This is a genomic window from Coleofasciculus sp. E2-BRE-01, assembly GCF_040221695.1.
In the GTDB taxonomy this organism is placed as follows: Bacteria; Cyanobacteriota; Cyanobacteriia; order Cyanobacteriales; family Coleofasciculaceae; genus Coleofasciculus.
The window spans coordinates 1-57,671 of record NZ_JAVKEA010000111.1; the positions used below are offsets into that span (position 1 = coordinate 1).

General features: G+C 46.4%; 47 protein-coding genes and 1 pseudogene. 21 read left to right on the top strand and 27 right to left on the bottom strand.

What is annotated here, in order from left to right; all coding sequences use genetic code 11:
* Positions 1-232: 232 nt before the first annotated feature.
* The 6 genes from RIG66_RS13080 to RIG66_RS13105 all read right to left on the bottom strand — a co-directional run bounded on the left by RIG66_RS13080 (position 233) and on the right by RIG66_RS13105 (position 6,673).
* Entirely contained in the window at positions 233-1,042 is an 810-nt protein-coding gene (locus tag RIG66_RS13080) for a phosphate ABC transporter ATP-binding protein (RefSeq protein ID WP_446378644.1), read from the bottom strand.
* Positions 1,043-1,131: 89 nt separating this feature from the next.
* On the bottom strand, positions 1,132-1,974 hold the full coding sequence (gene pstA, locus RIG66_RS13085; protein WP_446378646.1) for a phosphate ABC transporter permease PstA: 843 nt from the start codon (positions 1,972-1,974) through the stop codon (positions 1,132-1,134).
* The gene (gene pstC / locus RIG66_RS13090; protein WP_446378648.1) at positions 1,967-2,839 is read right to left on the bottom strand and encodes a phosphate ABC transporter permease subunit PstC; all 873 of its coding nucleotides are present in this window, start codon (positions 2,837-2,839) and stop codon (positions 1,967-1,969) included. The genes pstA and pstC overlap by 8 nt, the downstream gene beginning before the upstream one ends.
* Positions 2,802-3,653, bottom strand: a complete 852-nt coding sequence (locus tag RIG66_RS13095) for a phosphate ABC transporter substrate-binding protein (protein ID WP_446378650.1) — start codon at positions 3,651-3,653, stop codon at positions 2,802-2,804. The genes pstC and RIG66_RS13095 overlap by 38 nt, the downstream gene beginning before the upstream one ends.
* Positions 3,654-4,131: 478 nt before the next feature.
* Complete coding sequence (locus RIG66_RS13100) at positions 4,132-6,348, bottom strand: pentapeptide repeat-containing protein (protein WP_446378652.1); 2,217 nt, start codon at positions 6,346-6,348, stop codon at positions 4,132-4,134.
* Between the two features lie 37 nt (positions 6,349-6,385).
* On the bottom strand, positions 6,386-6,673 hold the full coding sequence (locus tag RIG66_RS13105; protein ID WP_446347111.1) for a hypothetical protein: 288 nt from the start codon (positions 6,671-6,673) through the stop codon (positions 6,386-6,388).
* Positions 6,674-7,160: 487 nt separating this feature from the next.
* Here RIG66_RS13105 and RIG66_RS13110 point away from each other — a divergent pair, with 487 nt between their 5' ends.
* Complete coding sequence (locus RIG66_RS13110) at positions 7,161-7,586, top strand: hypothetical protein (RefSeq protein ID WP_446378654.1); 426 nt, start codon at positions 7,161-7,163, stop codon at positions 7,584-7,586.
* A 192-nt stretch (positions 7,587-7,778) separates the two neighbouring features.
* Here RIG66_RS13110 and RIG66_RS13115 read toward each other — a convergent pair whose 3' ends face one another.
* The 9 genes from RIG66_RS13115 to RIG66_RS13155 form a co-directional block, all read right to left on the bottom strand.
* Positions 7,779-8,159: a hypothetical protein gene (locus tag RIG66_RS13115; RefSeq protein ID WP_044205897.1), complete on the bottom strand. Its 381-nt coding sequence runs from the start codon at positions 8,157-8,159 to the stop codon at positions 7,779-7,781.
* Positions 8,160-8,251: 92 nt separating this feature from the next.
* On the bottom strand, positions 8,252-8,911 hold the full coding sequence (gene plsY / locus RIG66_RS13120) for a glycerol-3-phosphate 1-O-acyltransferase PlsY (RefSeq protein WP_446378656.1): 660 nt from the start codon (positions 8,909-8,911) through the stop codon (positions 8,252-8,254).
* Between the two features lie 278 nt (positions 8,912-9,189).
* A complete protein-coding gene (locus tag RIG66_RS13125; protein ID WP_446378658.1) occupies positions 9,190-10,392 on the bottom strand; it encodes a DUF3086 domain-containing protein in 1,203 nt (400 codons plus the stop codon).
* 149 nt (positions 10,393-10,541) lie between these two features.
* Positions 10,542-10,931 (bottom strand): DUF3119 family protein, encoded by a 390-nt coding sequence (locus RIG66_RS13130; RefSeq protein ID WP_446378660.1) that lies wholly within the window; start codon positions 10,929-10,931, stop codon positions 10,542-10,544.
* Positions 10,932-10,987: 56 nt separating this feature from the next.
* The gene (locus RIG66_RS13135) at positions 10,988-11,773 is read right to left on the bottom strand and encodes an MlaE family lipid ABC transporter permease subunit (RefSeq protein ID WP_446378662.1); all 786 of its coding nucleotides are present in this window, start codon (positions 11,771-11,773) and stop codon (positions 10,988-10,990) included.
* A gap of 94 nt (positions 11,774-11,867) precedes the next feature.
* Positions 11,868-15,143 carry a methyl-accepting chemotaxis protein gene (locus tag RIG66_RS13140; protein ID WP_446378664.1) on the bottom strand — a complete coding sequence of 1,092 codons (3,276 nt, stop codon included), beginning with the start codon at positions 15,141-15,143 and terminating at the stop codon, positions 11,868-11,870.
* 77 nt (positions 15,144-15,220) lie between these two features.
* Positions 15,221-15,751, bottom strand: a complete 531-nt coding sequence (locus RIG66_RS13145; protein WP_446378666.1) for a chemotaxis protein CheW — start codon at positions 15,749-15,751, stop codon at positions 15,221-15,223.
* A 25-nt stretch (positions 15,752-15,776) separates the two neighbouring features.
* Positions 15,777-16,142 (bottom strand): response regulator transcription factor, encoded by a 366-nt coding sequence (locus tag RIG66_RS13150; RefSeq protein ID WP_006099778.1) that lies wholly within the window; start codon positions 16,140-16,142, stop codon positions 15,777-15,779.
* A 266-nt stretch (positions 16,143-16,408) separates the two neighbouring features.
* Complete coding sequence (locus RIG66_RS13155; protein ID WP_446378668.1) at positions 16,409-17,707, bottom strand: response regulator; 1,299 nt, start codon at positions 17,705-17,707, stop codon at positions 16,409-16,411.
* Positions 17,708-18,741: 1,034 nt separating this feature from the next.
* Between RIG66_RS13155 and hmpF the strand changes: the two genes are divergently transcribed.
* Complete coding sequence (hmpF, locus tag RIG66_RS13160; RefSeq protein ID WP_446378670.1) at positions 18,742-20,502, top strand: pilus motility taxis protein HmpF; 1,761 nt, start codon at positions 18,742-18,744, stop codon at positions 20,500-20,502.
* A 127-nt stretch (positions 20,503-20,629) separates the two neighbouring features.
* Here the strand turns inward: hmpF and tilS are convergent, their stop codons facing one another.
* The 6 genes from tilS to RIG66_RS13190 all read right to left on the bottom strand — a co-directional run bounded on the left by tilS (position 20,630) and on the right by RIG66_RS13190 (position 28,455).
* On the bottom strand, positions 20,630-21,640 hold the full coding sequence (gene tilS / locus RIG66_RS13165) for a tRNA lysidine(34) synthetase TilS (protein ID WP_446378672.1): 1,011 nt from the start codon (positions 21,638-21,640) through the stop codon (positions 20,630-20,632).
* Between the two features lie 149 nt (positions 21,641-21,789).
* The gene (locus RIG66_RS13170) at positions 21,790-22,878 is read right to left on the bottom strand and encodes a KGK domain-containing protein (RefSeq protein WP_446378674.1); all 1,089 of its coding nucleotides are present in this window, start codon (positions 22,876-22,878) and stop codon (positions 21,790-21,792) included.
* Positions 22,879-22,989: 111 nt separating this feature from the next.
* Positions 22,990-24,063: a c-type cytochrome biogenesis protein CcsB gene (gene ccsB, locus RIG66_RS13175; RefSeq protein WP_446378676.1), complete on the bottom strand. Its 1,074-nt coding sequence runs from the start codon at positions 24,061-24,063 to the stop codon at positions 22,990-22,992.
* Positions 24,064-24,313: 250 nt separating this feature from the next.
* Positions 24,314-26,050, bottom strand: a complete 1,737-nt coding sequence (locus RIG66_RS13180; RefSeq protein WP_446378678.1) for a DUF3352 domain-containing protein — start codon at positions 26,048-26,050, stop codon at positions 24,314-24,316.
* A gap of 542 nt (positions 26,051-26,592) precedes the next feature.
* On the bottom strand, positions 26,593-27,765 hold the full coding sequence (moeB, locus tag RIG66_RS13185; protein WP_446378680.1) for a molybdopterin-synthase adenylyltransferase MoeB: 1,173 nt from the start codon (positions 27,763-27,765) through the stop codon (positions 26,593-26,595).
* Positions 27,766-27,930: 165 nt separating this feature from the next.
* Positions 27,931-28,455, bottom strand: coding sequence for a Mov34/MPN/PAD-1 family protein (locus tag RIG66_RS13190; protein ID WP_446378682.1), 525 nt, complete (start codon positions 28,453-28,455; stop codon positions 27,931-27,933).
* Positions 28,456-28,651: 196 nt separating this feature from the next.
* Here RIG66_RS13190 and RIG66_RS13195 point away from each other — a divergent pair, with 196 nt between their 5' ends.
* From RIG66_RS13195 to ygfZ, 4 genes are all read left to right on the top strand, one after another.
* Positions 28,652-29,797, top strand: a complete 1,146-nt coding sequence (locus tag RIG66_RS13195; RefSeq protein WP_446378684.1) for a hypothetical protein — start codon at positions 28,652-28,654, stop codon at positions 29,795-29,797.
* A gap of 141 nt (positions 29,798-29,938) precedes the next feature.
* On the top strand, positions 29,939-30,340 hold the full coding sequence (locus tag RIG66_RS13200) for a hypothetical protein (RefSeq protein WP_446378686.1): 402 nt from the start codon (positions 29,939-29,941) through the stop codon (positions 30,338-30,340).
* Between the two features lie 358 nt (positions 30,341-30,698).
* Positions 30,699-32,282: a hypothetical protein gene (locus tag RIG66_RS13205; RefSeq protein WP_446378688.1), complete on the top strand. Its 1,584-nt coding sequence runs from the start codon at positions 30,699-30,701 to the stop codon at positions 32,280-32,282.
* Positions 32,283-32,417: 135 nt separating this feature from the next.
* The gene (gene ygfZ / locus RIG66_RS13210) at positions 32,418-33,476 is read left to right on the top strand and encodes a CAF17-like 4Fe-4S cluster assembly/insertion protein YgfZ (protein ID WP_446378690.1); all 1,059 of its coding nucleotides are present in this window, start codon (positions 32,418-32,420) and stop codon (positions 33,474-33,476) included.
* A 203-nt stretch (positions 33,477-33,679) separates the two neighbouring features.
* Here ygfZ and RIG66_RS13215 read toward each other — a convergent pair whose 3' ends face one another.
* Positions 33,680-33,976, bottom strand: coding sequence for a (2Fe-2S) ferredoxin domain-containing protein (locus RIG66_RS13215; protein ID WP_446378692.1), 297 nt, complete (start codon positions 33,974-33,976; stop codon positions 33,680-33,682).
* A gap of 213 nt (positions 33,977-34,189) precedes the next feature.
* Here RIG66_RS13215 and chlP point away from each other — a divergent pair, with 213 nt between their 5' ends.
* Both chlP and RIG66_RS13225 read left to right on the top strand, forming a co-directional pair.
* Complete coding sequence (gene chlP, locus RIG66_RS13220; protein WP_446378725.1) at positions 34,190-35,413, top strand: geranylgeranyl reductase; 1,224 nt, start codon at positions 34,190-34,192, stop codon at positions 35,411-35,413.
* 445 nt (positions 35,414-35,858) lie between these two features.
* Positions 35,859-36,404 (top strand): hypothetical protein, encoded by a 546-nt coding sequence (locus tag RIG66_RS13225; protein ID WP_446378694.1) that lies wholly within the window; start codon positions 35,859-35,861, stop codon positions 36,402-36,404.
* Positions 36,405-36,549: 145 nt separating this feature from the next.
* On the opposite strand, the gene RIG66_RS13230 is transcribed toward RIG66_RS13225, so the two are convergent.
* The gene (locus RIG66_RS13230; protein WP_446378696.1) at positions 36,550-37,479 is read right to left on the bottom strand and encodes an Rpn family recombination-promoting nuclease/putative transposase; all 930 of its coding nucleotides are present in this window, start codon (positions 37,477-37,479) and stop codon (positions 36,550-36,552) included.
* Between the two features lie 348 nt (positions 37,480-37,827).
* On the opposite strand from RIG66_RS13230, the gene RIG66_RS13235 reads away from it, so the two are divergent.
* The 4 genes from RIG66_RS13235 (at position 37,828) to RIG66_RS13250 (ending at position 41,691) form a co-directional block, all read left to right on the top strand.
* Positions 37,828-37,968: a hypothetical protein gene (locus tag RIG66_RS13235; protein WP_446378698.1), complete on the top strand. Its 141-nt coding sequence runs from the start codon at positions 37,828-37,830 to the stop codon at positions 37,966-37,968.
* A gap of 359 nt (positions 37,969-38,327) precedes the next feature.
* A complete protein-coding gene (gene bchL / locus RIG66_RS13240) occupies positions 38,328-39,194 on the top strand; it encodes a ferredoxin:protochlorophyllide reductase (ATP-dependent) iron-sulfur ATP-binding protein (protein ID WP_446378700.1) in 867 nt (288 codons plus the stop codon).
* A gap of 270 nt (positions 39,195-39,464) precedes the next feature.
* Entirely contained in the window at positions 39,465-40,868 is a 1,404-nt protein-coding gene (locus RIG66_RS13245) for a ferredoxin:protochlorophyllide reductase (ATP-dependent) subunit N (protein ID WP_446378702.1), read from the top strand.
* A gap of 307 nt (positions 40,869-41,175) precedes the next feature.
* Entirely contained in the window at positions 41,176-41,691 is a 516-nt protein-coding gene (locus tag RIG66_RS13250) for a hypothetical protein (RefSeq protein WP_446378704.1), read from the top strand.
* 127 nt (positions 41,692-41,818) lie between these two features.
* On the opposite strand, the gene RIG66_RS13255 is transcribed toward RIG66_RS13250, so the two are convergent.
* Together RIG66_RS13255 and RIG66_RS13260 are read right to left on the bottom strand one after the other, a co-directional pair.
* The gene (locus RIG66_RS13255) at positions 41,819-42,148 is read right to left on the bottom strand and encodes a type II toxin-antitoxin system PemK/MazF family toxin (protein WP_446378705.1); all 330 of its coding nucleotides are present in this window, start codon (positions 42,146-42,148) and stop codon (positions 41,819-41,821) included.
* Positions 42,126-42,356, bottom strand: a complete 231-nt coding sequence (locus tag RIG66_RS13260) for a hypothetical protein (RefSeq protein ID WP_446378707.1) — start codon at positions 42,354-42,356, stop codon at positions 42,126-42,128. The genes RIG66_RS13255 and RIG66_RS13260 overlap by 23 nt, the downstream gene beginning before the upstream one ends.
* A gap of 448 nt (positions 42,357-42,804) precedes the next feature.
* Between RIG66_RS13260 and RIG66_RS13265 the strand changes: the two genes are divergently transcribed.
* A complete protein-coding gene (locus tag RIG66_RS13265; protein ID WP_446378709.1) occupies positions 42,805-45,033 on the top strand; it encodes a tetratricopeptide repeat protein in 2,229 nt (742 codons plus the stop codon).
* A 220-nt stretch (positions 45,034-45,253) separates the two neighbouring features.
* Here the strand turns inward: RIG66_RS13265 and RIG66_RS13270 are convergent, their stop codons facing one another.
* Entirely contained in the window at positions 45,254-45,763 is a 510-nt protein-coding gene (locus tag RIG66_RS13270) for a DUF4149 domain-containing protein (RefSeq protein ID WP_446378711.1), read from the bottom strand.
* Positions 45,764-46,034: 271 nt separating this feature from the next.
* Here RIG66_RS13270 and RIG66_RS13275 point away from each other — a divergent pair, with 271 nt between their 5' ends.
* From RIG66_RS13275 to RIG66_RS13295, 5 genes are all read left to right on the top strand, one after another.
* Entirely contained in the window at positions 46,035-49,457 is a 3,423-nt protein-coding gene (locus RIG66_RS13275) for a DUF4347 domain-containing protein (protein ID WP_446378713.1), read from the top strand.
* A gap of 34 nt (positions 49,458-49,491) precedes the next feature.
* Positions 49,492-50,382 (top strand): cyanoexosortase A, encoded by an 891-nt coding sequence (gene crtA, locus RIG66_RS13280; protein ID WP_446378715.1) that lies wholly within the window; start codon positions 49,492-49,494, stop codon positions 50,380-50,382.
* Positions 50,382-50,591: a hypothetical protein gene (locus tag RIG66_RS13285; RefSeq protein ID WP_446378717.1), complete on the top strand. Its 210-nt coding sequence runs from the start codon at positions 50,382-50,384 to the stop codon at positions 50,589-50,591. The genes crtA and RIG66_RS13285 overlap by 1 nt, the downstream gene beginning before the upstream one ends.
* A 312-nt stretch (positions 50,592-50,903) precedes the next feature.
* Positions 50,904-51,650: an HpsJ-like protein, cyanoexosortase A-associated gene (gene hpsJ-A, locus RIG66_RS13290; protein WP_446358141.1), complete on the top strand. Its 747-nt coding sequence runs from the start codon at positions 50,904-50,906 to the stop codon at positions 51,648-51,650.
* 1,254 nt (positions 51,651-52,904) lie between these two features.
* On the top strand, positions 52,905-53,495 hold the full coding sequence (locus tag RIG66_RS13295; RefSeq protein WP_446378719.1) for a PEP-CTERM sorting domain-containing protein: 591 nt from the start codon (positions 52,905-52,907) through the stop codon (positions 53,493-53,495).
* 356 nt (positions 53,496-53,851) lie between these two features.
* Here RIG66_RS13295 and RIG66_RS13300 read toward each other — a convergent pair.
* Positions 53,852-54,028, bottom strand: a pseudogene (locus RIG66_RS13300) (Uma2 family endonuclease); the annotation flags it as partial.
* Between the two features lie 162 nt (positions 54,029-54,190).
* On the opposite strand from RIG66_RS13300, the gene RIG66_RS13305 reads away from it, so the two are divergent.
* From RIG66_RS13305 to RIG66_RS13315, 3 genes are all read left to right on the top strand, one after another.
* The gene (locus RIG66_RS13305; RefSeq protein ID WP_446378727.1) at positions 54,191-55,855 is read left to right on the top strand and encodes an ABC transporter substrate-binding protein; all 1,665 of its coding nucleotides are present in this window, start codon (positions 54,191-54,193) and stop codon (positions 55,853-55,855) included.
* Between the two features lie 62 nt (positions 55,856-55,917).
* Positions 55,918-56,694: a HipA family kinase gene (locus RIG66_RS13310; RefSeq protein WP_446378721.1), complete on the top strand. Its 777-nt coding sequence runs from the start codon at positions 55,918-55,920 to the stop codon at positions 56,692-56,694.
* Between the two features lie 25 nt (positions 56,695-56,719).
* A complete protein-coding gene (locus RIG66_RS13315) occupies positions 56,720-57,541 on the top strand; it encodes a DUF3037 domain-containing protein (protein WP_446378723.1) in 822 nt (273 codons plus the stop codon).
* Positions 57,542-57,671: the final 130 nt, after the last annotated feature.

Below are 57,671 nucleotides of genomic sequence, written 5' to 3' on the forward strand. Positions count from 1 at the left end.
CACCCCACACCCCACACCCCACACCCCACACCCCACACCCCACACCCCACACCCCACACCCCACACCCAGTATTTTATCGTGGGTAATGTGGCTTAAGTTGACACCCATGGGAGGGGTCTGACCCCTCAGTTAATGACCAACAGTATCCTGTCCCAAGCTAGGAGGGATAGTATTCTAACGTTTCATAAGCAGTCTTGAAACCGATTGAGTAGGGAAGATAGGGAAGATAGCTCATCCTCTTATCCCATTAACATAAGCCCCCGTTAATTCATGTTGCGGGGCTTCAAAGATTTTGTTAATTGTGCCATACTCGATTAATTTCCCGACTCCTTCCTGAACCCAAAATAGAGCCGCAGAGTCAGCAATCCGGCGTGCCTGGGCTAAATTATGAGTGACAATGACAACCGTATAATCTCCGCGTAAATTATCAATTAAATCCTCCACCACACCACTGGAAATCGGATCAAGGGCGCTACAGGGTTCATCAAACAGTAAAACATCGGGTTGCAAGACTAAAGCACGGGCAATACATAAACGCTGTTGTTGTCCACCGGAAAGGGAAAGAGCAGAGGTATGTAAACGATCTTTTATTTCATCCCATAATCCCACATTTTGCAGCGTGGTTTCAATAATCTGATCCTGTTGTTGGCGATTTTTTATCCCATGTTCGCGCAAGGGAAAGGCTAAATTCTTCCAAATTGAAAACGGAAACGGATTGGGCTTTTGGAAAATCATTCCCACCCGACGACGGAGTGCGATCGCGTCTATCTGATGATCCAATATTTCCAGTGTATCTAAGCGAATACTACCTGATACAGAAGCACGAGGAATTAAGTCGGTTAAGCGATTGAGACAATTTAAAAAACTGGTTTTACCGCAGCCGGAAGGTCCCACTAGGGCAGTAATACATCCGGCTTGAATGGGTAAGCTAATATCGGTAAATGCGGCTTTTTTGCCATAGTACAAGCTGAGGTTTTTGGTTTGAATGGATGGGAGTGAGCAGGTGGATTGTGGTGATACTTTAGTTGGCTTGGTTATCATGTTTTGGTTGTTAGGGTTGGGGCTGATTATCGATAGTTTTTTAAACGCAGAGGTTCGCAGAGGTTTGGCGGAAGATGATGGGGGACTGGTTATGTCGGAGGAGGCTGTAACCAATAATTGGCTATCCAGGCGGCGGTACTATTGATGAGTAATAATAATAAGATGAGGATTAAGGCAGAGGCGTAGGCATTGGCGTCTCCCCCAGCAACATTCATGGATAAATCAAAAATGTGAATCGAAAGCGCCCGCCCGGAATCGAATAAGGATTCAGGCATCCGATCTACATAACCACTGGTGAAAATTAAGGCGGCAGTTTCGGCAATTGCCCGCCCAATTCCCAGGACAAATCCAACAACTAATCCGGGAGTCGCCGCAGGTAAGAGGATGTTCCAAATTGTGCTAGTTTGAGATAAACCGAGTGCTGCCGCACCGAGGCGGTAGTCATCGGGAACGGCACGAAATCCGGCTTCAATAGAACGAATTAAAATCGGTAATACCATACAGGCTAAGGTTAAGCCACCGGAGAGAATCGAAAACCCTAGTCCTAACGTTTTGGCAAAAAACGCATTACCAAACAGTCCAAACACAATCGAGGGAACGCCAGCTAATATATCTAAACTGCGACGAACTAAACGCCCAAACGTACTTTCACTATCGCTAAATTCGGCTAATAATATAGCTGTGCCGACACCAATGGGAATCGCCACTATCATGCACACGCCTAAAATTAGCAACGTCGAGACTAAAATCGGGGCAATTCCCCCCTCTCGCCCTGCATTTTTAGGGGAAGTAGTGAGAAATTCCCAGGAAAGTTGTCCGATACCATGCCACAGAATATCGGTTAAAATCCAACAGAAAATAGCGGTAATTAAAAGCGCGATCGCCCAAACCATAATCCCCGGTAAAAGGCTGACAGCATTAGGCTTATTCATAAATTCTGCCCTGACTAATCACTTCAGCAATCGCCACCAACACCCCAATCATCCCCATCAGCAATAACCCACTGACAAATAAGGCGGAACGGTGATTGCCCATGGCATACGCCATCTCTAGGGCAATATTAGCGGTGAGGGTACGCATCGGATCAAATAGACTACTGGGAATTTGTACCACATTGCCACAAACCATAAGTACCGCCATGGTTTCACCAATCGCCCGCCCAGTGCCCAAAATTAAACCTGTAAATAATCCCGATTGGGCAGCCGGAATCGCCACTCCCCAAATCATTGCCCACTTAGAAAGCCCTAAGGCGGCGGCACCGCGTAGATAGTCGGGGGGAACTTTGGCAAAGCTAGCATCAGCAGTCAGGGCAATGGTGGGTAATATCATCAGGGTGAGAATCAAAATCCCCGTCAGAAGACTGGTTCCTGGGGGTTGCAGGCGTCTAACTAAGGGAACCAATACCACTAAACCCCAGAAGCCATAGACAACCGAGGGAATTCCTGCCAATAGTTCAATTAACCGCCGATAGAGTTTAGCAATGATAGGCGGCGCGTAATACTGGCAAAAAATCGCTGATCCAATCCCCAAGGGGGCAGCGATGAGTACCGCACCGATCGCGGATAACAGAGTCCCCCAAACCATGGGGATAAGGTTATAGGAATCTTGTGCCGGATGCCAAGCGCGATCGCGAAAAAAGGGTAAGATTCCCTCCTGTTGCAGTACAGGTAAGGCTTCTAGGAATAGAAATCCGGTAATCAAAATCACCAAGACTCCAGCGATAAACGCCAATCCCCGTAACACCCACAGGAGAATCGTATCACTCAGAGACGGGGACAAAGTTTTGATTTTTAACAATGTCTTGCACCTGTTGCGACTGGGCAAAATTAATAAAGGTTTGATCTAATCCTTGGGGTTGGGTTTTGGTGACTAAATTTAGAGTACGAGACAGGGGAAATGTTCCATTCTGCACATTTTCCGTTGTTGCCGCTATCCCACCCACAGGTAAAAGTTTAATCGGCGTGCCATTTTCAATGCTATATTCAGCCGTACCAATGGATACATAGCCAATAGCATCGGGGTTTCCGGACACGGTTTTAATCCCCTGCTGGTTATCCCCAATAATTACATCCGCTTGGATATTGCTATTGTTTAAATTAAAATATTTGAGAAACAGTTCTAAGGTTGAACGTCCTTCTGCTTTATTCACCACAGTAATCGGTGAATTGATACCACCAACGGCTTGCCAGTTATCAATTTTTTCGGTATAAATGTCAACAATCTGTTGATCACTCAGGGATTCAACCGGATTATCTTGATGTACGATAACACCAATCCCATCCCGCGCGATCGCAAACGCCTGCAACTCCTGTTCCTCTTCCTTCAAATTCCGAGACACCATGCCAATATCAGCCACACCTTGACGAGTATCTGCAATTCCACGAGAGGAACCCCCCGTCTGCACATCCACCCGCACCTCTGGATTCTCAGACTCAAAGCGCTTACCAATTTCTGCGGCTAGGGGGGCGACAGTACTCGAACCTGTTAACACCAGCTTGCCTTGTAATTGATCGGTTGATTCCGATATCTCTGGTGAATTAGTACAGGATTGTAGCCAAAAACAGGCGGCTAAACCCATAGAACTCATGATTAGGCGTCGTCGATTTTTCATTGGTTAATTGATCACCCAGGCTAGCTATATAATAAGGGTCTGCTGAATAAGTTTTGTGGTGAGGGCAGGGAACAGGGAACAGGGAACAGGGAACAGGGAACAGTTTCAACCCCCTGATGGGCGAAGATTCTGCTTAAGCATCCTCGAAAAATGCCAGGATTTCCAGCTTATGGGTTTCAAAACCTTGCACCTGATGCACCTTTAATTATCCCCTAACCCTTTATTTTTAAGCGTTTCAGGCTTGTGCAGCAAGCCCTAATAAGTCATTCGATCTGACCTAGAGCAATTAAACATTAGTTCAATGAGTTTTTGCTGAGAACAAAGTTGATCTAAACTGAACAACCCCATCAAAAAAGCTGATTGTTGCACTTAAATACTTCGGGCGCTAAAGCACTGACGACAAACGCTTCTTCAGCACAATTAGTGCTAACTTAGTTGCCTGAATCCTATCAACTCAGAGGAAAATTAGCCCTGCTTTTTAGGGACATTCTGGATGACGCCCCCCATGATTACAGATATACTGCAACTGATTGGTATCTAAATTTTTAGCCCGGGCAAAATTCACCCCCTGTACTCGCGCTCCCGACGCAGTGGCTGGAGCTTGGGTGATAAACTGATCTGATTTAACAGGCAAGGCTGTGGCAAACATAGCGCCCAAGAAATCTGTTCCTGTCACATTCGCCCCGCGTAAATCGACTGCACTCAAATTCGTATTCTGTAGCTTAGCATTTTGCAATTGAGCCTGACTCAAATTCGCCTTAACCAATTTCGTCGAACTCAAATCCGCATCCTGTAACTTGGCATGACTGAGATTGGCTCCCGATAAATCCGCCCCTTGCCAATTGGATTGGGTCAAATCCGCAAAGCTAAAATCTCCGCCAACGGCACTCACTTGACTGAGACTTCCCCCATGTAAATTCACCAGAGATGCCTTTACCTCACCTAAATTTGCCCCGGTCAAGCTAGCATTTTCTAATACGGCTCGGCTTAAATCAGCACCAATCAGTTGAGCGCTGCTGAAGTTTGCGCCAATGAGATAGCTATCAGCTAAATTTGCCCGATCAAGAATTGCCCGAATCAAATTTGTGCGAGCCATTAAAACATTGTTTAAATTTGCCCCAGTTAAATCCGCTTCCTTGAGTTCAGCCCCACTTAAATCCGCAATCCAATCATCAAATGTACCCCAGCGCTGATCCGCACCCGCCCCATAAAAACGGCTGTTTTGGAAACTGCCCCCCGTTAAGATGGCGGAACGGAAATTAAGTCCGGCTAGGTCGAGGTTATCCAAAACTAAGGTAAATTGAACTGAACGGGTGTCCATTTGACTCAAGTCTATGCGACTCAAATCCGCGTCGTGCAGTTCACTGCTGTAGATGGTGAGAATTTTCGCGATCGCGCGATTGGTTGCCCGTTGTCGCAAGGCGACTAACTGCTGCTCTCCTGGCGTTCCCCGACGGGCTAATGTGTCTCGGTCATTTTGTAGCGCCTGATTCAACCGTTGTAGGGGAGGTAGGGCTTCACCACCTTTACTGACTAAGGCTTGCTGTAGGGTATCAATCAGACTCGGCGTGTTTTCCTGTCCCAATAAATCCACCAGAAACGGCACAGCACGGGGATCATCCAGCCTTGCCAGCGCCAGAATTGCCGCCTGTCGTTCTTCTAGGGCTGTGGCTGAGGTAGAACTCAACTGCTTAACCAGCGCTAGAAAGACTTCGTTATTTTGTTGGTTAAATTCCCGCCAATTTGCCTGACGTTGAATATACACCTGAGTCCCGACAAAAGTTCCCAAAACCGATGCCATTCCTGTAAATGAGAGAATTAGCAAGGTTGCCCCAGGATGACGCCGCATCCACCCCCACAGATGGGGGGCTTGTCGAGATGAGGATTGGGAGGTGAGGACGATGGTGGTGACGGAGGGATGATTCGGCTGATCATGGGTTGATGTTTCGCTACGTTGATGCCAGCCGTTGTCAAATTCTAGGGTAACGGAGTGATCCCGATCAGTCTGCCAGCCGTTGAATGAAGCGGATGCCAATCCCTGAGCCGCATTCACTACATAAGTACCTGCCATGCGATCGTGGAAGGTGCGGCGTCGTGAGTGAATCCAGCCACTGCCATGTTCTATGAGTAGCATGACTCCCGCCAATCCTAATAAGATGCCAAAGTCGGGAAATGCACCCGTATACCGCCACAGCAGATAAGCTGTACCCAGGGGGAGTCCCCAGCGCCCAACTGCCTCACGCCAAACTGCCCGGATTAATCCCGGTGGTGTTCCCATTGGTGTCACCACCCGCAGTTTTAACCACTTTTTGGGCATGGTTTGCCCCGTTTTCCCCAATTGATACAGTTGCCAACTGACCACCACGACAGGCATAACAATTGCCCCACACCAGAACAAATTAGTCAGGGGGGCAACTTGACGATTTAATCGCGCTCGTGGATATGCCAGGGTTTTCGCGATCGCCTCTTCCGTTGCTGCGACGACAGGGTTGATAGGAACGGGTTCAGCCGGGGAATGGTCTTTGGCATACTCGCCGATACTGTACGGAATGACCGCACTTACCGTCACTAATGACACTTCCAGAACCACAGCTGCTAACCGCCGGGTCATCATCGGTAACGCCCGGTTTAGTCGCAGTGAAAATGATCGACTAACCGTTTGATTATGGACTTGTTTTATGGTAGGGCTAGTCATTTTCAATTCTCACGCGACGCGGATAAAGGGTGGGCAACTATTGGGGAGACTTAGGGGTAATGAAAAATTTATACACTACATAGAGGATTATTCCCAATAGGGCAAGGCTAATTAACGAGGTAATCAGTTGGAAAACAGTCTTCAAGAGGGATAAACTCAAGCTGCCGCCGACAATCACCACAATAACTTTACCAACGGTAGGCAAGCTGTTAAACCAAGCACTGATTTGATTGAACCGTTGCTTCATCGGATAGGTGTTATAGAAGGGCGGTTGAAAGGGATTGCCCACGGGCGTGGATTGGTCGTCGTCTCGATTCGGTTCCATCTGCCAAGAGAATTAAGTTGTAGAAATCAGGTTATATGTTTTGATTTTATCGGTTTGAGCAAGGTTTCGGGCAATTCTTAGAGGTTAAGTGCTGAGGGGGTGACAAGGGACTTGAGGGTACTACTGGGTGTGGGGTGTGGGGTTTCGGGTTTCGGGTGTGGGAAGCTGGGGGAGCTAGGGGAGATGAGGGAGTTCACTCAAAACTCGACCTTATCCTGTTCCCTGTTCCCTGTTCCCTGTTCCCTGTTCCCTGTTCCCTGTTCCCTGTTCCCTGTTCCCTGTTCCCTGTTCCCTGTGACACACCGAGCGTGTTATCGAGCGAAGTAGAGGTAAGTCGAGGTGTTCCCTATTCCCTATTCCCTGACAAATGACGAATGACGAATGACGAGTGACAAATAACAAACAGGAACAGAGTCAGTTTCGGCGGGTCTATTAATGTACGACGATGAGTTTAAGAAAAACTCAAACAATAGTGGAGCCTCAGAGAATGAAACGACTGAAAAAGTGGATGATTGTGCCAACCACCTTAGCGATGCTGCTAGCGAACGCAGGTTTGCTCCATAGTCAGACTGTGCAAAGGTTAGCGCCAGGATTTAATGCCCTGGAACTCCAAGGCACTTCTGCTCAAGGGAACAATTGCCAAGTGGGTAATATCCAACCGCAATACACGATCACATTGGAACAAGACTTCGGCTCGTTGAACTTCAGCCTCCAAAGCGCTGGTCAATCGGCTTTGATCATTGAACCATTGAATTCAACAGGTGAACCCGTGGCAAGTGGTAGACAATGTGTGTTAGCCACTGCGCCAGGGCAAACCGTTGAAGCACCGGGATATTGGGAAGGAGGCACTTACAAGATCTATATTGTCGATAGCACTGGAGGGCAAAGTTATACTCTCTCCATTAGTCAGTAGGTAGGACAAATGAAAGTTAACGGCTCTGAGCGTCATAGTTCGTAAAATACTCGCTTCCCGAAAAGTAAGCAAGCTACGTCTTATGTCAAGGTTTGAGGGACTTTACAGAAACTAATATCGTTGAGTGTATTTCCACTAACCTACTGAGTCACCATGGCTTGAACCCGCTAAGCCTTATATCTGACAATGGGCTTAATCTTCAAGTTGCTTTACTGAAACCTCTACGGCGTCTACATCAATCGTACCCGGCGGCGTCAAGCGGTTAAACTGACCCTGTTCGACTTTCAACAATTCGCCACAGTTGGGACAGCGACATTCGGTACGATTAAACCCAGTAAACTCGTAGGCACAGACGGGACATTTATCCTCAACCAGGTTGCGCTGTAACCACCAGCGAAAGCCAATCCAGCCAATGACTGGTGCGAGGATGACTAACCCAATCAGAATTAAGAATCCGTTGACCAGCCAGCCCAAGCCAACTGTTCCCAGTAAGAGAAAGGTGGCTAATAGGGTGAGCCAACAGCCCACGCCTGATAAGTTAAACTGAGCAAGTTTAGGATCGTACTGGTTCACGGTACTTGTTGGAAACTGACTATCTCCATCCTAGTTCACATCCGGTCTAACCTGAGAGGTGAAAAGCTACACCATACCATACCAGCAACGGTTTAACTGCTGATCATTTCCGCTGATGCAGATTGCCCTAAACGGGGTTCAGTACCGACAAGTAGGCGCTGAATATTGGCTCGATGCCGTAATATAACGTATAGCCCCGCCACAATCCCAAATATCTGGTAGGGTAACGGTTGGGCTAAGACAATCATCAGCACAGCTACTGCGATCGCCGCCGCAATCGAACCCAGAGAAACAATCCGCGAGATACTGACGACCCCAATAAAGATTATCAATACACTCAGCGCGACGAACCAAGACATAGCGAATAAGACGCCTAACCCGGTGGCAGCAGATTTTCCTCCCGTAAAGTTAATCCAGATTGATTTACTGTGACCCAACATAGCCGCCAACGCGACAACAGCCACCAACCAAGGTTTCCAGGTATCCGGCATCACGGATGATCCCGTTAGGGCAAAGAAGCCATGTACCAACGAAACAGCACCCACTCCTTTCGTCGCATCAATCAGTAAAACGACTAAAGCTGGACCTTTTCCCAGGTTTCTCAAAACATTGGTCGCCCCCGTTGATCCCGAACCGATTTCCCGAATATCAATTCCTTTAACCAGACGTCCTGCCAAATATCCAGTTGGAATTGAGCCAAGTAAGTAAGCACTGATCAGCAGTAGCCCAATCCAACTCAACTCACGCATCATTGTTTTAAACCCTCCACAATTAAAAAGCTAGGGGAGATAATCAGACCTTTATTGGGACATCTCCCCTAGCCGATTTTATATGGGAGCGTGTGACACAGGTAAGGGTATGGCATGAAAATCGTAACATTCGTTACCTATATCTCCCCAGCTTCCCTGTTCCCTGTTCCCTGTTGCCTGTTCCCTGTTCCCTGTTGCCTGTTGCCTGTTCCCTGTTCCCTGTTCCCTGTTCCCTGTTCCCCCATCCCAACCATCAACTTTAATGTTGTCCAACTACGTTATTAGTAATTACTCAGTTGCTGAGGATCGGGAGCAAAGGCTAACCAGAGAGGAAATTGCAGAATTGAAAGACTAATCTGGTCTTCTGTTTCATCCACAATGATTAAAGGAAGTTGCTTCTGGGTCATTAAGCGATCGGCTTTTTGCACGAGGGCGGATGGTTCCTCAAATAAAACGACCCCCCGTTCTGGACCAAAATCACTGCGGGCAATACCCAGACAATCCTGCAATCCTCTGCGCCACTCTCCTAGCCGTTCAGGGGTATTGGCAAGAACCAAGGTTCGTAGTCTATCACCGTAAAGCGTCCGCATAACAGACATCACGGCGGAGGCGACCAAAATATTTTGCAAGCGGCTACCGATAGTGCGAATCGCCCCACGCCCCCCTTGACTAAAAAACCAATTGGACACTCGCTCCGCATGAATTGGCTCAAACGTGCGACGCAATTGCCAAGGCGGACCATAATAATCTGGCATTTTGCGGTATTGGTCAATAATGTCCCGAATTTGCTGGATCTGATCTTGAAACGCCTGTTCAGCAAATTTGGGTGTAGGAGAAGAAACTGGCGGCTGAGGTTCATCCATCCTAGGTTTGGAAAATTCTGCCGTTGGTTCGGCTAATTCTAACTCTTCCGCCGCTACAACCAAGTCTTGTAAACTGCCAACCAAATAGTCTTTAAAACCCTGCACCCGAATTGCCAATTCTTGAGATACCCCAGCAAATGTGGTTCGCATTTCCGTGCGAATGCGTTCTCGGCGGCGTTCTAGTTGCTCCACAGAAATTAAAAGGGCTTGCTTGCGCTGCTCTAATTCGCTTAACCCCTCTTGGAGCATTTGTTGGATGGTGGCTTGGGTTTTGGTTAACTGGTCAGATAAAATCTGATTTTGGCTGGCTTGTAGCTGGGCAATTTTTTGCCTCAACTGTTGTTCTTGGCGTTCAAGGTCAGCGATCGTTTGGGTTAAATTCGCGACGGTTTCCTGTTGGTTTCTTGATGGTGTCATCTGACTATCATCTGGCGCAGGTAAGTCTAAAGCATTTGAAGAGTCCGCTTGGGGTTGTGTCACGTCAGATTGGTTAGATGAATTGGTTAACGGCTCAGAGCGCTCTGTTTCGGGTTTTTGCTCTGGAGAGTCTTCCTCAAATTCCTCAGAGATTGGTTGTTGTTCTAAATTGGATTCTTGGGTTTGTGGTTCGTCTGAATTCATTGAATAATTAATATCTGATAATGATTTACATTCCCAACCCCTAAACGGTGGGATTATTCTCAAGGGCGAGTTACCGGGCAAGAGAGCCTTTGGTATAAGGTGTTCTCAAGCCTAAACGTTAATTTCAGCAAGGCATATCTGAAATCGACTCAAATCTGGGGGCAGCGCTCCTCTAAGCAACGTTTAAGCTGTTTGGAATCAAATAAAATTGGCAAGAAGTGGATGCTATTAACTTCCTTAAAATAGAAAAGGATTGGAAACGATGACCAGAAGATCCGCCAATTTGACCAGTCTTTATACGGAAAACGGCGAATTAAAGTCTGGGAACGATAGACATCCAATGCAGTTTCGGTAAATTGCAGACGGATGGTTACCGCTTGAATCATTAAAAATAACCCGAAAAGAGCAATGAGTAAACCGACCCAAATTTGGAGCAGCACAATCGGTATACTGCCCAGAACCAATACCAAAGGAATCGCGTAGCTAGGGGCAAGTTCGATGGTTTGGGTTGATGAAGATGAAGAAGTAGCAGAGGTCACTAGACTAAATTCCCGTTGTTTATCGACACAAATGATCTATTTTAATATACCTCTAACTACAGAACTGCACTGCCTGTGCCTTGGAACATCAGCCACGACAAAAAAAAGTTAGTGATGAAAATTGCCAGTAAAGCCGTGACGACTGCCGTTGTCGTGGATTGACCAACTCCTTTGGCTCCACCACTAGTGGTTAATCCCCAGCTACAGCCAATGACGGCTATCAGCATCCCAAATACAGCGGCTTTAATCATCGCCGTAAACAAATCCCAGATTCCCAGGAAATTCCGGGCGGAATCCAGAAAGACAGATTGAGGAATATTGTAAAGATTAATAGCAATCAATACGCCGCCCGTCATGCCGAGAATAATTGAGAGAATTGTCAATAACGGCAGCATTAGAATGCAGGCAATGACACGAGGGATGACCAAATAATCAATGGGATCGGTTTTGAGCATATAAAGTGCGTCAATTTGTTCAGTCACGCGCATTGTGCCAATCTCAGCCGCAAATGCTGAACCCACTCGTCCGGCAATCACCACAGCCGTTAACACAGGCGCAAGTTCCCGGCTCAATGCCAGTGCCAAAACCCCTCCAATGGCTGTAGTTGCCCCAAAGTTAATAAATTCTCGCGTTACCTGAATTGTAAACACGGCACCGATAAAAGTAGACGTGATCAGGGCAATGGTGAGTGAATCCGGACCGACGACTGCCATTTGCTCCAGGGTATTGCGTCGGTAGATTTTGCCACCGAGAAGATGAACGATGACTTGACCGCCTAATAAAATGGCAGCTAGCAAGCGCTGGAGCCATAATCCCAAGCTAGAGGAAGAGGTTTCATTCATTCGTCATTCGTCATTTGTCATTTGTCATTTGTCATTTGTCATTCGTCCTTTGTCATTCGTCATTCGTCATTCGTCATTTGTCACTGTCCAAGGACTATCTGCTCTCATTTGATTCCACACGGAAACGTTCTACAGAATTGAGTAGATCTCGTGCCACACCAACTAAGTTTTGCAAGGCACTGGATACCCGTTGGGCTTCCTGAGAGGTTTCTTGGGCAGTTAGTTCAACCGATTGCATGACTTGGGCAACAGCACGGGAGGTTTCGGTTTGCTCCACCGTATCCGCTTTAATTGCCCGCACCAGCGCATCAATGCGATTGGACACTTGGATAATATCTTCCAATGCTTGTTTGGCTTGCTCTGCCCGTTTGGTTCCATCAATAACCTGCTGGGTGCCTTCTTCCATCGCCGTCATTACCGAACCGGTTTCGCTTTGAATCTGCATGACGATTTGCTCAATTTCTTTGAGTGCCTTGGCTGAACGGTCTGCCAGTTGTCGCACTTCATCGGCAACGACGGCAAACCCTCGACCCGCCTCTCCAGCTCGAGCTGCCTCGATACTGGCATTGAGCGCTAACAGGTTGGTTCGGGATGCAATTGTAGAAATTACGGCGACAATCTTGGAAATTTCCTGGGAAGACTCAGCCAATCGCTTGACTTTCCGCGTAGTTTCTGCTACAGTTTCCCGAATTTGCAAGATACCTGCCACCGTATGTTCTACCGCGTGACCGCCTCTGTGGGCGACATCCGCAGCGGTGTGGGCAACTTCCTCGGCTTCCCGGGCGGCTTCAGCGACTCGCTGAATGGAGTCGGTCATCACCTGAACGGAGTTTAGGGTAACTGCCAGTTCCTCGGCTTGGCGCAAGGCATCATTGGATAAACTGCCAGCAAATGCCGCGCTTTCAGTCGAACCCTTGGTCACTTTACGGGCGGCATCTTTTACTTGTTGAACGATTTCCCGCAGATTTTGAATGGTTAGGTTAAAGGAGTCAGCCACTGCTCCCAAAACGTCGGCTGTTACTTCAGCTTGTACCGTTAAGTCCCCGCGTGCAGCTCCTTCTACATCATCGAGCAATCGAATCACCTGACGTTGCAGGTCTTCTTTGGCTTGCTCTTGTTCTTCTGCTTTTCGGGTGGCTTCGCTGGTGGTGGTTAGAATTACTCGCGCCATCTGGTTGAAACCTGAAGCCAGTTGACCCAGTTCTCCCTCGGAGTAGATCGGGACACTGACATTAAGATTTCCCTGAGCAACGGCATCAAACTGGGTTTGTAAATCCACTGTGACTTGTTGAATCTGGCGAGTGGTAATCCGACCCAGAAACAGGGTAATGCCAAAACTAGCCGCAAATGCTGCACCACTGGCTAAAGCATGGGCAAATTTGAGATTCGCGATCGCGGGTTGAGCTTGCCCTTCTGGTACTGAACTTCGCGCAGCAATACTTTGTGCCGAAAAACTGACTAAGGCAACGACAAAAGCGGAGGCAATCCCAGCCGCAAACGCCATAATCCACTGTTTATGATGGAGGGAAGCATTTTCAAAGGGAGCCAGCCACCCTTGATCAACATTAACAATCGCCTCGTGTCCCCCCTCTTTGGCTTGACTAAAAACTGGGAGTTGTTCAGTTGAGCTACCAATACTGAAAATTTCTTCATCACTATCAACTGAGCGATACTCCTGAGCCGATTGCTGGTGAGCCGCTACGCTATCTCGGACGGCATCGCCATTTTCGCTAACTCCCTCACTTTCGCCACCTGCTGGTATGACTCCGCTGTTACTTAAAACATCAAAATCTGATTCACTCGCGCCCGACTCAGCTAATTCATCCTGATCATCTATGGCGAAATCGGGAAGAGAGCCTAAATCATCTTCAAATACATCAAAAGCGTCTAAAAAGTCTTTGTCCGTTTCCAGTTCTGAGAAGTTCTCAGCATCAGCCTCAGCAACTTCATCCATCGCGAATGAGTCATTGCCGAAAGCATCGTCAAAGTTCTCAAAGTCGAAGTGATCATCGGGAGCGTTAAATCCATTTTGATCGAAGTCTGATTCATCCTGAGTGTAGTCCTGGCTTTCAAATGCTTCAACCGCCTCATCCGTCTCCTCAGCCGAATAGTCAAACTCATCGGTATCCGTTGGTAAACTTTCCCCCAACTCCCCTGAATTCATCAGTAGGGTTTCGTCTTCATAAACGGGGTGGTCTGGATATGACTCGTCAATCGATTCACCATGCCAATCCTCCATTTCCTGATCAACGTCCGATAAGTCTTCATTGAAATGGGATTCTGACTCATAAGAATAAGAGGGTGGACTCTGCTCCTCAGCATCTTCAAATTCAGGGGCGCTACCGGGAGGCATGACAAATGTTGCCGCCGTATCATCCTCAGACTCCGCTGAAAAGTCCTCAAACTGATCCTGATAATCTGCCTCGCTAAAGGAGGTGTCATTTAAATCAAAATCACTTGCTGTTTCCTCAAACTGATCTTGATAATCTGCCTCGCTAAAGGGGGTATCATTTAGATCAAAATCACTCGCTGCTTCCTCAACGTTTTCCTGGTAATCTGCCTCACTAAAAGGGGTGTCATTTAGATCAAAATCACTCGCTGTTTCCTCAACGTTTTCCTGATAATCTGCCTCGCTAAAGGGGGTGTCATTTAGATCAAAATCACTCGATGACTCATAATCTTCATAGTCTACCTCAGCAAAGGGGTTGTCATTTAGATCAAAATCACTCGATGACTCATAAAGATTGTCAACATCACCACTTTCTTCGTCTAAACCGGACAAGGCAAATGGATTGGATTCATCTACAGAACTTGGCTCGTCCGTCGTCTCTGATTCAATAGCTGAACTATCCAGGGGTTCGGCAAAGGGCGAAGATGAGGTTGAGTCAAAATCATCCTCTATTCCCACTTCATCCAAATCTAAAGCCCCTAAATCGAAATCCTCAGACTCATCAATAGACTCATCAATCGCTTCCGAATCTTGCCAGGTTTCTAATGTAGGTATCTCATTCAAATCGTCGGTTTCATCAATATCGTGGAAATTGTTATCGAAATCCTCTGTGGATGGGGGTGAATCGGCAGGATCGAATTCACTGGACAATTGATTAGCATCTTCTAGACCTTTATGGGCATATTCGATAAAATCAGGTTCAGACGTTAAATTAAGAACTTGCTCATAGTGTTCCCGTGCTTGATCGTACTGCTGTAGACCATAGCAACAGATATGACCCTTAAGTAACAAAGCACTTGGATCATCGGGATACTCTTCAATCAACCGACTAATAAGATCGGCAGCTTCTTGGTATTTACCTTGTGCGTAAGCCGTTTGTGCTTGTGTATATTCCTGAACGTAATCTGTACTTGATGCCATTGACCTCCTCCCTTTGCTCACCAGGAAAAAGTAACAAACAAAAGGTTGCTCTCTTTTTCCTTTCTTTTACTGTTTATTCATGCTGCCCACCGCGCTGCTCGTAGAATTGCCACCTGATCGAGAAGCCGTAAAAATTGATTAGATTCTGGATCTAATAACCACTCTCCTTTTAAAAAAGGTGCCATCGTATCAGGAACATTCATTGCCATTTGTAATTGCTCCACATCTAACCAATCCATATCCACAATTCGCTCCACTGCTAAACCGAGCATTGTATCTTGATCTTCGATGGCAATGACGGGAATTTCTGATCGGTCTGTATTCACAGGGATCGCATCTCCCAGAAATTGACCCAGATCACCAACCCATATAACCCGACCTCGCATATTGATTGTCCCCAATAATAAGGGGGAAGCATTAGGGATCGGGGTGATCTGGTTGGGAGATGGCTCAAGCACTTCTTTGATCCCAGTCGCTGGTAAAGCAAATTCCATACCAGAAGGGACGTAAAATCGCAAGTGTAATTCACCCTCAGGACTTTCTAGTTCTTGCAATTCTGGGGCTTGATCTTGACCAGTATCTGTTAAAAAATCCGGATTTCCAACCATTCGCAGCTAGAGTCTTAACTATAATTTATGACCTGAGTAGCTGTTTGACTGTGCCAATCAACTCGGTGGGCTGAAAGGGCTTAGCGATGTAAGCATCTGCCCCTTGCTTCATGCCCCAATATCTATCAAATTCTTCGCCTTTTGAAGAACACATGACCACGGGTACATTTTGGGTTTTGGGATCAGCCTTTAAACGACGACAGACCTCGTACCCATTCATACGAGGCATAACAATATCCAATACCACTACATCAGGACGAGACTGCAGAATATGTTCTAAGGCTTCTACTCCATCGCTTGCCACAGAGACCGTCAACCCACTGCCTTTGAGGAGGTCTGAGATCATCTGTCGCTGTGCCAAACTGTCTTCTACAACCAAAACTGTACTCATAACCCCCTACCTGACTTGCCAATAAGCGCACGAATTTTGAACGTGAACTGAGCTGTATCGTTGAGCTATACCCTTAAACATAGATAGAGTAATGATTAATGTATCCTTTATGTATCCTTTATGGTAGCTTCATCCTGAACTGATCCCTTTCTCTATTGTGACAGGCTTAACTGCTAAATGGAGCTAGGGCGTATCGCTGTATGAGTCTATGAGGTGATTGTAGCGGAAGAATTACCTTCCTGGGTGTTACATGATGATCACTGTTGTTAAGCCGATGCTGATTTAGTAATATCGGTTGCCTTGACCTCCTCCTCTAGGACTTGGCGGGAACTATCGAAACTCATTTTTTCCGGATCTCCCGGACCCACGTATTTCTCCAATAACATCAACAGCTCACTGGCTCCAAACGGTTTAGTCAAATAGTCCGTTGAGCCTACCATGCGAGCTCTCACACGGTCAATAAAGCCATCTTTGCCCGTCAGCATAATGATTGGAGTTTGTCGAAATGTCGTCGATTGTCGTAACATGCCACACAGTTCATATCCATCGAGTTGGGGCATGACTAAATCACAGAGAATTAGAGCCGGTTTGATTTGGAAGAGTAAGCTGAGAGCTTTGAGGGGATTTTGAATTGCCGTTACTTCATATCCTTGGGCTTGCAGCATATACTCGACGGTTTTGCCAACTGCCTTGTCATCATCAATACAGACTACAGAGGGTGCATGATCTGCCCGGGTGGATTCCCAAGGTTGTCGAACGGCGAGGGTTTGTTGAGGTGCTGACGTCAGCACTTGAATCCAACCCCGTTGGATATAGGGGTAAATTGCTCGGGTGACAGTCAGGATGTCACGATTGAGATAGCGAGCCATCTGTCGCAGAGAATTCTTGCCATTCGCCCACCGTTTGAGGGTTCTAAATGCATTCTCCGGTAATGCTGCCTTTAATTTCGTTTCATCCGTAATCAGTGGGCATTGATTAGGGGATTGAATATGGGGATGAAACTGCTTCCACTCCTGGACTTGCTTCATAATCTTGGTCACTAGGGGGGCAATTTCCAAGGTGGTGAGTTGGGGCGCTAAGGCTGGACCCACCTCGAAGACAAAATATCCATTGTGGAGGCTCAACAGGTCAAATAGGGTTTCATGTACCATACTGTGGAGAATGCTGCGCCCTTGAGCTGGCGTGATAATATGCTTTTCTAGCAACGCCCAAAGATAGCCATATTCGGGGGCATTGGTCGAAGCAATCGACGGTTCTTCGATGTCATCCAAAGCGGCTTCAGCTCGATAGCGACGCAGGTAATCGCGCAGTCGTGACAAACTGGGGTCACTGTTTGCCGCATAAGCAATTTGTCCGTTGAGAAAAAAAACAAACCAAAACGGTCCAGGGCAACGGGGTGGGGTCGCGAGGTGAGAGCGTCCCTGGATAAATTGATGAGTCACATCACTACCAGGGTTATTGGTGTGGAAGCTTTGCGCCTCAACTAAAAGTTCTCCTGTGCGCTGACCTAGTTCGATCAGTTGCAGGATACTGCGGATATCAATTTCATTTAACGTTCCCTGCATTTTAAGGAAAATGTACTCCTAAAACCTTGCGTTCAATGCTGAGGCGCGAATGGTCTGTTGGGTTACCAAGTTGCCTGCCATCTTAACCTCAACCCCAACTTGATGCTTTACCACCACCGCTGACTGACCATGTTAAGATATCATCCAATTAGGTTGGAATGGATCATTTAACGGATGTGTTTCAACAGAGCAATTTGAACTTTAAATTTAACGTTGCTCAATAGAGCCATTGAAATTTATAGAAGAAGAGTCAATCAAAACCTCCATGTATTCAGTATAATTGAGGACTCGACTTGCTGTAACACCTCCTGATCAGGCGGCTTGGACGGCGGTGAGCGATCGCTGGCGTTAATCAGCAATTAGCAGGGTTGGCTAGGATACAGGGACAAGGCAATGGCTTCAGGAGACGAATTAGCTAAATTCAACAAAACAATGCAGCTTGTCCAACGAGGGGTCTCTTAAGCCAAGGCTAAGCATACTCCTAAAACAGTAACCAGAAAACAGCAATCGAGTTATTGAAGCTAAAATTTTATAGCCAATGGAGTAGGATCGAGCAAAAAGCTGGTGTCTGTACCAGCCAAGGACTTATAATCTCTTATAGAAATTCATCACTAATTGTAATACAGCCAAAGTCATGCATCGAGAATGGCTTCGTTAAATAAACTTCAACTACCCCGCGCTACTGACATAGAGCGCGAAGATGGTGAGGAATAGGGGTTCAATCAGCTAAGGCTACTCTGTTCCTAGCTTACCTAAACTTGCCCTTTAAGGAGGGTTGAGTTGGAGATATGTAGCATTTCTCGATCCGTCAGGACTATCCGGTGGTAGCTTAGATTCAGGACAATAATCCAAGACACGGCTACCTCTGTCACTTTCTAAAAGCTAGCATTGTAGACAAAGCTGCTCGGTCTATCAATCAGGGTTAGCTCTGAGAACATCAGGAGCAGTGCGACCAGCAACCCAATCAACTAAGATTTAGTTCAGGTTGGCTTAGTCAAGAATTGGGCACAAGACAAGTAAAGAGGACGATCAGTGTGCTGTATCTAGCAGAAGTCAAAAAGCAGAAAACTGGCCCTTTTGGCGGCAGTAAGACCGAACTCAAACTGCTGGCTTGTCAGCGGAATGATCAGAGTTGGAGCGCTGTCCCAGGTGATGAAATCATCCCAGGAGACGAAGCCGGTGGTATGAGCGATGGGGCTTTGGCAATTGTCAATGTCAGTAACAATCGGATTCAAGGCGAAGTTGAGCCAGCCGGGACGAGACTGGCGAGCATCTTACAAAATTTTTCGCGTCTGTTGGACAAGGCGAAAAGTCAAGAAGAAGAAATTGAACAGTGGAAACAGTCCTTGACGTATCAAAGTCAAGAACTCAACCGCCGCGAGATGGAAATGGAAGCGCGGTTGGAACAGATGCAAGCCATGGAGGAAGAGGCTGAACAAATCGATCAGCAGCGTCAAGACTTAGAAAGTACGAAAGAGGAAACTGAACGCCTCAGAGAGGAGTTTGATCGCAAACAACAGGAACTAGAAGGCGCTTGGGAACATCTGCGCGGTGAACAGCGGCGTTGGGATGAGCAAAAAGAACAGCTGCAACAAACTTCGGGTTTAAGTGAGGACGATGTTGCGGCGATGCAGGAGTTGCTCGATCGCCTCTCGACAGCTGTCGCTCCTACAGATACTGTGCGGGAACAGTTGAATCAAGCGTTTGACATCATTGATCAACAGCAGTCAGAACTAGATAGTGATTGGCAAAAACTAGACAATCAGCGCCAACAAGCAGAGCAACGCCAAACCGAAATTGACGAGCAAACTGAGGACATTCACCAGCGTAAGCAAGAGTTAGAGCAAGTTCAAACCTCTTATGAAGAGGCACAAGCGGAATTGAAGGTGCAGCGGAATGCCTTGGAGATGAAGCAGGAATCTGTACATCTACTCAGCCTGCAACTTCAAACTCATCAGGAGTTACATCAAGAGCTTGCTCGTTTAGCGACCAGTTCAGCCGATGTCAAAATTAGTCAAGAGGTTAACATTCAAGCGCTGGAAAATATGCCCCTGGGTGAACTCCAGGAAATCGTGCAAAATTTACAGCAAGATTTAGAGAGAGTGGTGCGCTTTGTCAACGACCAGGAGGAGGAACTCACCTTCCAGCGCCAAGCGGTTGAAGAACTGCAAGATAAAATTAATGATGCGAGTGAGTACGATCGCATTAGTTTGGAAAGTGAGCTAGCTGACGAGCAAGACCGCTACCAAATGTTGGATGAAACCCTCGTCGGTCAACGCCGCAACCTGCGGGAGAGGGAAGAGATTTTCAATCAGCATAATCGAGTTTTACGCCGTCGCCAGGGGATTAGTGAAGGGGGTAGCACCGATACCCATAAAATCGACCTCGGTCCCGTCTTAAACCAGCTCGAGGAACAGCGACAACAGCAGGAAAGCGAACTGGAAAAACTGGAAAACCAAGTTGAGCAAATGCGCCAAAGCATTAGCCAAACCGAGGAAATGCTGACTCAGCAAGAAAGTGAGCAAGAAGCCAAACGCTCTGAGTTACAAGGTTTGGAAGAAAACTGGCACTCGATGAAACAGGAAGTCGCTGAACTGTGGAGTCAAGTAAATCTGTATCAAGAACTCTTACCGCCCAAGCAAGAGGCTCTGAATCAAATTCGCCAAATCCTCGACGCGATAGCAGAAGCCCTGAATCAAATTCAGGAAGTTGGCGATTATCAACTCCAAGCAATTTCCGAAATGCGGCAAACGGTTGATAGCATGGTGGAATCACCAGAACTGGCGGCTTCTTAGAGCTGAGGGTGTTGGGTATAGGGTGTCGGGTATAGGGTGTTGGGTGTTGGGTGTTGGGTGTCGGGTGTTGGGTGTTGGGTGTTGGGTGTGGGGTGTGGGGTGTGGGGTGTGGGGAAAGCGTGACAGCTTAGTCCGCTAGACTGGTTTGCCAAACAATCCAATCCCCTTCGACTTGAGCGCTTGCTCCTCCGGGAAAGGATGAAGTGCGAGAGCGATTGGGCGCATCAATTAAAGCCGTAATCGCTTCAATTTGCTCAAAATTGGCAGCCGTCGGTTGGGCGATCGTCAGAAACTGGCGAATCGCACGACGCTGTAGGGCGAGATCAGCTTGTCGTAAGATTAAACGATTGAGTTTGAGCGTCGTAGTGGGTTCATTCTCACTCGTAGAACCCATGGCTTGCTCTCGTAGCGATCGCGCCGCCGTCTCTAGATACTCCACATCAGCGCGTAACAGTTCCGCTGTATGACCCAGAGCAGTTTCCACCCTCGGATTAAAATGAGTTTTTAGATAAGGCAGTACCTCTTGGCGAATGCGATTACGAGCATAGCGAAGGTCTTGATTATAGGCATCCAACCAAACCGGGAGGTGCTGTTGCTCCACAAACTCCCCCGTTTCTCTACGGGTAACCTCTAGCAACGGGCGTACTAACTTTACCCCGGCTACTAAAGGACGTTGCCAGGTCAGGGATTGGAGACCATCAACCCCCGTACCTCGAATTAGATTATACAAAACCGTTTCCGCGCGATCGCTCTGGGTGTGAGCCGTGACTACATATTGAAATTGATAGGTTTGAGCAATCTTACCGAGTGCCTGATAACGCCATTGTCGAGCCGCTCCCTCACTTTGAGTCACTTGATCCGCAACTTCCAGATAAAAAGGAATCGCCCAACTCTGAGCCACTTGTTGAATGTGATCTGCCAGCCCCTTGTCTGCGGGCCAACGGTGATCACAATGCGCGATCGCTAATTGCCATTTCCACTTCGGCTGCAAATCTAAAAGCAGTTTCATTAAACAGAGGGAATCTTGTCCCCCCGATACCGCCACCAAAACAGGACAACTTGGCGCTAATAGCTGCCTTTGCCGTAGCGTTTGATGAAGACGGGCGTGAAGTAGCGTCCAATCTGAACGTTTCGTCATTCGTCATTTGTCATTTGTCATTCGTTGGTGAATAGAGAAAAGGGTTATCGATCAAAAGTTACACCGTGGACTTATACCAAGACAGAATTACTTATGGGTAGGTTTGTCTAGGTTTTTAGAAGCGGTGGTGTAGAGTTTTGAGATAAACGTTACTGATTACTTTGCCAACCTTCTTGACTCATTTCTTGCCAAACATCATCGAGAAGGGAGTCTGTCTCATTGTCCTCCTCTTCCTCTTCCTCTAAGGAGGAAAAATCACCTAAATCAAACTCATCTTCATCACTAGCAGAGGTTTCATCAAAATCGAGTTCCTTGTCACTTTCTGTGGAAATCGATCCCAAATCTAGCAACTCCTCGTCGTTGCTGGTGCTTTCCTCTTCCATCTCCAACTCTTCTTCGATGCTGCTGGAGAGTTCATCAAATTCATCATCAAAGCTAGCTGATGTATCTTCCTCCTCAGCAGAGAGTTCCTCTAAATCACTCTCAAAGCTGACAGGTGACTCTTCCTCCTCGACAGAAAGTTCATCGAAGCCACTTTCAAAGCTGACAGGTGACTCTTCTTCCTCACCGGGAGACATTTCATCGAAATCACTCTCAAAGCTGACAAGTGGCTCTTCCTCCTCACCAGGAGACATTTCCTCAAAGTCGCTCTCAAAGCTGACAGATGGCTCTTCCTCGTCCTCGACAGAGAGTTCATCGAAGTCGCTTTCAAAGCTAACAGGTGGCTCCTCTTCTTCTAGCCCCTCCATGGAAAAGCTTGTCCCCTCATCCATGAAGTCACCGAGGCTGTCTTGCTGTTGATCCTCAGCAGATAATTCATACTCATGATCCGCCTCATCCAGACTCATCGACGGCTGTTCTACATCAAAGTCCTCATCCATGCTGATTGAGGACTCTTCCTCAGCCAACTCATCCTCAGTCTCAGTGTCTCCACTGACGGGTGCTACTGGTGTTTCATCCTCAGCCACCTGAGGACAAAATTCCAGATTGATTCTCACCTTGCCTTTTTGCCAGCCACCGGAACTAAATCGCAAGACTTCACAGGAGATACCCTCCTCACTAAACCAGGCATTTTTGTCTTGAGTCCATTCGCTCAACCCATGCTCAAGCTGCGTTTTGATCGCGTCCGCCAATTCGCTTACTCGAAAGGTACGATGCCCAATTAAGATTTGCGCTGATTCGTCAACGGATAAGACTTCACCACTAGCGAGTGGCTCAAACTGATTATCTACGCCCATTTTCCCCGATTAACGTTCTACTTGTGTGCTTAATGATTTACAAATTGGGTCATGCGCTGGATCATCCAGGAGTAAGCGATTTGGTCGTCGCGTTGATTAGTCCTGGAATACCTAGAAGAACCAGCCGTAGGAATGTAATCCTTTACCCAATAGATTCACCCCAAGATAACAAATCCAGACTACAACAAATCCTGTTGCCGCTAAAATTGCTGGTCGGCGTCCTTGCCACCCTCGGGTAATGCGAGCATGAAGGTAAGCGGCAAAGACTAGCCAGGTAATTAATGCCCAGGTTTCTTTTGGGTCCCAACTCCAATAGGAACCCCATGCCTCATTTGCCCAAACTGCACCAGCAATAATGCCAATCGTCAGCAACGGAAATCCTAGCCCGATAATCCGATAGCTAATATTATCTAACGTATCCGCTAAGTTGAGGCGTTGGGGAGAAAGGGTGGGGGCGCTAGCCAACTCGGATGCGGAGGATGGCGTAGAGGTGACAGCCTCCAGAACGGCTGTACTGGTCGAACCTGACGTGTCTTGCCAACTCATCGCCATTGCCCCATTATCACCACCCTGGGGCTGGAGGTTATCCTGACTCCGTTTAAGCTGATAGGAAGCCGTCCCCGTTGATTCCGGTTTACGGCGGAAGCCACCTGTACCCACGGAACTCCCGCGCAGTTCAACATTTTGACCCCGAGTCACGACTAAAAAGGCGATCGCTAATAGTGATCCCACCATTAATGTGGCGTAACTGAGCATCATCACGCTGACGTGCATCATTAACCAGTTGGATTTCAGCGCTGGAACTAACGGTTCCGCCTGTTGCATATCAGATGGTAATGACAGGGCGGCAAAGGCGGTAATTCCCATGGCGACAGGGGAAGTAACCACGCCCACCCAACGACTGGCGCTCATTTTCTCGGCTACCAGGTGCATCGCGGTGATGCCCCAGGCTAAGAAAAAGAGCGATTCATAGAGATTGCTTAAGGGAAAATACCCCGCACTCAGCCAACGGGCACCAAGTAAGGCGGCGATACAGAGGTTGGCGATAATCATACCCGTTCCGCCCAAGGTGGGCAGATAGGGGATGTTCTTGAAAGCTGCACCAACCCAATACAGGAGCATGGTGACTAGGAGAACTGCAAATGAAATATTATCTAAGCTGTTTTGGAGTGAAACTAGATCCATAAATACGCTTCTCGACTTAATCGTTTAGAAATGAATTGCCGCGTTTCTATTATCCTATCGGGATTGTTGCCCTTGACGAGAGGCGAAAAACATTATCATAACGATTTTCTGGTTTGTTGGGGATGGGAACAGGGGGAGCAGGGGAAGCAGAGGGAGCAGGGGAAGCAGAGGGAGCAGGGGTTTGTAGAGACGTGCCGTGGCACGTCTGGGAGATGGGAAAGATTGGAGATCTGCCCTGATTTAGGACAAGTCAAGGGGATGGTATCGGAGAAGAAGGAACCGGAACTGGATTGGACGGTAGTATCGTTTTTAGCTTGACAAATAAGTCAAAACGTGTATTTTGCTGATCTTCTACGGCTGTCGTCAAACCGATCGCGCGGATTGCTTGCATCATCTGATCAAGTTGAGAGGGAAGTTGAGGCAAATTTAAATTATCTCGATTTAAGAGGCGCTCAACCTCAATGAAAACTTGACCATTGTGGGGACTGGGTTTGGCGGGTACAATTTGCTGAAACAGTGGTGTTTGAGTCAAGGGGGCTTGGGGTTGAGGAACAATGGCATCAGCAATGGGTGCGCCGAAGGTGAGAAATGCGATATTTCCTTCTAGCCAGCCGTGGGTAGCGGTAATGCCTCCTAGGGGAGATGTCCACCTTACCACTGGTTGATTATTAAGTTGGGTGTTTTCCACCGTCAACTGATAGCGAGTTTCCATCACTTGATCAAGCTGCTGAAATGCTTTTTCTGTAGCCGCGCGATCGCTCGATAGAATCATTACGGTTATACCTGCGCCTAGCATGGGTGGCGGCTGGTTTTCTGGGGGTGTGAGCAAATCCTCAGTCGCGGGGATGAGGGCGATTACCCATTCACCTGCCATCCAAGGTAATAAATCCTCTTGTACATCTACGCCCAGAGTTGTCTGTATCCCGGCACTCAGATTCGCTGGGGGAATGGGGATCAGGGGATTAGCGGAGGCGTTTTGGGCGTAACTATTCCACAATTGGGCGAAATTACTACCACTCAGCATTAATCGGGTATTGGCAGGGAGGCGTCTAGGTAAACGACTACTGGTATTTTCTATGGGATAGGCGTTTTGGCTATTCGGTTTCAGCCAAGACATGCCGCGAAAACGTATCCCATCCGATTCCAAGGAAATACTCGTCACCAGCCCTTGCTGGGGTTGCCTTTGAGCCAACTGTTCCGGCGGGAGCGATCGCGTGGAGTTGGCAGCAGCGGTGGCGGTGAACGCGGGTAGGTTTAAGTACACTTGAGCAAACGTCTGGCTGGTGTCAATTGTGGCTAAAGCCTCAATATATCCCGGCGTAGATGCCACAGATTTCACCCCTTTATAGGTGTCAATCACCTGTTCCATGGTTTGGGGATTTGATGTAACCACGACAAACCGTTCCAAAACTGTAACCGAATAGTTTTGGCTATTGGGCTTTTGGGTTTCGCGAATTTGAACCCCGCGATAGGTTCTTTCGCCAAACTGAGTCACTTTCTGATAGGTGGTTTTAGCCCAAATTTCTTTAGCGTGGGCGGGGTTATTAATGGGTAAGATAATTAAGTCGGGGAGTTTGATAAACGGTAGCGTGACAGGGGACGTTTGCTCCGGTTCCGTTTCGGGTGCAGATGTACTATCCCCCCGATAGGCAATCATCACCGTTTCACCTAACCACGGCTGGATATCTTCCTCGTAGTTGTAGCCGTTGTCTGTTAGCAGGTTTTTCTCAAGCTGGGCGAGTTGTCTGACGAACGCCGCTAGAGTGTTGGGTGTGCCATATCGCTGCAATTGTCGCCATTTACCGCTATCTGTAGACACTAAGGCTGTGATCAGGGTATCTTGAGGAACGAGTTTTGCCCCCACTGGTGCTTTTGCCAGCCAGAGATTGTGTTGTACGAACAGAGAATAGGCGATGACACTCCCGCTCATTAGAACAACAATTAGGGCTAATGTTACCCGTAGAAAGAGTTTATTTTTTTTCAGCATGAATATTCGTCATTTGTCATTTGTCATTTGTCATTTGTCATTTGTCATTTGTCATTTGTCATTTGTCATTTGTCATTTGTCATTTGTCATTCGTCATTCGTCATTCGTCATTCGTCATTGGTAAAGAGATAAATATAAAGGCTTGGATTTTATGCAGCAAGCCCTAAATAAATTAATCGTATTAGTAGCGAGCAAGATGCTTGCATAGCCCATGGGTGTCAACTTAGGGAGCTGCGTAAAAATAAAGTACCAGTGAGGCAAGCTGAATTCATAAACTTAGCCAAGCTTCCTTGGTACATTATTAAGTCGCAAGTCCCTTAAGTCGAATGCCACTGACTGGTATGCTGATGGGTTGAGCGAAGTCGAAACCCACGATGGCGGCGTGGCACAGCTAAAATTGTGGATTAGATTTGACCATTGAATCGGGCGCAAGTCTTTGCGCCCCTACGGTTTCTGGTCTCCCATTCTAATTCATCAAATAAGGTGTGCCACGCCACTACGATCTATCAAAGGTTTCGGCGATTCCCTAATGCTTCTAAGGCTTAATACTCGGGTACGGACGGATCAATTTCCCGACTCCAAGCGGTAATGCCTCCTTTGACATTGATCCCTTCAATTCCGGATTCTTTGAGAATACCCAAGGCTTTAGCCGAACGTCCTCCCATCTTACAATGGGCAATTAAGCGGTGACCATTCAGGAGTTGCTTAACTTTTTCAACACCTGAACCCTGTTCAATATCCGGTAATGGGACTAAAACAGCACCGGGAATTTTAGCAATCTCGTATTCATTGGGATTGCGGACATCAAGGAGGACAAAATCCTTGGTGTCACTATCCAACAATTGCTTGAGTTCTTGAACAGTCATCTCTTGAATTGCCATTAACCGTTGCGCCTCCTGTTCTTTGGCTTGGGTAATACCACAGAATTGTTCGTAGTCTACTAATTTTTCGATAACGGGGCGTACTGGATTCGGTCGCAGTTTCAGTTCCCGGAATTTCATATCCAGGGCGTTGTACAGTAACAACCGTCCGCTGAGGGTTGTCCCCTTACCAAGGATAATTTTAACGGCTTCCGTGGCTTGGATGAGTCCAATAATTCCGGGCAAAATACCCAAAACGCCACCTTCTGCACAGGAAGGAACCATTCCGGGTGGTGGGGGTTCGGGGAACAAGTCGCGGTAATTGGGTCCATCTTCGTAGTTAAAGACGCTGGCTTGTCCTTCAAACCGCAAGATGGAACCGTAGACATTAGGTTTACCCAGGATTACACAGGCGTCATTGACGAGGTAACGGGTGGGAAAGTTATCGGTTCCATCGACAACAACATCGTAGGGTTTCACGATATCCAGCGCATTCTCTGATGTCAGCCGGGTTTCATAGAGATCAACTTGACAATAGGGGTTAATTTCTAGAATCCGGGTTTTTGCCGATTGAATTTTCGGTTTCCCTACCCAGGATGTCCCGTGAATTACCTGACGTTGCAGGTTGGAACTATCAACGATATCAAAATCTACGATTCCGATACGTCCGATTCCGGCGGCGGCTAAGTACAGTAAGAGGGGTGAACCGAGTCCTCCGGTACCGATACAGAGAACACTCGCCGCTTTGAGGCGTTTTTGTCCCTCTAGTCCAACTTCCGGCAAGATTAGGTGTCGAGAATATCGTTCGTATTCTTCTTTGGTTAGTTGGATTTCTTCCAGATTGGGATTTAACATGGCAATTTGGTAAGATTAGCGATCAGTGATTGGGGAAGTTTTGACCCTGCACTTGGTTCGAGGGCATGGCGCGTGACCCTTAGCTTCGTTCAAGGGCATGGTGCGTGAGTTAACCTCCCCAGCTTACTCAGCTTCCCCAGTTCCCAGACGTGCCATGGCACGTCTCTACATTGCTCCCCCGTTCCCCGGTTCCTCTACCGTGATCATATCTTCAGGCTGAAACTGGTGATGGGGATCGAGAGTCCAGCTTCTCAGGTCAGAAGCTATACCCTGTTGAACGGAAATTATAATATACGAATAATGATGCCATGCGATCGCCCGATCAAATTCTGAGGGAATGGCTGGATGGTCAGGATGAGAGTGATAGATCCCAATGATATCTAATTCGCGATCGCGTGCCTGCTTTTGAACCCTCAACATCACCTCTGGGGCAATGCTAAACTGATTCCGTTTCGTCCCTGACTGACGGGGTGAACCATTTACCCCTTGAAAGGCTTCCGCCGCCTGAGTATCCCAAGCGTTTTCTGTGGGTGAGACTTCAACCAGCGTTTTTACCTCTCCCTTAATTTGACCTAATAACAAACCACAGCATTCTTCTGGGTATGTGCTTTCGGCGTGAGTTTTCATCCTCTGAACCTGGTCAGCGCTAATTTTAAGTAAATAGTTCGGGAAATGCTCTGGGTTTTCCATAGATTTCCAAGTAAATACGGCTTAATTTAATTTGAACAGGACAACAAAAGCCTCGCTCTTAAGGAATGCAATAGGGATAGAGATTAATAAGAATTGTGTATACTTTGCAGTTCGACTTACCTCGAATAAGCATAATTTACGCTAAACTAAAATTAGGCAATACTAATTTATAATACTTCTTAATTTATTTGAAATTATGGCAAAAACACTCCCACCAAACAATCCTGCTTATACGGCTTTCCTTGAAGAGTTTACCAGCTATACGACCGAGGCTTTACGGCATCAAAATCCGGCAGTGAGTGATTCATTGAACCGGAGGCAGATTCCTCCTAGCCAGGTACGCCCTCTTGAGAGATCTTACCAAATTTCCTTGAAACTCGGTGATGATTTGCCGCTCAACCCCATCAAAAAACAAATCTTACAACAGATCGATGCCGTTGTCTATTTTCTCCGAGATTTTCATATTGGGGTACTGGGTCAGCGCACCAGTCTATTTCATCTTTATGAGGTTGAGATTCAAGTCGAATCCCATCTGCGCTATCAATTAACGTTTGAATCGGGCAAACTGTTGATTCAAATTCCCTACTGGCAGATGGCAGTTTTGGATCGCTACCTGCCTTATCAGAAATTAAAATATCGCTGGCATCGCGGCAACCATTTACCCAGGTTTTCGCACATTCGCAAAATTTGGTGGTTAGTTGATCCGATTGGAGAATTACGGTATAACCTCCGCTCCATGCTGGTGTTGGCGATTCAAAAGCAAATTTTGGGAATTGATAAGCTTTTTGTAAAATTTAATTTACTGGATAAGGGGAACCAAAAACATCGAGCGGTTCAAGGTGATAATCAAAACCAAACAGAACTTAAGAATCACGCGATCGCGTTCCTTAAGGCAACAGTTAAGGAAGAAAAGTTAGGTGTGAATCTCGATCTCGTACTTGAGAATCAGGATGACGCTACAATCGCGCAGTTATTGGCAGTCTACAAGAAAAATTTGGCAGACATAGACCAGATGGAGGAATTAATTGAAACCGGGGCATTTACCTTACAAGAGAAGCTAAATGAAGAACAATCTCAAGTTGATATCAAAATGTTTGGCTTTGTCAATGTGGGGAACTATCATCGGATTGATGTGGCAGTCAATGTGAGTAAAGATTATCTTAAAAAATATGTGGATGTGATTCCTCGCAAAACTGAGATTAAAGCCGTCCAGTTTGGCTTTGTCAATGTTTACACTGTAGATGATATTACCGTAAAACCAAATTTTCATGGGGCGTTGACACTCAATTTTGAAACGGCGGCGTTGGAGAGGGCTTTAAAGGAATTAGAATTAGTGCAGTAAGTGTTGGTCATTCGTCCTTTGTCATTTGTCCTTGGTCTTTTGTAAGAGGTTGAGGCTGGTTGACAAAACTAGCGTGGACGTGCTGTTTTGTTGTGTCCGACTACTTAGAGTATTTTGGTTTATTTATAGATTAACAAGAACATGGAACGTGGTTTACTCTGGTTACCCTTACTCGCTATATTTATTTGGCTAGCTTGGTCAGGTTGGAATGAATATCAAAAAGTTGAGGCATATCGTGTATGGGCAGAACAATTTGAACGGGCAAAATATGATATTTATGCGGTACTGGGACAAAAGGGAAAGAATCTGACCTGGGGAAAACCGACTCGTTCGGGTCCGGTGGATATAGAAACCTTTTCTCTGAATGATGTCCAAAGCATTAAACTGGTAGTTGATGGGCAAATTGTTACCTTAGAGAATCCGCCCAAAAAAGGTCGCGCGATCGCACTAGAGTTTCTTCTCCCAGAATCCACAGTTCAGGTTCCGTTTACCGAAGTTCCTCTGGCGGTGGAGTGGGGAAAATTTCTCCAGAATTATAAATAACCTTTGTCGGAGTAAATTTCACCAAGTAGCGACGAAGAGAGTCACCCTACAATGATGTCTGATACCATGTCTAACCTCACCTAGCATAGATTTGACGGTGAAATTGGGCGCACGTCGGTGCGCCCCTACAATTCTAATTCACCAAATTAGGTGTGCCACGCCACTAGAGAAAACCAAACCCGCCCTGACTATTACACAATGGCTGTATTAAGCTGTATTAATCTTTGTTACTTTTTCCGGTTCCCGGTTCTTCCTTCCCTGTCTAGTAACAAATGACCAATGACCAATGACGAATGACAAATTGGAACGCTAAGTCCTGAAATTCGTCTTTAAGAATAATAGTTCTGGTGCTTTTTATATGAAACCTATCTTACCTATTTTGGCGATTATCGGATTACTCCAGAGTTGCACCACCCCGGTGAACATTTCCTCTCAAGCCATCAGGAATCCCGCTAATTGCCCTAGCCAAACTGAACCCCTACCGATCGCGTCTGCTAATGATGAGGGACTGTATCAGCAATTTGATTATCACATTCACGATATTATTACAGATGCTGATACGATTACCTTCCAGACGCAGCAGTATGATATTGTATTTTGCCGATTTGATCGCACTTGGACAGTAGAACCGGGAACGTTAGCCCCTGAATTCCAGACAGCTAATAATCCTGAACAATTCTCAGAAAATATCCAGAACCCTCCCTATCAAACTATTGAACTGAACGGAAAATCTTATCAATATCGCGTCATTCTCGAACCGAATCCCTTTGGCAATGAAGCGCAAGGAATTGAACCCGAAACGGTTGTCTTTGAACTAATTACTCCCAATAGCGAACAACCCCAACGTCACCCCCTCTATACCTTAGACCAGGTAAGGCAGGCTGAAGTCGGATTTTCCTTGGGAGTTCCTCGAATTACCTCCGCCCTCAGTTATGCGGATCGCCTATTTTGGTCCGTCGCATCGGAACAAGGGGAAGGATTTAGTGGTATCGCCACGATGGTTGGTTACAATCCCGATATTAATGAGTTGGTGGCGATTCAACCTGAAGAAATTCAAGGGCAACAAATTACTGATTTTGTCATCGCCGGAGATCCTAGCAATCCAGTCTTTTGGCTGGGAACTCAAATCAGTGGCGAAGGGAATCCCTATCTATCCGGAATGGAATTAGTCGCCTATCGTCCTTCTCCCCCTAGTCTCAAATCCGGAACAATTACTTCCTACACCGTCCGCAATAGTCCGATTATTGGGGCAATTCCTGATCAACTGCACTTAGAAGGCGATCGCCTCTGGGTGGGAACCGGAAACGGGGTTTGCCAGGTTCGTTGGCAAGGGGCAGATAATCCTGGAAATTGGTCGTGTTGGCGATTTGCAGCAAAGGCGAAACTACCGAGTCAGGGATTACCGATTTACCGCCGTTTATTAGCGGAAACTCCAGCCGTTACCCTTGACCCAGATCAGGTGGGAGACACGGTAGAGGTGTTATGGTGGTCTCCGTTGGACTACCAAACCCAAAAAGGGCGGTATGAAGTTCGGTATGAGAATGGCTTTACCGTCACCTTAGACGAGGGGACGAGTTCTTGGTCTGAGAAATATGGGTCATCATGGCAACCTCGTCCCTGGCAACCACCTTTATACTGGGCGGGACACGAATGGCATTGGCAAGGCGATCGCTTTGTGCGCGGTTTTGATCAAGTCGCCCTAAATTTCTTTGGTGGTGGACCTCTGGGAATTGTATCCGATCAGGATCAATGGACAGGGGAAAAGCCTGCCAATATGAACGTCTTGCGGGGTGATCTGAACGTAGTGGAATTAACAGAAACGACCACTAAGCTGAATTACCATTCAGGTTGGGTGGAGGAAGAGTTCCTCAATCCTTATTTCACCGTAGTACCCCAAAATCGTCCCTTCAATCCTCGTCCCAATCCTTTGGATGATCTTTAATCATGAACTAAATAGAAGTATAAGTAGGTCAGTGGAAATAAACTATTGCCAACGAACGACTGTTTTCCCTATTCATCTTTTACTCTACAATTTTGATTAACCAAGCCGTATTGGGTTAACCACAGGATTTGATGTATGAGCCAAGCCTTACAAGAGATGCAGTGTAGTGCAGGAGCAACCTTTGATCCAGCCCAGGTGCAAGTACCAGCCAGTTTCGGCAATGATGCAGCCGCCCTACAAGCAGCGCGTCAAGGGGTGGCTTTAGTTGACTTATCCCATTGGGGACTGCTGAAAATCTCCGATGAGGATAGACTGCGCTTTTTGCATAATCAAAGTACCAATGATTTCCAAAACCTGAAACCAGGACAGGGTTGTGATACCGTTTTTGTGACCTCAACTGCCCGTACTATTGATCTGGTAACCGCTTACGTTACTGAAGATGCGGTATTACTATTGGTATCTCCCAATCGGCGTCAACAGTTACTAGAATGGTTGGATCGCTATATCTTTCCCATGGATCGGGTGGAATTGGGAGATATCTCGAATGAGACTGCTATTTTTAGCCTAGTTGGACCCGAAAGTGATACCCTTTTGACCAAGCTAGGTGTGCAGTTGTCGATTGGTGAGGCGTATGCCAGTCATCAACACCTCACGCTAAATGATATTGAAGTGCGAATTGCTAGAGGCAGTGGTTTGGCACTCCCTGGATATACCCTAATTGTCCCCGCCAGCGATGCGGCACAGCTTTGGCAAACCTTAACTACCACCGATACTACACCAATGGGCGATCGCGTATGGCAGCAGTTGCGAATTGAACAAGGGCGTCCGCTTCCTGATTATGAACTGACAGAGGATTACAATCCCCTAGAAGCGGGCTTGTGGACTACGATTTCCTTTGATAAAGGATGTTACATCGGTCAGGAAACGATCGCGCGATTAAATACTTACAAAGGCGTCAAGCAGCAGTTGTGGGGAGTGCGTTTACCAGCACCTGTGGAACCGGGAACCGTAATCACCATGGATGGGGAAAAAGTCGGCAAGTTAACCAGTTGTACGCCAACGGAACACGGTTGCATCGGTTTAGCCTATATCCGCACTAAAGCTGGGGGTGTTGGGCTTAAGGTTAAGGTGGGAGAGATTGAGGGTGAAGTTGTGGATGTTCCCTTTTTAACCCACGAGTACCAGGGGAGTTAGTAGGGGCGGGTTTAGCCTTTAATTGTTGTATCTACCGATAACCTTTCAACAAAACCCGCCCTTGTTTTCTTATATAGCAGTAGACACATCGATTAGGACAAACCAAAAGGCTAACCTGCACCTGTTGGGTTTCTTTCCTCAATGTTGGGTTTCGTTCCTCAACCCAACCTACAAAGGTGAATTGGTCTCCTGTCTTTCTGGAGTTAATGATATTTCTGATAAAGCATCACCTTCACAGGTTGTCCGTCTTTGAGATGCCGTTCTACTACGGCGGGGACTTCATCGGGGTGAACCCGACAATACCATGTTTCTTCGGGTAAAACCACGACCATCGGACCATTGCCACATTCTCCCAGGCAACGGCTACCGCTAACTATCACCCCATTAACAGGTAAAGCCTGAAATGCTGCCAAGACTTTGGCTGCACCTTGTTTGCGGCAAGTACGGTGCTGACATACCAGTATTTGTCTTGTCGGTTGTTGTGACAAAGGTGCTGACATATCAGTATGGGACTGAACAGTTTGTCTCAATTGTAACGATGCAGATACCTTTCCTGGAACATAAGACCAAGGACAACGGACAAAATATTAAGCTTTGTGAAGACAATTGTTAAGCTGTATTTCAAAATGAGCCGCGATCGCACATTGCGGATGAAATCGCCAAAAGTCCGTGATACCATGCAATCCGTACCTCGAAAACGATTGGGAGAAAACATGCCTGCACTAAGGGTTGCAGTTGTTGGTTCAGGACCTGCTGGCTCGTCTGCCGCAGAGACTTTAGCAAAAGCCGGAATCGAAACCTACTTGTTTGAGCGCAAGCTAGACAATGCTAAACCCTGTGGCGGAGCCATTCCGCTCTGTATGGTTAGTGAATTTGACCTGCCACCTGAAATTATTGATCGGCGAGTCAGAAAGATGAAGATGATCTCGCCATCGAATATAGAGGTGGATATCAACCTGGTAAAAGAAGACGAATATATTGGCATGTGTCGCCGGGAAGTCCTAGATGGCTTCATGCGGAACCGCGCTGCCAAGCTGGGTGCAACTTTAATTAATGGCACTGTTCATAAACTCGATATTCCCACAAGTAATACACAACCCTATACCCTTCACTACGCTGACCATTCCGATGGGAGTCTCAGTGGCGTACAAAAAACCCTGAAAGTAGACCTAGTGATTGGGGCTGATGGCGCGAATTCCCGCGTGGCTAAGGCAATTGACGCCGGGGACTACAATTATGCGATCGCGTTCCAAGAGCGGATTCGCCTACCAGGGGACATGATGAACTACTACGAAGACCTGGCAGAAATGTATGTAGGTAACGACGTTTCTCCTGACTTCTACGCTTGGGTCTTCCCCAAATACGACCATGTTGCCGTTGGCACGGGTACGATGAAGGTGAACCAAGCCAAAATTAAAAAGCTACAGGCAGGGATTCGCGCTCGTGCAGCCAAGAAACTCGTCGGTGGTGAAATCATCAAAGTTGAGGCACACCCGATTCCAGAACATCCCAGACCTCGCCGAGTCGTGGGTCGAGTGGCTTTAGTTGGAGACGCGGCGGGAACGGTTACGAAATCGTCGGGTGAAGGGATTTACTTTGCCGCCAAATCAGCACGGATGTGCGCCGAAACCATTGTCGAAACTTCTAATGGCGGAACTCGCATTCCCACGGAAGATGACCTCAAGCTTTATCTCAAGCGCTGGGATAAGAAGTATGGCATCACCTATAAGGTGCTGGATATTCTGCAAACCGTCTTCTATCGCTCCGATGCGACTCGTGAAGCGTTTGTAGAGATGTGTTCAGATCTGGATGTGCAGCGACTCACATTTGACAGTTACTTGTACAAAACAGTTGTACCTGCTAATCCTTTAGTGCAGCTTAAAATTACTGCCAAGACGATTGGTAGTCTGTTGCGCGGAAACGCTTTAGCACCGTAATCCTTTCTCTTGTCATCATCACAAGGGCGGCGGGGATGTGCATTCGCGTTGAGGATGTTCTCCTAGCCGCCCTTATTGTCTATATCAGATGTTAAATATTAAGTTCTGATAAAGCAAATCGTGATATCTATAAAGTTTTTATAAAGATGACCATTTTTTATTGGCAATCAGCAAATTAGGGGCTTACTATAAAAGTGCTGGTAAATTCAACTCACTTATTCAACCAGCGAATCCTATACAGAAGCTCTAACTGAACTATCTATCTAATCCTAAATCTATTCCTTGGGAGTCCCCTCTTTTCTAGTAAAAGGGGGGATTCTTAGTAGAGACGTTGCATGCAACGTCTCTACAGGGTTTTGGCGATTGACTAACGGTGTTTCTTGATAACCTCTTGCTATTTCACGCTCGATATAGTACATTTGTACCAAATTACAGCGTGATCCTCATGAAAACACTGCAAACCGGACTTCAATTCCTGCGTTCCCAGTTCATGCAGCGTCAACCCCCTCGCGTCTTAAAAAAGCCACCTCGCAGGCGTTACCGTTCCCCTTACCCAGTTCCCCGAAAGGCAATCAAGGCATCCCCTCAACCCGTGAAGTCTCAACCGCCTTTATCCTTTGAGCTTGATTCGTCTGTGCGGATGCTACAGCAACGAACTAGAGACGGATGGAAACAGTTAGAGTATCAAGCATCCCATATTAATCAGCTATCAACAGAGTTAGAAGCCGCCTTGTTAGAACTCAAAGCGATCGCGTCACAAGTTAATGCGGATTGGACAACACTCCAAAAGGTTCAGAACTCGTCAACACAGGCGATTATCCCTAATGTTTGTGAATATCAGATCACGAAGTTACCTTTGGTGCAGTACAAACCATCGGGTGCATTTCTACTGACGTCGCGATCGGTCGATTTATTCAAAGCTGAACGGGAAGCCACTGTATTAGCACAAGTCTTGCGGCGTCGTACTCGACGTAAACGATTGAAACGTTAAGCTATTCAGCATTTAAACCTTAATGTCAATAACGACGAAATCCTTGGTGTGCGAGCATCTGGCTCGCTACTAATACCCCATTAAAATGCATGACAGCTTATCCCAGTTATCAAGGAGGTTAACTAAGGGGATTTGGTATAACTTATTAAGACGGCGAATGTTCGTCTAACCAACGTTCCAAATCCTCTAAACGATTTAAATCTAAAATCTCCTCGGTTAAATTTTCTAACTCTTGTAAAGGCAAGCTTTCAATTTTGGTACTTATCGCCTCTGGCAGTTCTCCAAAACGCTTTTTAAGTAGACGCATAACTAGAGCGATCGCTTCTTGCAAACGTCCTTTCTCTCTTCCTTTTGCTTCCCCTTGTTCTGCTGCATACGTTATCCGCCCTTTCTCATCCTGCAACATGATCCCTCGCCGTTCCACAATGTCTAACTCTTCTGAGGTCATTTTGGCTTGGTTGGCAATGTTTAAAGCCACTTCTATCTCAGCTACTTCCCCTAAACTATCAGGGATGTTATCTAGATGAGCTGCTTCTTTAAGGAAGTAAATCCATTTATCGCTCAAACTTGTTAACTCTGATAAGCTTTTGTGGAATTTCGGGAGTTCTACGAAAATTAACTGTAATTCTGGATCAGGATATTCAAACTTATGATTTTTTTCCTGAAAAACAAACTGATTGATTACATCTTGGCTAGCATTGAACAAAACAAAATCGGTTATCGTTACAGCGATAACTGGGTTGAGAGTTAAATAATTTTCTCCGATTCCTAATTGATTACTATACGCTTTAGCCAGATTGTAGACGACCCGTTTGCTAAAAGCTGTTACCCGCGCTATTTGCATTTCAATAATAACGACTGAACCATTAGCTAGAACAGCTTTTATATCTAAATAAGTATCTTTTATGCTCATTGCCTGACCCGGATTATAGGGATTGACAATGGTTAACGATTGAATAGTTTTATTCCCTCCATAAATAATCGCGTTGAGAAAGCTAATTAAAATATCTTTGCTCTGTTCAGAACCAAATATTTTTTTCAAGGCATAATCGACTTTAGGGCTGATAAATTTCATAGATTTATCCCGGTTAAGCCTGAAGTTAAAGGATCGCTAGTAATCTTATTTTAGTAGTAAACCAGCGTGGCGGCTTTTCTGTTGGGTTGTGGTTATCCTGATGCTATCAAAAAAACAATAGGGAACCTGGCGCGTGCGTAGGGGCGGGTTTCACTATTTATCTTTTTAGTTGCACCCAAATGTGACTAAACCCGCCCCGCCTTTCTCCGGTGAACGATCTCAACACCATTAGTTTTTCGAGCATAGGTATATTTATATCGCAACCATAGGCTTTAACCTATGCAAGTGGTGGGCGATCGCGGTGAGTGTAATCACTGCTACAAAAATTAATCTTTATTTACAACAATCTTGCCGGAGTTCACCAAACCTGCGATCGCACGTTCTCTAACTGACGTAAATCTAGGGTTTTTGGGGATCAGGGTGGATCAGACTGAAAGGATGCGATCGCGTCAAACCCCACCTATATCCCCGATTTCCCGTCAGCGTTGAGCTGGAGTCAGGTTGCTAGCGTGAGCCAGCTTAGTCAGGCTTGAAGTCTATTCCTGTATTTTTGCTTTTGTTCATATTTATTTTAAAAAAATACACAAAATTGGAATAATTTGATTAAATTGGCTTCATAGGCAATCTGAAGCGATAAAAGCCTTTAAGCATTGATAGGCGTTATCTGATTTAGATTTAAAGCCCATCCCATTCCCACACCCCCTTTCATTTCTCAGGGAGTTATGTCAATAATGCGATTAGCAGGCAGTAAGCAACGGCTGACGACTCAGCCCAAGCCTAGATGCCAGCTCATTTAATAGCTACGACAACATTCCAGTTTTGATCCAAACGATAGGAGACGACGAAGCGTGAAACTCTCAGTTTATGGAAAAGGCGGTATTGGTAAGTCCACAACAAGCTGTAATATCTCCGTAGCTTTAGCCAGACGCGGCAAAAAGGTGTTGCAAATTGGCTGCGATCCGAAACATGACAGCACCTTTACCCTGACAGGCTTCCTCATTCCCACGATTATCGATACGCTTCAGGAAAAGGATTATCACTACGAAGACGTTTGGCCCGAAGACGTTATCTATAAAGGTTATGGCGGCGTTGATTGCGTCGAAGCAGGTGGACCACCCGCTGGTGCAGGTTGCGGTGGCTACGTTGTCGGTGAGACAGTGAAGCTACTCAAGGAACTTAATGCGTTTGACGAGTACGATGTAATTCTATTTGACGTTCTCGGTGACGTCGTTTGTGGGGGATTCGCTGCACCTCTAAACTATTCCGACTACTGCATGATCGTTACCGATAACGGCTTTGATGCGTTATTTGCGGCGAACCGAATTGCGGCGTCTGTACGTGAAAAAGCCCGTACCCACCCCTTACGCCTAGCTGGGCTGATCGGGAATCGTACCTCGAAGCGGGATCTAATCGACAAGTATATTGAAGCTGTACCCATTCCCGTGTTGGAGATTCTGCCTTTAATTGAAGATATTCGCATTTCGCGGGTTAAAGGGAAAACCATTTTTGAAATGGCAGAAACTGATCCGTCTCTGACACCTGTGTGTGATTACTATCTGAATATTGCCGATCAAGTATTGGCACGTCCAGAAGGAGTCATTCCCAACGACTCCCCCGATCGCGAGTTGTTCTCTTTACTGTCTGACTTCTACCTGAATCCTCAAAAACCCAAGGTAACGTCAGAGGAAGAAGAACTTGACCTGATGATGGTTTAGTCATTGGTCATTGGTCATTGGTCATTGGTCATTGGTTATTGTCATACCCATTGGGTTTCAGCAACGACACAGAAGAAATACATGGATTTGTAGGGGCGGGTTTTACCCTGATCGGATGCAAGAAACCTTCCCAGTCAGTAAACCCGCCCGAATCCTACGTGTGATCAAGAAGACTAAAGGGTATGAGTCCATTAACCATCAGTGACTGTTGACGTCTTATATCGATACTTGTAGAGACTTCCCCAAAAAACGAGGAGAGGAGAATTAATTATGACTGCGCTTCAAAACCCCCAATCGCTAGAGTTTGAATGCGAAACTGGAAATTACCATACATTTTGCCCGATTAGCTGTGTAGCTTGGCTTTATCAGAAGATTGAAGATAGTTTCTTCTTAGTCATTGGCACCAAAACCTGTGGTTATTTCCTGCAAAATGCCATGGGGGTGATGATTTTTGCTGAACCCCGTTATGCGATGGCGGAATTGGAAGAAGGAGATATTTCCGCCCAACTGAATGACTACGAAGAACTGAAGCGGTTATGTTTACAGATTAAGCGCGATCGCAACCCCAGTGTCATTGTCTGGATTGGCACCTGCACCACCGAAATCATCAAGATGGATTTGGAAGGCTTAGCGCCGAAGTTGGAAAGCGAGATTGGGATTCCCATTGTAACAGCGCGGGCGAATGGGTTGGACTATGCGTTCACTCAAGGGGAAGATACTGTTCTGGCGGCGATGGCGCACAAATGTCCGAAAGAAGCACCCAAGGTAGAAGCCGAAAAAGAAGAACGGAATGCAATTTCCAAACTCCTCAACTTCGGACGCCAGAAAGAAGACGTTGCGGCGGAAGAATCGGAGTATGTGGATCATCCTCCCCTAGTATTATTTGGATCGTTACCTGACCCCGTGGTGACGAACCTTACCCTAGAACTGAAGAAGCAAGGAATTAAAGTTTCTGGTTGGTTACCCGCGAAGCGCTACACCGAACTCCCCGTAATTGAAGAAGGGTATTATGTCTCTGGTGTCAACCCCTTCTTAAGCCGCACCGCCACCACCTTAATGCGTCGCCGCAAGTGTAAATTAATTGGCGCACCGTTCCCCATTGGTCCCGATGGAACTCGCGCCTGGATTGAAAAGATTTGTTCCGTATTTGGAATTGAACCGAAAGGGTTAGATGAACGGGAAGCGCATATTTGGGAAAACCTGGAAGAATATGTCAAGTTAGTACGCGGTAAGTCGGTTTTCTTCATGGGGGATAACTTGCTAGAAATATCCCTGGCTCGTTTCTTAATCCGCTGTGGGATGACTTGTCCAGAAATTGGCATTCCCTACATGGATAAGCGGTATCAGAAGGCGGAATTGGATCTGCTGGAGAAAACCTGCCATGAGATGGGAGTACCGACGCCAAAGATTATTGAGAAACCAGATAACTACAATCAAATTCAGCGGATTTATGAGTTGAATCCGGACTTAGTAATTACCGGAATGGCACATGCGAATCCCTTAGAAGCGCGAGGAATTAATACCAAGTGGTCCGTTGAGTTTACATTTGCTCAGATTCACGGCTTTACGAATGCGCGGGATATTCTGGAGTTAGCCACTCGTCCCCTGCGTCGCAATAACAGCCTCAAGGATTTGGGTTGGGATAAGTTGGTGAAAGAAGAAGCGAAGGTTTGATCTCTCCTCCTTTGAGATCTCTCCTACCCCCCGGAATCCGGGGGGTTTATTTGTTAGTTTTGTTTGTAGTAGCCACTTTAGTGGCTGAAAAAGATTTATCCGCAAGCTTACTCAGAATACACAATTACCTGAAGGTCTTGATGTAATCGCTGATGGTAGAGAGGTGAGCGGTACTCACTCACCAACCCATCACACAATCTACCCCAGTTGAGAAATGCCATTTACAGAATTTGTGGAAAAATTTCTCACCAGTGGATGGGTGTACGCTGGGAAGAAGGAAATAAGATAGGGATAAGAATTAAAAGCCATGTTTCCAGAGCAACCCACAAACAACGATATCGAACTTTGGCAGAAAGTGTTTGACCAAGAAACTGCCTATATTCAAGCTCGCCAAGACTTCCTCAATAATTCTCCTGACCGAATCGGATTCATCAAGAAAGCTTTACACAATCCCACTGAAAGAGGTACAGCACTGAGACTCATAGAGTATCTAAAACTCGAAGAGCGTCAAAATTTGTTTAATGATTTGCTTGATTTAGCCAGTGTCTCTCAGTCCAATATTGAACTTTGCCAGAAAGTTATTCTTTCGCTCCCTAAAAATTGGCTTTTAGCCAATATCGGAAAGAGGGCTGAACCCTTACTCCAAGATGGAACAGACGAAGAGTATAGACGATTACTAGAATTATATCTCGATATTGATAGAGAACTTGCTAAAAGGCTTGCTCAGAGAGCAGTAGAACATGATGATCCAGATATTCGTGAAGTCGGGGAAGATTTCCAGAACTACCTGGAGAATCAGCATACTACTCTATCAGCAATTTAATCCGCGATCGCTCTTAACAAATCTAAGATACGGGAGAATAAAAAAAGATGAGTGTTGTAATTCCAAATGAAATCGTCAAAGCCAGTGGAATGTCAGCAGAAGAGTTGTTTTACGACTAATTTGTAAATCAAAATTGAGGTTTAATATACATATCCCATACTTGTTTCAACTGCTCCGCATCGGCTTGAGAGAGTCGCCCAATTTTCGCCAGTAACAAAGACTGTTCGAGGCAGTCTAGTCGAGACAAACGTACCGTTGAAGCAACCCGTAGACCACTTGCTGACCAATCATTAAGAGGTACATCAGTCTGTGTGCGAGGTTTTGCTGATGTGACTACTGCTGCCACTATATCATCCCCATCTACCCAAAGTACCAATATGGGACGCTTTTTAGAACCGCCACCGCTTGTGAATGGAATATCTGCCACCCAAAACTCACCGGGTTGGATAGTCGTCATAGAGTCCCTCGTCTTCTGGGGCGTAACCGTTTAAAAAAGCATTATGCTGGCGGATAACAACTGGTGTATTCTCTTCTTCTGTAAATGGTTCAATGGTAATTAACCAACGACCCGCCCCAATGCTTTCAACTAAAGAGTCTGGAAGAGCCAATGGCTCTCCTGTTTGGAGTTCAATTTCATACGTTAGTTTAATCAATTTACTAAGCATACTATTTATTTTTACTCGGTTGACTAATCCCCTGTATCTCCAACGGGTAAACCTGATGATTCTAGATAACACTATAGCGTTTCCCGGTCTGGTGAGCTACTGTGCCAAGGGCGCAAGCCTTGCGCCCCTACAATTTGGTGTACCGCATTGGCTGGGGAACTGCTATATTGCGTAAAGTGGGAAGGGAGTAACTAAATTGGTGCGATCGCGTCTGGGGTAATTGCGTTTGTCTGTCAATAGAAGCCAATGGCAAATGACGATGATTATGTCGTCAAAAAACAGTCTACGCTCTCTTTAGAGATAACTAATTCCTAAACTTCTGCTAAGATATTACGGATTTATTAATCAAAAGTAGTATATAAACAAAGAACTTGATAAAGTTATACATTAATTTAACTATCAATGGAGTTATTCTCGTTGATGGTATCTTGAGGTCTGAGGAGTTAGTATGTCAAAAATCCCGATTCAGATAAGTGTAGCCCTAGCAACTTTGATGACTGGTGGTATCGCCAGTGCGACGGTGCAACCCCCAATTGAACCCATGGAGTTCGATCGCACTCCCACCACAATGCCGATCGCACAAGCGCAATTGCTGGATCAATTGTGGCAACAGGTGAGCCAGTTACGGGGTGTGGGAAAATATCGTGAGGCGATCGCGATCTTAGAGCGGATTGTGCAGATTCAGCCAGATGCGTTCTTGGCGTGGTACTGGCGCGGTGAAATATTCAGCAGTTGGGGACAGTACGAAAGCGCGATCGCATCCTACGATGAAGCGATTCGACTTCAACCCAGTTATCTTTTAGCTCAGTATCAGAAAGGACAAGCCTTATACCAACTCCAACGCTATCAGGCGGCGGTGACAACTTGGCAACAAACCTTACGCTTAAACGCTGAATCGGAGTATGAACAAACCTTAATCACTACAGTCATACCCAAGCAAATTGCCCAAGTGCTGTCATCTGAGTTGCGACAGTATAATCAGGCGCTCTCCATCTATGATCAACTTTTGCAAATTGATGAGCAGATGGCGTCAGTTTGGGTAGATCGCGCCGCCGCACTGTATAAACTGGAACGGTATCAAGACGCGGTAGCCAGTTGTGATCAAGCCTTAGAACTTGAACCGCGAAACGCCCTCGCCTGGAAAAGACGGGGATTAGCACTGTATCAATTAGAGCGTTACGAACAAGCGATCGCGTCTTTAGAACGGGCGGCGAGTTATGATGCAACTGATTTAGAAGTAACCACCTTACTCTCTATTCTTACCACCTCTGGCGAATCTACCACCGAAGTTCGTGGCGCCCAACAGCGACTTGTAGCGCTGCAAACAGAGATTCGCACCGCCGAAGCCCGATTAGAGACGTTGCGGAATGAACGCCAAACCCTAACCGCCCAATTTGAATCCTCCCAATCCCAAGTACGTCAATCGCAACAGCGATTAGTCGCCCTGCGCGAAGAAATTCAAACCGCCCAAACTCAACTCGAATCATTCCAAGTGGAAATTCGGGAATCTCGCCAACAGTTAGTCGCCATTCGAGAAGAAATTGAAACCACCCAAGCCCAACTCGAATCCTCGCAAGCGGCGGTGCGCCAATCTCAACAGCGGTTAGTTGAAGTGCGAGAGGAAGTGAGTAGCGCTCAAGCCCAACTGACATCACTCCAGAGTGAACGCCAAACCTTAGAAGCGAGACTGGTTGAGGTACGGGAGGAAATTGAAACATCTCAAGAACGCCTGGAAGCCTCTCAAGCATCTGTGCGACAATCTCAACAACAGTTAGTTGCAGTTCGAGAAGAGATTAACACCGCCCAAGTCGAATTGACATCACTCCAAAGTGAACGCCAAAGTCGAGAGGCGAGACTGGTGGCGATACAGGAGGAAATTGAGACATCTCAAGAACGGCTGGAATCCTCTCAAGCATCTGTGCGACAATCTCAACAACGATTAGTCGAAGTGCGAGAGGAAGTTAGTAGCGCTCAAGCCCAACTGACATCACTCCAGAGTGAACGCCAAACCTTAGAAGTGAGACTGGTTGAGGTACGGGAGGAAATTGAAACGGCTCAAGAACGCCTGGAAGCCTCTCAATCTTCGGTGCGACAATCTCAACAACAGTTAGTTGCAGTTCGAGAAGAGATTAACACCGCCCAAGTCGAATTGACATCACTCCAAAGTGAACGCCAAAGCTTAGAAGCAAGACTGGTAGCGGTACGGGAGGAAATTGAAACGGCTCAAGAACGTCTGGAATCCTCTCAATTGTCTGTACGCCGCTCTCAACAACGGTTAGTTGAAGTTCGACAAGAGGTTAGCACCGCCGAAGCCAGAGTTGAGTCACTTCAGAGTGAACGGCAAAGCCTAGAAGCACAACTGGTAGCGGTACGTGGCGAAATCGAAACCGCTCAAGAACGCCTAGAAGTTTCTCGTCGTGAATTCAGCACTGTACAACAGCGTTTAAGTACCCTGCAAGCAGAAATCCAAACCACGGAACAACGAATCGCGACGGCTCGAACTGAGTTGCGTCAGTTAGAAGAGCGCAAGACAGTGGAAGCGGAAACATTACAGACTCTGCAAGTTCAGTATTGCGGTTTGCAAGAAGATTTAAGTGAATTAGAAGTCGCGATACGTCGAATTCGGGGAGAGTCCGCCGGAGCAGTTCAACGTTGTCGATTGTCGAATGTCGAATAATAGTGGTAGTAGGGGCGCAAGGCTTGCGCCCCATTCAATGGTCAAATTTATTCCACAATTTTAGCTGTAGGTTGGGTTGACGCCAGGAAACTCAACAGAGTCTAGGGCTAAAGCCCTTACTACAAGCCTGATTTAATACACCAATTAAGGTGTGTCACACCAGTAAGGGTACGACACGTCGTACCCTTACCGATGGTGGTTCAATTGCATGCAAAACCTATTAAGCAATTTCTCGCGAATCGTGATAACACCAAGCCAATACAGTCGCACCGACAATTAATTTAATCGCTTCTAAGAACCAATAGCCTTCATGCATCTCAACCATTCCGCTTGCCATACCCGTTGCTGGCTCAAACAGATTCAGTTGCATCGCTAGAGCGCTCATCTGGGGTGTCATGATGTAGGTATTAATGATAGCAATTGCTAACAGAAGCCCAGATAATAGGATCGACCAGCGTCGGACATGATGATAGAGATTAGATGTGCCACGTATTGCCAAAAGGCTGGTTAAAACTAAAGCGGCACAGAGTAACTCGATCCGATTAAACATCCAGAAAATCGAATAACCCGCACTGGCAAAACTGGCGTCGCTCAACATTCCAGCCGTTCCCAGAGTGGGCATGATCACGAAGTCTAGAATAAAGCTACTACTTAACCACAGACCCAAGACAAACAGAGCAATCGTTTGCCAGGTGGGTCGCTTGGCGCTAGTCCCTAAAATAGCATTCATAATTTTTTCCTTGAATTCCTCTGTTATTTTTAGCTTAACCAAGATTAGAGCAAAAAAATGTAAACTATTCTTGCAAATCACTCTCTTTAATGTTGCGTTTTTTAAAGTTGTCATTCGTCATTTGTCATTCGTTAGGAGACAAGGAAGGCGGGGCGGGTTTAGTCACATCTGGGTGAGGGTAAGCAACGATAGTAGTGAAACCCGCCCCTACACACTTTCCTAATGCCTCAGGCTAGATTGGAGTGGCAATGGCGATAATAGGGTGCATCAGATGGAATTCATAGAACCGGGAACAGGGTGGATCTTATCCGCTGAGGTGGACAGGTTATCGGGATACTCAGAGGGACTAGGGTTCAATCCAATCGAGGGAGTCAATGGCTTCCAAAACCGCGATCGCAGCCTTGTCGGTGAGGCGTATATCCCAGAGTTACTGCCACTTCCAGATATTGACGTTGAAGCGGCAATTCCGTTACTAGAGAGCCGCTTATCTAGCGTAGACGTTCCAGAGACATTAAATGCTGAATCAGAGAATGTGACAGGGCGAGATATCCTCACTGGGTTGGATCTGGGGAACGCCAATGGTGGTACTTTAGTATTCGTAGACGCTGGGATTGCAGACGCTGAAACCTTAGTGGCTGGGGTTGTCCCTGGGGCTGAGGTGGTTAGGCTGACACCCAATCAAGATGGAGTTAGCCAAATGACTCAGGTATTGGCACAACGTCAAGGACTCTCCAGTGTTCAGATTATCTCCCATGGTATGTCGGCAGGGTTGCAATTAGGCACAGGAGAGTTGAACCTGGATACACTGAATACTTATGCCAGTCAGTTGCAAACCTGGGCAGGGGCGTTAACAGCAGATGCTGATATCCTGTTCTATGGCTGTAATCTGGCAGCAACTGCGTCAGGACAGCAGTTCATCGAACAGGTGAGTCAGTTGACGGGCGCGGATGTCGCCGCTTCTAGCGATCGCACGGGGAGTGCAGCCCTGGGTGGTGACTGGGAGTTGGAAGTATCTCAGGGAACCATTGAATCCGATGTGGCGTTGCATAAGTGGGCGCAGTCGGCGTATCAGGCGGTACTGGATGCGGTGGATAATAATCTCACGGTTAATAGTGCCAGTTTTTTGGGGGGAAGTGGGGATGATAGTGGCAATGCGGTGGAAATTGCCCCAGACAGAACTATTGTGATTGGCGGGAATTTTGATTTAACACCGACTCAGAGTTTAGCAGATGGACAGGGGGCAGTCATCCGTTTGGATTCGACGGGACAAACGAGACTCTCAGTCACTCAGGTGGGTGCTGATGTGGATGACTTGGATCTCAATCGCAATAATAGCAACATAACGGTTGTCGGTGACTTTGGAGTCAAAACCCTCAATAGTGACGCCAGTCAGGTTCTCTGGAGTGCCAATCCCGGTAGCGCCCAACGAGTCGCGGTGGATCAACAAGGTCGGGTGGCTGTCCTGGCGGACGATCAGGTGACGGTTTATAATCCCCAGGGGACTCCCATCGGGAACTTTACTGTAGCCGGAACTCAGATTGCAGATGTGGCAATTGATAGTAATACCTCATCAGTATTTGTCACCGGATATCGACAGGTAAGTAATAATTTACAGCTTCCCTTACTCCGCAGCTATAGTTACACGGGTGAGATTAACTGGGAAAATTATAATTTTTCGGCTAATGAAGCCGCCGGAGAGAATTTAGGCGCAGATACGCGCGGGTTACGGGTGGCGATTGGACGAGATAATCAGCTTTACTTTGCCGGGAGTTTGGATGGCGGGAATAGCGTTTTTCAACGCGATCCCCAAACTATCAGCCAATCGGCTGGCAATATTAACATCGACAACTACACAAACACCTCGAACAGTGGTGGCGGGAAATTTGCCTATTTTGCCCGCATGAATCCGGCGACAGGAACTCTGGATCAGAGTCAGATTTTCCTCACCCGCCTTTCCAGTGGTAAAGGGAATTCCTTTGCGATTAATGCAATTACGGCGGATGCTAATGGCAGAGTTTATATTGGGGGTCAAGCGGGTGCTTCTTTACCCGATCGCAACGAGTTGCGAATTAATGGTACTCCTGTGGGACCTTACAGTGGCTTTGAGGGGGCAGTAATTGCCGTAAGTGAAGATTTCCAGCAACGGGAACTGGTGGGACTTTGGTCGGGAGGTAATCCATCGGGTTCTGAGGTGAATGGGGTGGCGGTGTTTGGAGATATCCGGGCGATGGTGTCCACAAATGCTGGTACGAATATGATTACGGTTAATCCGCTTCAGGGGACTTCGGGTGGAAGTCAGGATGCCTTTTTCTCGGTTTGGCAAAGTCCAGTAACTCCTGTTGGTAATCCGCCTACAGACATTGATTTAGATAATCAAACCGTTGCTGAAAATGCTTCACCGGGGACGGTTGTGGGTGAGCTTTCGACGATTGACCCAGATACGGATGATCGCCATACTTACACGTTAATTGATGATGCCGGAGGACGGTTTGCGATCGCTGAAAATCAATTGCTCGTTGCCGATGACGTTACATTAGACTTTGAGACTAATACAAGTTATCTGATTACTGTCCTCAGTACCGATACCGATGGCTTCTCTTTTGAAGAGAGCTTTGAAATTGCGATCGCGGATGTTGATGAAAATGATGATAACCCAACACCAACACCTACACCTACTCTACCCGTTGGTTTAGTGGATCTGGCACAAATTGGTTCAACTCAGGGCGTTTTCCAAGTGGGTGGAACTCCCGGAGAGGCGGTGCGCTTACAGTTCGACTGGACGTTCCGAGAAGCCCAGTTTAAAAATGAAGTCGGTGTCTTGCGAGTCGATGATGCGATGGGAACGGTGAATGGCGTGCGCCCTGGTGATCCGGGATATGCCCAGCAAGCCTTAACCCGTGCCGAACGTCAGGTATTATTTGCCCGAGGTGAAAATGTAGGTAAGGGTGTAGATTTGAGCCTCCAGGCGGGAGACTATTGGGTGTTTTATTTAATTCAGGATAGTACCAGGGCAGACTGGCTAGCCGAGAACCCGGATAATCGTCTAGATGGCGAAACCATTGCCTTTTTCTCCGTCACGGCGGCAAATCCTGATCAGTTTAACCATGTTCAACGCACCGAGTTGGGGGATGGGATGGTGCAACTGGCTTGGGAAGATCTCACGGGTGGCGGCGATCAAGATTTTAATGATGTTATCTTCAATGTGAGTAACGCCGATTGGACGGTGCCAGGGGAGTTGGGTGAGATGAGATCCCTGATTTTAAACTGGATGGCACAAGATAACCCGATTAATCATGAACTGGGTTTATTTTTGTTTGATCACCCGAATGGGCGAATCGGTAATTTATTCCCTGGTGATCCAGGATATGCTGCAGCTGCCCTGTCTCAGCCGAATCGCCAGGTTATCGTTGCACCGGGAGAGACGGGGAATGGGCAACGGACACTGAATGTGGAGAGCGATCGCGTTTTAGGATGGTATCTGATCCAAAACGGCACAACGGAACAGTTTTTACGGGAAAATCCCGACAATTTACTGGGGAATTCGCCCTTAGCCTTTTTCTCATTAATTGCCGCGAACCCCAACGCGATCGATAACTTCTGGCGACTGTCCCCCAATGAATTTGCCTGGGAAGACCTGACAAACGATAGTGATATCGACTTTAATGATGTAATGATAGGCATTCAGTTTGGCTAATTTTCTCTCTAATCGTTTCTACCCAAAAAGCACCATGAAAGCGACCTCCCTCACACCCCTGCAACGATTAAAAATCCCCCCCTATTGGCTTCTTGCCATCGCCGCTGGCTTAGTTGCCATTTACATGACACTCAGTTGGAAAGCCGGAGATGAAGCCCAGCTTGGCATGAGTGTTTTGTTTTGGCTAGCGGTTGGTTCCCTGCTTTGGGGCAAACGCCACGAGTTAAATCTGGAAAGTGGAGTTGTCCCTAGCATTATTGGAGCGCTAGTTATTGCCTTTGTCCTCTCGTATAGCGCCCACATCAGTGGGTTGAGGCTAACTAATGAAAATGTGCAGAGGTTAGCACCGCTACTGCGCCTGCTGCCGTTTATTTCTGCCATTGGTGTGGCGTTACTTGCCTCTGGGTTTAAAGCCTTCAAACAATACTGGCAAGAAATAACCATCCTGTTTTTTCTCGGTGGACCGGCAACAATTGCCTCATTTATACCGGATATTTCACCAATCACGGCTAAATTTTCGGCGTTCATGCTGTGGTATATGGGCTTTCAAGTCTATCTATACGATAAGGTCTTTATTAACCTACCTGATGGTGGCGTTAAGGTGTATCATGGCTGTTCCGGTATGGAAGCAATGACCTATGTGCTGGGACTATCGGTGATTTGTCTGATCATGTTTCCCATCAGTCGCCGCAAGCAGTATTTCGTGCCAATCATGGCGTTGGTTGTCGGATTTGTCGTCAATAGCTTCCGGGTGGCGTTGATGGCGGTGCTGGCAAATGCCCAAAATATGGAAGCGTTTAAATACTGGCATGAAGGCGAAGGTTCTCTAGTCTTCGGGATGATTTCCGTAATGGTTTTCGGCGTGTTTTACTGGTTCCTGCTGCGGCTGGAGGACGCGAGTTCTCCGGAGGCTGAGGAGGCATAATGTCCTGGAAACAGGTGCGGATTTTTGTGTTAGCGCTGATTTTTGGTGCCGTTCTCGTGGTGTTGCTGAAAGTCATTCTGGCAACCCTGGCTGAGAAAGGGCAAGGAAAGTCAGCGACTAGGCTTCCCAGGGTTGAGTCGTTAGCATTGCAGCCGTCGGTAGAGATGGGCTACGGCGCCTCTTTACATTCGGAAGCTGGCATGAATTGAAATTGTGTATAGGTAGTGAGCAAGATGCAAAGCCTGCGGCATGGCTTCGCTTAACACACTACAAGGATTTCCCAATTCTTGACATTATGGTTTAAATGCCGAACTACTTACCACTCATAATTTAGACAATCTGTTTCCAGAGGTAGGGAAAACGAGATAATCTATTGAACGTTAAACGTCATTAGTCTGCTAGCCAATGAATTAGTTGTGATCATTATGTCGGACATAAGACGTAGCCTGCTTCTCAAGGGAGCGAGTATGACAAATGACGAATGACTAATGACGAATGACAAATAACCGATAATTAAAACCATGACGCAATCAGAAGAAAAAGATAAATTTGTTCCCGCGATCGACCAACTGTGGAAGTTTAGCGCTGGTTTATCCAAGTCAATCGCAGTGGCGCGGTGGATCGGCTATGGGTTATTAGTTTTGGCATTTTTCGATGTCGTAGAAATATTTGTACCTCCGGTGTTGATGAATCCTGCTTGGGAGTTTCAGACTATCGGACAATTGGTGGAACGAGTTCCCGTACCGTTGCTGGGATTGGCGCTGGTGTTTCTAGGCGAACGAGATCAACGTACTCGATGGGAACCTCTGATTCTGAATATTTTGTCCTGGCTAGCTTTGCTGGTGGGGGTTTTGTACTTTTTACTGGTTCCCTTGGGGATTGTGGACACAATACGGTTGGATAGGCAGAATCAGCAGCAGGTTGAGCGACAAGTTGAACAGCGCCAAGAGCAGATTCAACAGGTGAGAGAGGCGCTAGGGCAAGCGACGACTGTAGAACAGATGCAGTTTCTGATTAGTCAATTGGATAGTCAAGGGCGCACGCCACAGATTCAAGGCACTGAACAGTTAGCTGAGGTGAAGGAGCAGCTTTCGACATTTTTGGAACAGGGTGAGACTCGGATGCAGGAGGAAGCTCAATCCCAGAAGAAGTCTCGGCGCTTGCGGTTACTGGAGAATTCGGTGAAGTGGAATTTGGGCGCTTTGGTTTCTGGGGCGTTGTTTGTCAGTATTTGGCGCTTAACCGGTTGGGCAAGACGTAGCGAGTGATTCCAGGTATTTGTTGGGATACGATATATATCTCGCACGGGAGCGAGTGTGTCATTGGAGAAAGAAGCGATCGCGCACAGAATCTCAACAGATGTTCTGGCGGTTCGGGATCAAAAAATAAATGTAGGACTTAAGCCCACACGCCATTTATGTATGGTAGGGGTACGATATTATCGTGTCCCTACTTCCTTCTCTTATTCAGCAGGTTGGTTCCCCTGGTTCCATTAGAGGACTGGGAAGCTTCTATGTATTTCTACGGTGCGGTCTATCAAGACGGCAAATCACGATATCTCTAGTGTAATCAGACTCGAAAATCATCAAAGCCTTACTATATCGGGTTTTCAGCCGGAATAATGTCGCCATTTTTACCGTATTTTCACGGAAATCCCAGACATCTTCATCAAAACTTTAAATTAAGGGTTAATTTTCCGGATATCTTCATCGAAGCTTTATAGACATGTATCGAAGGATACTTTATAGTGAACGATAGAGCGAATTCAATGAAGCTTAAGCCAGATATGGCAAGCGATTCAGGGTTTTGCTCACATCCAGCAACTATCTAATATTAAATTGAGTTAACTAGTCCTAAACAGCACTGACATGAAACGTTCTGCTTTTGTTCCCTCGGTTGTAGCTGCTACTGGCGTAGCCGCCGCCAGGTCTGAAAGTAATCAATTATAAGTCTTATTTTAGGGACTCCCTTTAGAAAATCAAGCTAGCTTGTCACTAATAACTGAGCAACGAAACCCATCCTTATTCATACGTCATAAGTTATATAAAAAAGCATTTACACCTTGTATTCTTCCTTTTGTTTGGCTTTATTGAGCAATTCAGGAGGTAGGTTGGGTTTATTTATGAGTCTCATCAATAATCTGTTGGGTTTCACTTCGTTCAACCCAACCTACAACAACTAAAACAAGTAACTTAGCCAATATCACAAAAAGATTGACCCCCAATAGTCTTCCTGCGTCAAAAAACCAGGCTGGGGGTCTTCTTTGTGGTTATTTTTACTCAAGAGGGCATGAATACCGATACTTTGATCAAATCCTCAAATCCTTACCCAATAAGGCATCTCGCCTTATAGCGATTAATCTTCATCGAAAGTTTACACAAATTAACTCATTCTTCATTGCTACTTTACCCAACACCTAAGTGAAGTCCCTTATAGTGTGAATATAGAAAAGCAAACAAGCCGAAGCAAATCAGTCCAAACGCTTCAGCAATCGAGTTATCTAGTCCTAAGGAGTACATTACATGAAATTCTCTTCTCTCGTTCCCTCTGTTTTAGCCGCTGCTGGAATCGCTGTTGCATCTTCAGCTTTCTCTCCTGCTCAAGCCGCCTTAACATCTTTAACAAATTCGTGTAGCACTTCAGACCTAAATGGCTCTGTAGCTTGTGAAGGTACTTTTGCTGGTAATGATGCTAATCAAGATTTAGGTGGTCTATTTGGTGTTGATGCATGGTCACAACTATTTAAAGTAGATGATGATAGTGGCACTAATGGTGGCTTGAATGTTACTGGTGGCGGTACATCAGGAGGCTGGAGTCTGACAGGCATCGATTTCAACACATCTAATATAATGGTTGTCCTCAAAGGTGGTAATTCCTTCAGTAGCTATTTACTTGATGGTGCGACTAGCGGCTCATGGAATACTAATGGGGTTGTAAAAGGTAACGGTCAGCCAGGTCCCGGTTTATCTCACTTCACCGTGTATGAAGCACCCAAACCTGTTACAGATCCTGAGGCTGTTCCCGAACCCCTCACCATCTTAGGTTCCGCTACCGCTCTAGGAATCGGCGGTTTGCTCAAGCGCCAACAGTCCAAAAAGAACAACAAGGCTTAATTGAGCCTCAAGTATTTCCCTCCGAGTTTACCTAAAATAGAAGCCTAGTAAACTCCTTCTGTCGAGTCAAGCAGAAGGGGTTATTCTTTTGACATTTGTTATTTGTCCTTTGTCATCAGTCTTGTAGGGTGGGTTAGGCGGGAGTTTAATCAAGACAATAACCCTTCAGTGAAATATCCGCCGTAACCCACCAATGTCTTGAGGAATCATCTGTTATGAATGGTGCGTTACGCTGCGCTAACGCACCCTACAAATAATCGATTATTAAGCGTATATTGATACACCAATTAAGATAACTGGTTGATAAATTCCTCTAAGGATTCCACCTCTAAAACAACTTCCACTAAACCTTCCAATTGATGAATATCTTTTTTCACACCCACGTCTATCGCAGCGGTAGACGGTGACATGAGTTCGATAATCACATCAGGATAGCGACCTTTTTCTTCCTAAACAACCCAGCCTTGGCGTTCGCGCTCACCATCTACATTCAGAACCACAAAGAAATCAGATCCTCTAAAATCGCGATCGCGAACTCCTGGAAAACTTATGGCGTGAAGGTGACACAACGGATGATTGACGTGCGCCCAAAATAATGTAATATTTATTCCACGACTTGAGTTGGATGACGCCAGTTGACCCCAAACAACTTCATCGGATCTAGGGCTAAAGCCCTTACTACGAACATCGGTGCGATCGCATCGCCTAAACGATCGCTGATTCGGTCTATTCTGTTGGTTATTATTGGCTTGGCTTTGGCGTTAGGGCTGGCGAATTGTGATACTCCCTCTCCCAAAACTAGCGAGAGTTCCGCGATTCCGGCTGATACGCTGGTTTATGGTTCCGGTGGACAACCGGTGAATCTGGAACCGGGAAATATTACTGACGGCAATTCTCTTGTCGTGCAGCATCAAATCTACAATATGCTGCTAAGTATTAAACCGGGAACCACGGAGTTAGAACCAGGGTTGGCGATGGAGTGGACAGTATCTGAGGATGGGAAAACCTGGACATTTAAGCTACGCGATGATGTTAAATTTCATGATGGTAGCGATTTTAATGCCGAAGCGGTAAGGTTTAATGTAGAGCGTTGGTGGAATCCTGATAGTGAGTTTGGCTATCGGGATGCGGGAAAAAATTACGAGATTTGGGCAAATTTGTTTGGCGGGTATAAGGGAAGTCCGGACTCAATTTTGCAAGATATTGTTGTCGCGGATGATAATACCATTGAGTTTATCCTCCAGCAACCCTTTGCCGCATTTCCGGCGGCGATATCTTCGAGTTATTTTGGGATTGCAAGTCCCGATGCGATTAAACAAGCGGGGGCGAATTATGGTACGCCTGCGTCCTTGGCAGTGGGTACGGGACCGTTTATATTTAAAGAATGGCGGACTGGCGATCGCATAGTTCTGGATAAGAATCCGAACTATTGGAAACCGGAGTTACCCAAGTCTGATCAGTTGGTGATTCGCTTCATTACTGATCCTTCGGCACGGTTGGCACAATTACGGGCGGGTACGATTAATTTTACGGTAGATCTATCCCCCGATCAACTCTCAGAAATCGAAAATGATGCCAACCTAGACGCCGTATTTCGTCCCTCGTTTAACGTCGGCTATTTGGCGCTAAATCCCAGCTATGAACCCCTTTCTAAGGTAGAGGTGCGTCGTGCGATCGCGCAAGCTATTAACACCTCAGAAATTGTCCCCGCCTTTTGGGGAGAATTGGGTGAACATGATAATCATTTTACCCCACCGTCTCTGTCGGAGTATCAGTCTGAGCAAATTATCAATTATCCCTACAATCCCCAACAAGCCAAACAACTTATCGCAGATGCAGGGTATCCTAATGGCTTTGACCTGGATTTGTGGTATATGCCCGTCAGTCGTCCCTATTTTCCCACACCCAAACCCATCGCCGAAGCCATCGCCGCCGAATTAAGTGCTATTGGCATTAACGTCAACTTACAAACTAAAGATTGGGCAGCCTATTTAGAGGATCGGCGAAAATCACCAGGATTTCAGGCTTTTATGTTGGGATGGACAGGGGATTATGGTGATCCGGATAACTTTTACTATGCCCATTTTGGTCCCGGCGCAACCGAAGATTTAGGCGGCTGGAAAAACGAGGAACTTCTCCAGCTTTTAGAACAAGGAAGGGCGACAACTGATCAAGCCGAACGGACTCAAATCTATGCCCAAGTGGATGAAATTTTAGCCCAAGAAGCCGTCCGATTACCCATCGTTCACTCCCAACCTTTATTGGCAAAACGCAAAACCGTTACCGGGTGGACACCCAGTCCCTTAGGTTCAGAACCCTTTGAGACAATCAGAACTGCCTCACCTGTTAGCGGGGAATAAAAGCGTCATATTATATTTGGTTATTAGATGAGTAAGTGGTAATAATGGGGTAATCGGGACTTGTGAATGGTGGTGAAACCGATCAAGAAAAAAGAGCTGAGTGGAGGCAATCCTTAGAATCAGCTATCTTACACCAGAAAATACCAATTAAAGCTAAAACTTTTCTGAAGGGTTGGCGGACTAAGTCTGAGCCAGTTTTGCTCCAGTGTGAAGATAAAAACATTTACGTTGTCAAGGGTCAACAAGCAGGTCGTCAAATTGTTAATGACCAAATTGTTGCGCGACTTGGTTTAGCCATTGATGCACCTGTTGGAAAAGCAAAAATCATATATGTTTCTCAAGAATTGATTGATATTGAGCCAAACCTGTCTAATTTTATAGCGGGAACAGCACATGGAACTCAATTCATCCCTGACTGTTTTGACCAATGGGAGTTAATTGCAACTAGCGAACCGGATAATCGACCAAGACTAGCACGGTTAGCTGTATTGTATGGATGGACTTATGCCAACGATCATCAGTTTCTTTTTCAGAATAGTCCCCCTCGTCTGATTTACTCTGTCGATCATGGTCACTTTTTCCCTAATGGACCAGAATGGCAAGAAGATGACCTTAAACACGCTAGTAGTGCAGGAATAGATCCCATACTATCGTCAACGTGTAACTTTACAGCGAATGAACTCAAAGAAGCACTCGAAAAGCTAGAGCGGGTAACTGAAGATGATATTATTCATGTGGTGGCAGTCCCTCCGCAGGAATGGCAGCTTACAATGGAAGAACGGATCACTATGGTGGAATACTTAACTAGAAGACAACAAGAGTTACTCGAACTTCTGTGAATCCTCTGAATACAAGGCAAGAGCAATGGTTAGTCGATACAGTATCGTCCAATACGTTCCCAATCCGATTGCTGATGAGCGGATCAATATTGGTGTGCTTGCCTTTGATGATAATCGGGTGCGTGTTCGATTTTTAAACAATTGGGAACGGGTAAAACGCTTTGGAATGGAAGATATTCATTTCCTCAAAGATTTCGCTAGTCGCATGGAAGATGCGGCTGCTGATGGATTATTGTTTCCGGGAGATTCGCCAAATGAGACTCCCAAGCAGGAACGTTTAATCAGAGTCGCTCAGAATTGGTTTAATAGCATTCAGTTGACTGAACCGCGTGGTTCTCTAGACGATGTAGAAAGCCTTTTAGCTGATATTGCTGATACCTGTTTACTTGAGCCACCGGAGAAGCCAAAGCCGCGCGATCGCGCTTTTGCTGTTCAAATGACCAGAAGGAAAATTAGAAATATTCTTGGAGATCGATCAAAAGATCTAGTCAAAAATAATTATTCATTGTCAGGGCATTTTGAAAAACATGAATTTGATGTTGTCGTTGCTAATGGGAAACATTATTTTGCCGCTCAAGGTATTTCCTTTGAAGTTCAAGTCAGGGCAGATCTTCAAAATTCAATTGCTTGGAAGATTTCTGATGTCAAGGAACATCAACCTGATTTACCTTTAGCTATTGTGACATTACCACCTAACCCAAAATATCCTGCCTATAAAAGAACTTATCAAAAAGTAACTTCAATGTATTCTGAACTTGGCGCAGATATTTTAACAGAAGATAAAATTGAGCCTTGGGTAAAGGATCACCTTAAGCCTATAGACACTACAACGATGGAGCTTATATGAGAAAATAAAAGGATGCTTCGTTTTTTGGCACGGAAGGAGGAGAATTCAAAGCCTCTCTCCTTGCAGGAGAGAGGTTTGGAGAGAGGTTTTCTAAATTCCGGTGAACCGAATAGCTTACTCGGCAATTGGA

Excerpts from the sequence above, each read along its gene's own strand:
- RIG66_RS13080 (WP_446378644.1), bottom strand. The coding sequence starts at position 1,042 with ATGATAACCAAGCCAACTAAAGTATCACCACAATCCACCTGCTCACTC.
- pstA (WP_446378646.1), bottom strand. The coding sequence starts at position 1,974 with ATGAATAAGCCTAATGCTGTCAGCCTTTTACCGGGGATTATGGTTTGG.
- RIG66_RS13095 (WP_446378650.1), bottom strand. The coding sequence starts at position 3,653 with ATGAAAAATCGACGACGCCTAATCATGAGTTCTATGGGTTTAGCCGCC.
- RIG66_RS13100 (WP_446378652.1), bottom strand. The coding sequence starts at position 6,348 with ATGACTAGCCCTACCATAAAACAAGTCCATAATCAAACGGTTAGTCGA.
- RIG66_RS13105 (WP_446347111.1), bottom strand. The coding sequence starts at position 6,673 with ATGGAACCGAATCGAGACGACGACCAATCCACGCCCGTGGGCAATCCC.
- RIG66_RS13110 (WP_446378654.1), top strand. The coding sequence starts at position 7,161 with ATGAAACGACTGAAAAAGTGGATGATTGTGCCAACCACCTTAGCGATG.
- plsY (WP_446378656.1), bottom strand. The coding sequence starts at position 8,911 with ATGATGCGTGAGTTGAGTTGGATTGGGCTACTGCTGATCAGTGCTTAC.
- RIG66_RS13125 (WP_446378658.1), bottom strand. The coding sequence starts at position 10,392 with ATGAATTCAGACGAACCACAAACCCAAGAATCCAATTTAGAACAACAA.
- RIG66_RS13135 (WP_446378662.1), bottom strand. The coding sequence starts at position 11,773 with ATGAATGAAACCTCTTCCTCTAGCTTGGGATTATGGCTCCAGCGCTTG.
- RIG66_RS13140 (WP_446378664.1), bottom strand. The coding sequence starts at position 15,143 with ATGGCATCAAGTACAGATTACGTTCAGGAATATACACAAGCACAAACG.
- RIG66_RS13145 (WP_446378666.1), bottom strand. The coding sequence starts at position 15,751 with ATGGTTGGAAATCCGGATTTTTTAACAGATACTGGTCAAGATCAAGCC.
- RIG66_RS13150 (WP_006099778.1), bottom strand. The coding sequence starts at position 16,142 with ATGAGTACAGTTTTGGTTGTAGAAGACAGTTTGGCACAGCGACAGATG.
- RIG66_RS13155 (WP_446378668.1), bottom strand. The coding sequence starts at position 17,707 with ATGCAGGGAACGTTAAATGAAATTGATATCCGCAGTATCCTGCAACTG.
- tilS (WP_446378672.1), bottom strand. The coding sequence starts at position 21,640 with ATGACGAAACGTTCAGATTGGACGCTACTTCACGCCCGTCTTCATCAA.
- RIG66_RS13170 (WP_446378674.1), bottom strand. The coding sequence starts at position 22,878 with ATGGGCGTAGATAATCAGTTTGAGCCACTCGCTAGTGGTGAAGTCTTA.
- ccsB (WP_446378676.1), bottom strand. The coding sequence starts at position 24,063 with ATGGATCTAGTTTCACTCCAAAACAGCTTAGATAATATTTCATTTGCA.
- RIG66_RS13180 (WP_446378678.1), bottom strand. The coding sequence starts at position 26,050 with ATGCTGAAAAAAAATAAACTCTTTCTACGGGTAACATTAGCCCTAATT.
- moeB (WP_446378680.1), bottom strand. The coding sequence starts at position 27,765 with ATGTTAAATCCCAATCTGGAAGAAATCCAACTAACCAAAGAAGAATAC.
- RIG66_RS13190 (WP_446378682.1), bottom strand. The coding sequence starts at position 28,455 with ATGGAAAACCCAGAGCATTTCCCGAACTATTTACTTAAAATTAGCGCT.
- RIG66_RS13195 (WP_446378684.1), top strand. The coding sequence starts at position 28,652 with ATGGCAAAAACACTCCCACCAAACAATCCTGCTTATACGGCTTTCCTT.
- RIG66_RS13200 (WP_446378686.1), top strand. The coding sequence starts at position 29,939 with ATGGAACGTGGTTTACTCTGGTTACCCTTACTCGCTATATTTATTTGG.
- RIG66_RS13205 (WP_446378688.1), top strand. The coding sequence starts at position 30,699 with ATGAAACCTATCTTACCTATTTTGGCGATTATCGGATTACTCCAGAGT.
- ygfZ (WP_446378690.1), top strand. The coding sequence starts at position 32,418 with ATGAGCCAAGCCTTACAAGAGATGCAGTGTAGTGCAGGAGCAACCTTT.
- RIG66_RS13215 (WP_446378692.1), bottom strand. The coding sequence starts at position 33,976 with ATGTCAGCACCTTTGTCACAACAACCGACAAGACAAATACTGGTATGT.
- chlP (WP_446378725.1), top strand. The coding sequence starts at position 34,190 with ATGCCTGCACTAAGGGTTGCAGTTGTTGGTTCAGGACCTGCTGGCTCG.
- RIG66_RS13225 (WP_446378694.1), top strand. The coding sequence starts at position 35,859 with ATGAAAACACTGCAAACCGGACTTCAATTCCTGCGTTCCCAGTTCATG.
- RIG66_RS13230 (WP_446378696.1), bottom strand. The coding sequence starts at position 37,479 with ATGAAATTTATCAGCCCTAAAGTCGATTATGCCTTGAAAAAAATATTT.
- RIG66_RS13245 (WP_446378702.1), top strand. The coding sequence starts at position 39,465 with ATGACTGCGCTTCAAAACCCCCAATCGCTAGAGTTTGAATGCGAAACT.
- RIG66_RS13250 (WP_446378704.1), top strand. The coding sequence starts at position 41,176 with ATGTTTCCAGAGCAACCCACAAACAACGATATCGAACTTTGGCAGAAA.
- RIG66_RS13255 (WP_446378705.1), bottom strand. The coding sequence starts at position 42,148 with ATGACGACTATCCAACCCGGTGAGTTTTGGGTGGCAGATATTCCATTC.
- RIG66_RS13260 (WP_446378707.1), bottom strand. The coding sequence starts at position 42,356 with ATGCTTAGTAAATTGATTAAACTAACGTATGAAATTGAACTCCAAACA.
- RIG66_RS13265 (WP_446378709.1), top strand. The coding sequence starts at position 42,805 with ATGTCAAAAATCCCGATTCAGATAAGTGTAGCCCTAGCAACTTTGATG.
- RIG66_RS13270 (WP_446378711.1), bottom strand. The coding sequence starts at position 45,763 with ATGAATGCTATTTTAGGGACTAGCGCCAAGCGACCCACCTGGCAAACG.
- RIG66_RS13275 (WP_446378713.1), top strand. The coding sequence starts at position 46,035 with ATGGAATTCATAGAACCGGGAACAGGGTGGATCTTATCCGCTGAGGTG.
- crtA (WP_446378715.1), top strand. The coding sequence starts at position 49,492 with ATGAAAGCGACCTCCCTCACACCCCTGCAACGATTAAAAATCCCCCCC.
- RIG66_RS13285 (WP_446378717.1), top strand. The coding sequence starts at position 50,382 with ATGTCCTGGAAACAGGTGCGGATTTTTGTGTTAGCGCTGATTTTTGGT.
- hpsJ-A (WP_446358141.1), top strand. The coding sequence starts at position 50,904 with ATGACGCAATCAGAAGAAAAAGATAAATTTGTTCCCGCGATCGACCAA.
- RIG66_RS13295 (WP_446378719.1), top strand. The coding sequence starts at position 52,905 with ATGAAATTCTCTTCTCTCGTTCCCTCTGTTTTAGCCGCTGCTGGAATC.
- RIG66_RS13315 (WP_446378723.1), top strand. The coding sequence starts at position 56,720 with ATGGTTAGTCGATACAGTATCGTCCAATACGTTCCCAATCCGATTGCT.